Here is a 55793-nt window from a genome sequence, read left to right on the forward strand (position 1 = left end):
ATGACGACGCATTTCGCCAAACGCTTGACCCTGTGGCGGACATCACTCACCATGGTTAGCGATAGGTCGTAAATTTACCTCCTATCTAAACTTCGGGTGGCGATGCACACGGTCCACTACACGATGGCAATGCGGCCACTGAGGTCCGCAATACGAAAGGGCTACGGTGTCTGTGAAAATGACACGCAGGAAACGCTTCGCAGCAATGGGCTTGGGCTTGGCACTGTTTGCCGGCCTTCTCTCCGGCTGCACCGGGGAACCGGGCACATCAGGGGATCCGGGTAAAGAGACCATCCGTTTTACGTTCAGCAAGCGGGAGGCCATCGGCTTCATGACCAAACTGGTTGCTGATTACAACGCTTCTCAGGATGAAACAGAAGTGGTACTCGATACGTCCGGCGTCGACGTCGTATCTGCGAGCTTCGTTCGCGGCAACCCGCCGGACATCGCGCTTGCCAACTACAACATGGAGACGTCCCGCTTCGTCCAGCGCGGTGCTCTGAGCGACTTGTCCGGTACGGAGGCAGCGTCCCACATCCGCGAAGACCTTCAACCGTTGATGGAACAGTACGGTTCATACCCGGGGCGGACCAGTGCCCTCCCGTACTCGGTCATGGCGTCCTCCGTGATCTACAACAAGGAAATCTTCGCCGCCAACAACATTGCGGTCCCCACCACGTGGAGCGAATTGATCGCCGCGTGTGAAGCGCTGAAAGCCGCTGGGGTGACGCCGTTTTATGCCACGTGGAAGGATGACTGGACCATCGCCCAGGGGTGGTTCGACTACTCTGTGGGCGGCCAGGTGGACACCATCGACTTCTTCAAGAAGCTCGATGCTGAAGGCGTGAACGTTGGGCCGGAGTCTTCCGTGTCATTCCAAAAGGACTTTGAGCAGCCCGTCGAAAAGATGCTGACGCTGGCAAAGAACTACGTGAACAAGGATGCTGCAAGCCGGGCCTACGGCGACGGCAACCTTGCCTTCTCGCAGGGCAAGGCTGCCATGTATCTGCAGGGCCCGTGGGCGTTCAGCGAGATCGCCAAGACCGCCCCGGGCCTGTTGCTCGGCACCTTTCCGCTGCCGATGACCGAGAACCCCGAGGACTTGCGCGTGCGCGTCAACGTGGACCTCGCCGCCTGGATCCCGGAGGCCTCCAAGCACAAGGACGCTGCGCGTGGGTTCCTTGAGTATCTGTACCGTCCCGAGGTGATCGATGCCTACAACAAATCACAGCTGGGCTTCACTCCCACCAAGGACTCTGCGAACGTCCCCGACCCCCGGATTGAGGGGATGGTGCAGTACTACGACGACGCCAAGGTCTATCAGGGCCCCTCGGTGCTCGTTCCCCGCACCATCCCGATCATGAACTACACGCAGGCAATCGTGTTCGGCGCGTCCCCTGCATCCACCCTCCGCACCCTCGACGCAGACTGGGTGCGCCTGGCGTTCCGCCAGTAGTGCAGACCATAGGGAGTCAGATACATGTCCACCATCACCACCCCAAACACATCCAAGCAGGGCAGCCCAAAGCAGCGCGGGAAGAGACGCGTCGAGCCGATCTTCTACCTCTTCCTGGTGCCCAGCCTGATTCTGTTCACCTTGGCCATCACGATTCCGGGGATCATCGGCATTTTCTTCAGCTTTACCAACTCCATTGGAATCGGTGACTGGGACTTCGTTGGCCTGACCAACTACATTGCGATCTTCAGCGATCCCGCCATCCTGCAGAGCTACCTGTTCACTTTCGGCTTTTCCATCGTCACGGTGATCGTGGTCAACGTTGTGGCGTTCCTGCTGGCCGTCGGGCTTACCTCGCGCATCCGGATGAAGTCGGCACTGCGAACCATCTTCGTTATCCCGATGGTGGTTTCCGGCATCATCATCGCCTACGTTTTCAACTTCCTGTTCTCCAATTCCTTGCCGGCGGCGGGGGCTGCGGCCGGGATCCCATGGTTGGAGAGCAGCTTGCTGGCCAACCCCGACCTCGCGTGGATCGCGATCGTGCTGGTCACCGCCTGGCAGGCGGTTCCGGGGGCCCTGCTCATCTATATCGCGGGCCTTGTCGCTGTGCCCGGTGATGTGTACGAGGCTGCGGAAATCGATGGGGCCAGCAAATTCCAACAGCTGCTGAAGATCACGCTCCCGCTGGTGGCCGGGTACGTGGTGATCAACATCATTCTCGGGTTCAAAGGCTTCCTCAACGCCTACGACATCATCGTCGGGCTGACGAACGGCGGCCCGGGGACCTCTACCCGGAGTATCGCCATGACTGTCATCTCCGGCTTCAACGGCGGCGACTACGCCTACCAGATGGCCAACGCGACGATCTTCTTTGTGGTCGCCATCCTCATCTCTCTCGTACAGCTCTCGCTGACTCGCGGACGGAACGCACTCTAATGACCAACCAATCCACCCTCGCTATTGAGAACTCGCCCTTGGACACCGCCGCCGCCGGAACCACCCGACGCCGGGCTGCGTCGAAGGTGGAGCGGGTCAACTGGTCCGCAACCACCATCCTCGTGTTGTGCGCGGTCACTGTGCTGCTACCCCTGTATGTCACGGTCTCCATGGCGTTCAAGACCCAAGGGCAGGCCGTGGATGGCAACGCCTTCTCCTTCCCCGCCCCGTTCAGCATGGACGGCTTTGTCCAAGCCTGGACCCTGACCAACTTCCCGGTGGGGGCCGCGATGTCTTTGCTGGTAACAGCCGGGACAGTCCTTGCCACCATCGTCTTGGCCGCCTTCGCCTCCTATGCGATCGTGCGCAACTGGGAGCGGCGGCTGTTCAGGTATTCGTTCTTCTATCTTCTGGGAGCAATGTTCATTCCCTTCCCCGTAGTTGCGTTGCCGCAGATTCAGCTCACGGGCCGCCTTGGCTTGGACAATCCGTTTGGCGTCATCCTGTTGGCCACCATGTTCCAACTGAGCTTCAGCGTCCTGCTCTTCACCGCCTTCCTCCGCTCCATTCCGATGGAACTTGAAGAGAGCGCCAGGATTGACGGCGCAACCACGTGGCAGACCTTCTGGAAACTGATTTTCCCGCTCTTGGCACCGATGAGTGCCACCGTGGGGATCTTCGCGTTCCTCTATGCATGGAATGACTTCATGATGCCGTCGCTGATTATTTCCGATCCGGCACTGCAGACGCTTCCCGTGCGGCAGAACCTTTTCCAGACGCAGTTCAGCAACAACTACCACGTGTCCTTCGCGTCCTACCTCATGGCGATGGCACCGGCGATCATTGCGTATCTGTTCACGCAGCGGTGGGTCATGGCCGGAGTGACACAGGGTGCCGTCAAGGGCTAACCATTGTTGACCTTCCCGGGACCGCGTTTCATACTGGTCCAGGAGATAAATTTAGATACTAAATCAAAGGAGTTTCGTGAGCACTTCCGCCACTCAGGCACACCGAACCGACGCCGACCGCATGTCCGATCCGAACTGGTGGCGCCAGGCGGCCGTCTACCAGATCTACCCGCGCAGCTTCTACGACGCGAACGGTGACGGACTCGGTGACATCAAGGGCATCACGGCCAAAGTCCCCTACCTGAAAGAACTGGGGATCGACGCCGTCTGGCTGAGCCCGTTCTACCCGTCGGCGCTCGCAGACGGCGGCTACGACGTGGACGACTACCGCAATGTGGACCCGAAGTTGGGAACCCTTGAGGACTTCGACGAGATGGCCGCAGCCTTGCACGCCGCAGGAATCAAGATCGTGGTGGACATCGTTCCCAACCACTCTTCCGATCGTCACGAGTGGTTCAAGGAAGCGCTGGCGTCCCCCAAAGGCTCCGCAGCCCGCGAGCGCTACATCTTCCGCGACGGCCGCGGCGAGAACGGTGAGCTGCCGCCGTCGGACTGGGACTCTGTCTTCGGCGGACCCATCTGGGACCGCATCACCGAGCCCGACGGCACTCCCGGCCAGTGGTACCTGCACATCTTCGCCAAGGAGCAGCCGGACTTCAACTGGGAGAACCCGGAGATTCGCGAGGACTTCCTGAAGACGCTGCGCTTCTGGTCCGATCGCGGCGTGGACGGTTTCCGCATCGACGTTGCCCACGGCATGGCCAAGGACCTTTCCGAGCCGCTGCCCATGAAGGCTGATTTGGAAGCCAAGGCCCATGGCACGGATGGTTTCACCGATGGATCGCACCCGTTCTGGGACCGCGATGAAGTCCACGAGGTCTACGCGGAGTGGCGCAAGCTCTTCAACGAGTACAACCCGCCCCGCACCGCTGTTGCCGAGGCCTGGGTCCATGAGTCCCGCCGTGCCCGCTATGCGAGCCCTGAAGGACTCGGGCAGGCGTTCAACTTTGATTTGCTGCAGTCCGATTTCGATGCTGCATCGTTCAAGAAGATCATCACGGACAACCTGGTAGCTGCCAAGGAATCGGGCGCATCCTCCACCTGGGTCTTCTCCAACCACGACGTAGTCCGTCATGCCACCCGGTACGGCCTGCCCAAGGGCGGCTCGGTGGCCCAGGGAACCAATGCGGCACAGGACATCACGGGCGGAAAGCCCAAGGGACAGGACGGCAAGGGCTGGCTGCTGGCCGGCGCACCGGCGGAAGAGCTCGACGTCGAACTCGGCTTGCGTCGTGCGCGCGCCGCGACGCTCTTGCTGCTCGCGCTTCCTGGTTCTGCTTACCTGTACCAGGGTGAGGAGCTGGGCCTGCGCGAAGTCTCGGAGATTCCTGATTCCGAACGACAGGACCCGTCCTTCTTCCGTAACCCGGGCGTCGAGATTGGCCGCGACGGTTGCCGCGTGCCGCTGCCGTGGACCGCAGAAGGTCCGTCGTACGGCTTCGGTGCGGGCAAAGCACACCTGCCGCAGCCGGAATGGTTCAAGGACTATGCAGTGTCCGGGCAGGAGAACGTGGAAGGCTCCACCCTGGAGCTCTACCGAAAGGCACTGAGCCTGCGCAGCGAACTCCAGACCGACGAGGAACTCGAGTGGGTGGAAACAGGGAACCAGGACGTGCTGCACTTCAGCCGGCCCGGTGGCTGGCACACGGTGACCAACTTCGGCAGCAAGCCCGTGGAACTTCCGGAAGGAAACGTCGTAGTGGCCAGCGCCCCGCTGGAGGATGGCAAACTGCCTTCCGACACCACCGCGTGGATTGTCAGCAACGCGTAAGCGCTGCGGCAGAATATTGAAGTTATGACTCATGCGAACGGGCGGGGACGCCTCATTTACGGCTGTATGGGACTCGGTGGCCGTTGGGACGGTACGTCCTACGGAGCTTCGGAGATCGATCAGGCCGCTGCAGTGATCCAAGCTGCACAGGGGATTGGCGTTGAGCTTTTTGACCATGCAGATATCTATCGCAGCGGAAAGTCCGAGGCTGTATTTGGGGAAGTCCTGGCCCGTTCGCAGGGGCTGCGCGAAAAGATTCAGCTTCAGACCAAGTGCGGGATCAGGCTGGGGGAACGCGGGCTGGATACGCATTACGACCTCAGCCGTGAAGCCATCCTCGAACGTGTCAACCAGAGCCTGAAGCGGCTCCAGACAGACTACGTGGATACGCTGCTCCTGCACCGCCCCGATCCGTTGATGGACCCGCGTGAGGTGGCTGACGCCGTCGGGCAGTTGGTGGCGGAAGGCAAGGTGCGGCAGGTGGGGGTGTCCAACATGTCCGGCGCGCAGATCGCGTTCCTGCAGGACGAGTTGGAGATTCCCATTGTGGCGAACCAACTGGAAATGAGTCTGCTTCGCCGGGACTGGCTGGAGAGCACTGTGCTCGTCAACCATGCGGAGGGGCTGGAGTACAGCTTCCCGCACGGGACTCTTGAGCACTGCATGGCCAAGGGTATTGAACTGCAGGCGTACGGTTCCCTGGCCCAAGGGCGCTATACAGGTGCGCCGTCTGCGGAGTTCTCGCCGGCTGAGTCGGCTACCGCGGACATGCTTGAAAAACTGGCGGCGGATAAGGACACCACGCCGGAATCGGTATTGCTGGGTTGGCTGATGAAGCACCCGGCCGGGATCTCCCCGGTAGTGGGAACTACTAACCCCGTGCGCATCAAGGCATGCGCCGATGCCGCAGCGGTTGCGGCGGACATGACCCGTGCCGAGTGGTACGGATTGTGGGTGGCAGCGCGGGGAAGCAACATCCCCTAACGCTGTTTTAACCCAACTGAGTCGCAGTTCGGGCCCTTTTGAGCACTTAAAACGGCCTGAACTGCGACTCAGTTGGGTCTACAACAGCAACACATGGGCGCTCCTAGGAAGCTGCCAAAGGAGCCACTACCGAGTAGGTGCTCGAATCACCTTGAAGTGCCTGGCTCGGCTTGCCATCGATGCCCACCGGAATATCGCCCGCGATGGTGACGCGGTTGAGCTTGCGTGGCTGGCCGTCGTAGTTGTCCGGTGCGTAGTGCTGCGTGATGCGGTTATCGAACAGGACCACCTGGTTGGGCTCCCAGTTCACCCGGACTACGTTCTCCGGACGGGTCACGTATGCCTGCAGCAGGCGGATGATGTCCTTGGACTCAGTGTTGGACAGGCCCACAATCCGGAGCCGCTGCGCGAAGCCCCCAATGAACAATCCGCGCTCGCCGGTCAACGGGTGGACCCGCACCACCGGGTGGGCGGTTTCGAACTTCAGGCGGGTGAATTCCTTGCGGCGCTCTTCGGCGTTGGAGTGCTCAAGGTTCTTGGGCACCGAGTAGTCGTAGTCATTGGTGTGGATGGCCCAGAGGGTGTCCGCGAAGTTCCGCAGCTCCTCCGGCAGGTCCTGGTACGCGCCGGCAGAGGAAGCGATCAGGGTCTCGCCACCATAGGCCGGGAGGTCGATGCTGCGCAGCGTGGAAGCCTGCGGCGGGTTCACCACGAAGGTCACATCCGTGTGCCAGTTGTTGGCCGAGCCGTTCTCGCTGTCCACGGGCAGGACATTCTCTTCTCCCTCCACGGACGCAACCGTGGGGTGGGCCTTGGTGAGCGGGCCAAAGTGGCTGGCAAACTTCACCTGGGCTTCGTCGCTGAGGATGTTCGCCTCGCGGAACACCAGCGCCTTGTGTTCGTTCAACGCAGCCCGGATCTGGGCGACGGTTTCCTGGCTAAGGTCTCCGCTGATGTCCAAGCCACGGATTTCGGCGCCGATGCGGGAGCCGAGTTTGGCGAACTCCAGTTTGGTTTCGGTAATGACGGTCATGGTTCTTTCCTTACTTGTTGTGATGGTTGCGGCACGGGCCGCGGGGTGGGTCTAGGAAGCAGCGGCGCCAACGGCGGTCCGCCAGCGGGAAAAGTGCCGTTCAAGGGCTACCAGCAGGAAGTTCACGCCAAGGCCCAGCAAGGACACCGTGAGGATGCCCGCGTACATGTCCGGGATCAGGAAGCTGCTCTGCGCATTCACGATCAAGTAACCCAGGCCAGCCTTGGCGCCCACCATTTCGGCAGCAATCAGCACAAGGATGGATGCCGTGCCGGCCATGCGGATGCCCGTGAAAATGGTGGGAACTGCGGACGGAAGAATCACCTTCTGGAACAGTCGGAAGCTGTTGAGCCCCAAGGAGCGCGCGGCCCTGATCAACAGCGGGTCCACGGTCTTCACGCCGGCAATGGTGTTGAGGAGAACCGGGAAGAACGCTGCGTACGCCACGATGCTGATCTTGGACTCCTCGCCGATACCCAACAGCAGTGTGAACACGGGAAGCAGAGCCAGTGCCGCAGTATTGCGGAACAGTTCCAGCAGCGGGTTCAGGACCGAGTTCAGGCGACCGTACCAAGCGATCAGCAGGCCCAACGAGACACCTGCCACCAGTGCGGCTCCGAAACCGGCCACGGAACGGGTGAGGCTGGCCGCGATGTGGCCTTGGATGGTTCCGGCTTCGAACAGCTTGCCCCATGCCAGGAGCACTTCGTGGAGCGGCGGGAGGAACACCCGGGTGGACGGGCTGGCCAGATACGTCGGTCCGAGCTCCCACAGCGCCAGGAAAGCCAGGACCGCCGCGGACTTCCACAAACCTGACCCCACGGCCCCGGCGACGCGTCGCGCTATGCCGGGTGCCGGCGTCGTAGGCTCTGCAGCTGCCGCTTGAGTATCGGAAGGTTCGACGGCGGCACCCGGTTCAGTGGCGCTGCCCGCCTTGGACGCTACGGATTCCGCGTGCGTGAGTGTGGTGGTCATCAGGCGGCGCTCCTCTCAGTGGTGGTTGCCGGTTCGTCCGGTGCGCTGCCGTCCGGCAGGATCTTGCGGTGGCCGGCGTCCTGGGCGCGGCGGACTTCGTCGTGCAGGAGCGTCCACACCTGGTGGCGGTGCTCCACGAAGGCGGGGTTGGAGCGGATGTCCTCGTCACCGTCGCGGTCCGGGATGTTGATGTCCACGATTTCCTTGAGCCGGCCGGGGCGGGCGCTCAGCACAGCCACGCGCTCGCCGAGGTACACGGCCTCATCGATGCCGTGCGTGATGAAGACGATGGTCTTCCCGGTGGCCTTCCAGATCCTGAGGAGCTCATCCTGCAGCTGCTCGCGGGTCTGGGCGTCAAGGGCTGCGAATGGTTCATCCATCAGCAACACATCCGGCTCGTAGGCCAGGCTGCGGGCGATGGCAACGCGCTGCTTCATGCCGCCGGACAGCTCATGGGGGTAGCGGTCCTCAAAGCCCGCCAGCCCCACCAGTGCCAGGTACTCGCTGGCTTTCGCGGCCCGTTCCCGTCGGTTCAGCTTCTTGCCGTCCGGCCCTACGCCTTCAAGCCCGATCGAGACGTTCGCCGAGGCCGTCCGCCAGTGGAACAGTGCGTACTGCTGGAACACCACGGCCCGGTCCTTCCCTGGCCCGGTGACGGCCTTCCCATCCACCAGGACCTCACCGGAAGTCGGCGTGGAGAGCCCGGCCAGCAGGTCCAGGAGTGTGGTCTTTCCTGACCCGCTGGGCCCCACCAGGGTGAGGAATTCGCCGTCGCGGACGTCCAGGCTCAGGGAATCGATGGCAGTGAGGCGGGTGGCGCTGGTGGTTTTGGTGGCCCGGACCGTGAACTCTTTGGTGACGTTCCGGAGGCTGATTTTCGCGGTCATGGCTATCCCTTCTTCGCTGCAGCGAGTTCGTTGAACTCGTTGGTGTAGTACTTGGAAGGCGTGAGCTTGTCCTTGACGATGCCGGCGGAGCTGAGCCAGGCCTCCCAGCGGGTGAAGTCCTTGTCCTGGATCACGCCGGCGTCCGGGACGCCAGGGCTCTTCCAGAACTTCAGGTTGGCCGTGCTCTCATTGCGTCCGCGGCTTTCGATGATCTTGGTGAAACGGGCAATGACTTCATCGCGGGGCGTCTCGGCTGCCCACTTGATCGCTTTGGCAACGCCCGTGGTGAAGGTTCGGGTGGTGTTTGGGTTCTTTTCAATGAACTCGTTGCGGAGCACGATCTGGCCGCCCGCGAACGTTCCGAACAACTCCACATCGCTGAACAGCGAGCGCAGTCCGCCTGCTTCGATGGCCCTGTCCTGCAGTACGCCACCGAGCGTTCCCGCGTCCACCTGTCCGCGGCGGATGGCTTCCTCGGTATCGTTGGGTGCGAGCGGGACGAGCTGGACCTGCTTGATTTCGTCCTGGCTGAGTCCGTTCTTGGTCAGCCAGGTGTTGATGACGGCTTCGTGGTGCGCGCCCAAGGTGTTGACCGCGATCTTCTTGCCGATCAGGTCGCGCGGTTCCTTGATGGTGCTATCGGCCTTCACGTAGTAACCGCTGAAGGTTTTCTCGTCCGAGCCGTAGTAGTTGGTCACGGCCTTGACGGGAGCGCCGGCTTCGATGAGCTTGACCACCGCACCGGAGAACGCGCCTCCGAAGTCGGTCTGGTTGGTGGCTGCGGACTGGATGTCCTGCGGGCCACTGGTGGTGTTGCCCACCCAGTTCAGTTTCAGGTCGCCGAGGTAGCCCAGATCCGCCGCAAGCTCGGGAAAGGTCACGTTGTTGGCTGAGCCTTGGTACCGGAGTTCCTTGACCTCGTTGCCGGTCTGGCTGGCTTGTCCGGCTTCGGCTGCACCGCCGCAGCCGGACACCGTCAGCGCTAGTACGACGGCGGCCGCGACGCTCAGCAGGGGCAAGTGCAGTTTCATGGGAGCTACTTTCGATGGATTGCAGGGTGTTGGGTAAGGCCGGCTCACGTAAGGGCTTGGGATCCTGTGCAACGGCTTGGGAACGATGAAAGCCCATTCCGACGGCGGCTGGGAAGTGCCGCGGTAACTCCCGGAAACGCTGCGAAACAGCCCGAAACGGGACGAAATCCGGGGCCTTTTCCGGCAACCCGGGGACACAAAGACGCAGTGTTGAGCCTTGTGAACAACAGCGACAACTGGGCCGGATATGACTGGCGGGTACCGTCGTCGGGCGTTCATACTGCGGGACCCCACAGTCATATGGGGTTTAGTTCGTATTGATCCTCACAAGCGGGCGGAATTCTTCGCTGTGCAGGGCGCTGGCCGGATACGGTAGATACATGACGTCTAGCATCGCCGCCGAATCAGTTCGGCCTACCCGCAATATTCCCGCCGATATCGCCCGTTCCTGGCTTCTTGTGAATGCCATGAAGACGGAGCTTTTTGACGAATCCGCGGGTTCACGGGCAGACGCCATCATCCTTGACATCGAAGACGCCGTTGACCCTTCCCAGAAGGACATTGCCCGCGAAAACGTCATCAACTGGTTGACCGCCGGTGGCAAGGCCTGGGTCCGTATCAATGACGCCACCAGCCCGTTCTGGGCCGACGACCTCGCCGGATTGCGCGGTACCCCGGGCCTGCTCGGCGTCATGCTGGCCAAGACCGAATCCGCTGACCAAGTCACGGAGTCCTACCACCGCATGGACGGCAAGACCCCGGTGATCGCGCTGGTGGAGTCAGCCCTCGGCATCGAGGAAGCCAACCACATCGCACGCGCGCAGGGTGCTTTCCGGCTTGCTTTCGGCTCCGGCGACTTCCGCCGCGACACGGGCATGGCGGCCACCCCTGAAGCCATGGCGTACCCGCGTGCAAAGCTCGTTGTCGCAAGCCGCGTAGGTAACCTGCCGGGCCCCATCGACGGTCCCACCGTGGGTACCAACCACCCCATCCTGCGTGAGCAGACCGGTATCACCGTGACCATGGGAATGACCGGCAAGCTTTGCCTGGCCATCGACCAGACCACCGTGATCAATGAGGTCATCAGCCCCACGCCTTCGGACGTCGCCTGGGCCACGGACTTCATGAACGACTTCGAGGCCAACGGCCGTGTCATCCGCGATGGTTCCGACCTCCCGCGTTTGGGCCGCGCCGAGAAGATCATGAAGCTCGCAGTCGCCTTCGGAGTCCAGCCTTCCCTGTAAGCATGCTGTTCCACGGAGTCGCTTGGGACTCTACGTCCCCCTCGTTGCGAATTTTCACACCGGACGCGGAGTTCACTGATGTTGCGTTGGCCCGGGGCTCAGCCCTGGGCCTGCGCGTTATCCCTGGCTTGTGGTGTCTTGGCCACACCAAGGTTCACGGTCCGGGGGAGCGCACCCATGTTCCCTGCCGTAGTGGTTCTCCGGCCGAGCGTGGAAAGCAGTGCGGGGCCTGCTTTGCGCGGGACGACTCCCGGCTGATGCACGATTTCCACCGGGGCACGTCCGTTCCCACCGGTCTCCGGGCCTACCTGATGCAACCGCACTGGCTCTATGTGGCCACGTTCGCGAACGGTGCCACCAAAGTGGGGACCGCCTCTGCCCCCCGCAAGTGGAACAGGCTCGCTGAGCAGGGCGCTGTGCACGCCTCCTATGTAGCGCATGCCGAAGACGGCCGTGTTGTTCGCATTCTCGAGGACATGGTGACGCGCGAGCTCGGCCTGGTCCAGCAGGTCCGTTCCGCTTCCAAAGCCGCGGGACTCGTGGAGCCGCGTGCCGGCGTCGAGCTTCTGTCGTTGAACCGTCAGCACGCCGGTAGGGTGCGCGAGTTGCTCGGTGGCTTGGCCATGACTGGTTACGCCGTTGTGGAGGAAGAGTGGGACCGGCCGGCTTTGGCTGAGCGGCTCTGTGTTGCGGGTGCCGAAGGCGGACGCCGCCATCCGTACCCGGCAACGTTCGACGGCGGCGGGCACGGTTTGCGGATCCACTCACTGTCCGGGGCGGTGGCCTTGGCGGGCCTGCCGGACGCTTCGGGTAGCGAGGTGGAGGGCAGCTTCGTGGCTGACCTGGGCGCGTTGAAGGGCCGCAAGATCGAGTTCGGCCCCCACATCACGGAAATTCCGGCGCTGCAGGACTCGCTCTTCTAGCCTTTTCCCCGCGAGGGGCGACATCTCGGGGGTAAGTTCGCCCCTTTCCCGCGAGAGCTAACCCCTCGCGAACCCACCAACCACGCCCCGGTAGACTTGGACGGTGCTAGAAGAATTTTGGGCCACCGCCTCCACGTCATACAAAGCGTTGGTTTTCAGCGCCATGGGGCTGATCGCCGTCGGACTCATCCTGTCCATTGTGGGGAACACGTCCGGTAACCAAGGCTTGGCCATTGCTTCGTTGCCCATCATTGGTGTCGGGCTGCTGCTCCACGTTGCAGGGCTCGTAGTGCGGGGCCAGAAGATCCGCAAGAGCTACAAGAAGTAACGCCTTCACCTCAGCAGCGCGCTGCACCCGCGCTCCCTCGGCCCGATAGGGTTGGAGCATGAGTATTAATCCGGACCTGCAGGGCCGAAGCTACCCTGCCGCAGAGGTATACGACGTCGGCCGAGAAAAGATCCGCGAGTTCGCCAAGGCCGTGAAAGCCAGCAACCCCGCGCACTTCGATGTTGAGGCTGCCAAGGCCTTGGGCCACAGCGACCTCGTCGCCCCGCCTACGTTTGCCATCATCGTCGCCCAGCGTGCTGACGCCCAATTGGTCCAGGACCCGGAGTCGGGCATCGACTTCTCCCGGGTGGTCCACGCCGACCAGAGGTTCACGCACCACCGGCCGATCGTCGCCGGCGACCGCCTTGTGGCAGAACTGCACGTTGACGGCGTCCGGGCCATGGGCGGGGGAGCCATGATCACTACACGTTCCGAGATTTCCACCGAGGCGGGCGAAAAGGTCGCCACTACAACGTCGTCCATCCTGGTCCGCGGAGAGGGACAGTAACCATGAGCCCTACATTCGAAGAACTGACGGTCGGCCAGGAAATCGGCACCCGGAGCATCGACGTCACCCGCCAGGACCTGGTCAAGTACGCAGGAGCTTCGGGCGACTTCAACCCGATCCACTGGAACGAATCGTTCGCAACCTCCGTGGAGCTTCCGGGCGTCATCGCCCACGGCATGTTCACCATGGGTGCCGCAGTGCAGTTGGTGAGCGACTGGGCAGGCGACCCCGCCGCCGTCGTCGACTACCAGACCCGCTTCACCAAACCCGTCCTCGTCACGGATACCACCGGCACCGATCAGGCAGGCGCGGTCATCGACGTCACCGGTGTGGTGGGAGCGCTCGACGACGATGCTCGCACAGCTCGCATCGACCTCACCGTCGTTGCGGCCGGACAGAAGGTCCTCATGAAGTCGCAGGCGGTTGTGAAGGTCTCTTGAACCGCCCGAACACCACTCATAGCAGCAAACCGTGCGCCACACCGACTGAAATGTCGCGGTGGCGCGCCGCTGTTCTTGCCTCCTACGCAGCCAGTGGCATCGCGTTCGCAACCTGGGTATCGCGCCTGCCCGCCATCCGCGACGGACTGGATCTCACTCCGGGCGGCATCGGCCTCTTGCTCATGTGCATGACGGTGGCGTCGTTCATCTCGATCTCAGCCTCGGGGCTGATTGTGCTACGGCTCGGTCCCAAACTGACCACGAGGATCGGCAGTTGCATGGTGGGTGCGGGTCTTGTCACCGTGGGTGTTGGCACCTCGATTGCAGCCAATTCACTGGTGGTGGCAGCAGGCTTGGTAGTCCTTGGCTTGGGCACCGCCAGCTGGAACACTGCGTCCAATGTGGAAGGGGCGTCGCTGGAACGCGAGTTGGAGCGGCACATCATGCCGCACCTGCACGGCGCGTTCAGCCTCGGAACGGTGGCCGCTGCAGGCTTCGGCGCCTGGGCAGCCGCCATCCACATGCCGGTGGTCTGGCATTTCCTGATCTCGGGCGTTGTAGTGACTACTTCGGTTGTCACCGCTGGTTTCTGGTTCCGCGCGGAAAAGACCGCTGCAGCCACGCAAACTTACCGGCCTGTACAAACGGATACCTTCCAGGATCCCTCCACCGGGCCGCTGCCGATCATCACCTCCGAATCAGCCCAGCGAGACGCCAGCGAGGCCACAGCTCCGCTGGACAACAAGCGGCTGGTTGCCCTTGCCTGGCGTGACCGCCGGACTTTGCTCATCGGAGTTCTTGTCCTCGGCTTGGCCTTGGCCGAAGGAGCCGCCGGGGACTGGGTTGCTCTGGCTCTGGCCGACGGCTATGGGCAGTCTGACGCGGCGGGCGCTGTCGGCTACGGACTCTTCGTCACGTTCATGACCATCGGCCGCTTCACCGGGACTGTCATCTTGGATCGTTTTGGGCGTGTGGTGGTGATGCGCTGGTGCTCGGCTACCGCCGTCGTGGGTCTTTCGCTTTTCGTATTTTCTCCGGTCCCGTGGCTCGCGTTCGTGGCGTTGGCCGTATGGGGCCTGGGTGCCTCACTCGGGTTCCCCGTGGGGATGTCCGCGGCTGCCGATGATCCCGTTCACGCTGCGGCCCGGGTGTCCGTGGTATCCACCATCGGCTACGGTGCTTTCTTGTGTGGTCCTCCGCTCCTGGGGCTGCTGGCTGAACATTTTGGCATCCTGCATTCGCTGCTGGCGCCCTTGGTGCTGCTGGTGGTCAGCTTCTTCCTGGCACCCCTGGCCGGCCAAAAGACGGGGAAGTCCGCGCAGCCCAACGAAGCCCGTTAGGCTTGATTGGTGACCCAAACGCTGCTTTCCGAACTGACCACCGCTGCCGTTGGCGGCCCCGCGGGCAACTATGTTGAGGCCCGCACCGAAGCGGAGATTATCGACGCCGTCCGGTCGGCTGACGCTGCAGGCGAAAAACTCCTGATCATCGGCGGTGGGTCCAACCTGCTGATCTCCGACGACGGCTACCCCGGTACCGTCCTGAAGATCGCCTCCGAGGGGTTCACCGTGAACTCCGAAGACAGCTGCGGAGGCGTGTCAGTGGTAGTGCAGGCAGGCCACAACTGGGACGCCCTGGTAGAACACTCCGTGCTGCATGCCTGGTCCGGACTGGAAGCACTGTCCGGAATTCCGGGAGCCACCGGAGCCACCCCCGTGCAGAACGTCGGAGCGTACGGAGCAGATGTTTCACAAACCATTGCCGCTGTCCGCACATGGGACCGCGAACGCAACGCAGTGCAGACATTCACCAACTCCGAGCTCAAGTTCGGATACCGCGACTCCATCTTGAAGCAGACCACCGTCGAGGGATCGCCCCGCTACGTTGTGCTGACCGTGGAGTTCCAGTTGCCGCTGGGACGAATGAGTGCCCCCATCAGGTACGGTGAGCTGGCCCGCGTGCTGGGCGTAGAGGCCGGCAAGCGGGCGTACTCCAACGATGTGCGGCGGGAAGTCCTCCGGCTCCGCGCGTCCAAGGGCATGGTCCTGGACTCAGAAGACCGCGACACCTATTCCACGGGTTCGTTCTTCACCAACCCGATCGTGCCTGCGGAGCGTGCGTCGGTTTTGCCGGAGAACGCGCCCAAGTATCCCGCTGGTGACGACGGCCTGGTGAAATTGTCCGCTGCCTGGCTGATCGATCAGGCTGGATTCGGTAAGGGCTTCGGGCTCGAGGAATCCAGTGTCTCCGGCGGACGGGCTTCCCTGTCCACCAAGCACACCCTGGCAATCACCAACAGGGGTTCAGCTTCCGCCGCCGACATGGTGGCCATCGCGCGTGAGGTGCGTTCCGGCGTCGTCGAACGTTTTGGCATTGAACTGCACCCGGAACCATTGCTGATTGGCGTCAGCCTCTAGCGGGCTTGGCTTTCACCGCTTCGCGAGGGGTTAGCTCTCGCGACTTTGGGCGTGCGATACGGCCGAGACGTCGCCCCTCGGCGAAGGGACCCAACTCAGCGTGTGCGGCGCTCGGCGATCGGCAACACCTTGTTGAGCAGCAGGAACGTAAGCCCGCAGCTGACCGATCCCAACAAGAAGATCTGGCTGAACGCGATACTCTGCGGCGACGGCCCGCTGGGCATGAACAGGCCGGCAGTGGCGAAGCCGACCAAACCCAGGAGCAGGACGATCGCTCCGAGCAGGAAGCTGCGGACCTGTGCTGCAGCTGCCGGATAAAACCAAGGTTCGGGCGCGTCGTCGTCGCGATCGGCTACTGGCTGGGTGGCGGCAGCGGTTCCGATGAGCAGCGCGGCCGCCGCAGTTGCCACCAAGCTGACTGTCTGGATGGCTTGCATTGAAGGGGACAAGCTGACGCCCGTCCCCACAGCCACGATCAGCCCTGCGCCCAGCCCGACGAGCGTGCAGAACCAACCGGTGGTAGCCAACCACCGGCTCATCGGCCGCACAAACGGAGCAAGATCACCAAAAAGCATGAATCCATCCTAGGATCTGCTGCTGGGTGACGGCTGGGAGGCTCGGCAAGGTTCCCTGTGCTCGCTGGTCCTTTTACGATAAAGCATGCCTGCCGAGAGAACGAACCCCGCTCCGCGCGTCTTGGGCCGCTTGCGGCTCGCCAGCCAAGGCCTGTTGGGCGACGGCTTTCCTGGAGTTCCGGAGGCGGTCCGGTGGATGACAGCCATGCAGGCGCAGGATCTTGGCTCAGCCTTGTGGGCGGTTGGGCAGCGCGTTCCAGGCACGGCTGCATCGGACGTCAGGGCCGCCCTTGACGCCGGGACGGTGGTCCGCTCATGGCCCATGCGCGGGACGCTGCATTTGCTCGCGCCCGAAGATCTTCGCTGGATCCTGGGCATCACGAGTGACCGATTGATGAATTCGACGGCGGGCCGACACCGCGAACTCAACATCACGCCCGACGACATCAGGCATTGCCGGGACATAGCTTTCAAAACCGCCGAGGTCCTCAAAGCGGAGGGGGCGCCAGGAGCAAGCAGGGAGCAGCTGTTCCAGGCGTTCGAGGAAGCCGGCCAAATCACCAAGGCACAGCGGGGGATCCACCTCTTGGGCAGCCTTTGCCAGCGCGCCTGGTTGGTCCAAGGACCGATGGCGGGGTCCAACGGCAAAGTGGGTGTGCAGCAACTGTTCGTGCCGTTCGGCGAGTGGATTCCGAACTCGAGGGAACTGGGACGTGAGGAAGGCATCGCCGAGCTTCTCTTTCGCTACGTCCTGAGCCACGGCCCTGCCACCATCAAGGATTTTTCGTGGTGGAGCCAGGTGCCCCTTACAGAGGCGCGTGCCGCCCTCAAGGAGGTACAGGACCGCCTGGTTGAAATGCAGTTCGGAGGCACCGCCTATTGGCTCTCGCCGGACACGGCAGCAATGCTCGACGACGGCGTCCCCGGCTCGCGCTCGTTGCTGGCGCTCCCGGGTTTCGACGAATTCCTTCTCGGATACCAGGACAGGAGCCTCGTGCTGGCTCCGGAGCATGCGGAGTTGGTGGTGCCGGGCAAGAACGGAGTGTTCAAACGGATCATGGTGTCCGGCGGAGAAGTGGTGGGAACGTGGGCCAGGACCGTGAGCGGCAAGACCATAGGCGTCGCTCCGGAGCCGTTCGCGGGGTGGTTGGGTCCGGCCGCTGAGCGCTCGTTCCAAGCTCAGGGACGGGCCTACCTGAAGTTCATGGCAGGCTGAGTTGGAGCCTCACGAACGCGTTGGCGGCCCGCAATTACGTTGCTGGCCAGCAACGTAATTGCGGCAGCACAACGAGTTTGTCCACATATGATGCCCGGCAGCTCGTTTCACAGCCCGCCCCGGACACACGATGGGCCGATGCAACGCAAAAAACTAGATGTATTGATCGCCAGCCATTGGCCGGACGCCGTCATTGCCACCACCACGGATCTCGCATTGAGAGGGCTGAGTGACCGGGTTTTGACCCTGGGCGTACGCTCCGGAATGCTGATCAGGCTCCGGCGTGGTGCCTACATTCGGACACTGGATTGGCGAACACAGAAACCGTGGGAGCAAGACCTGCTGCGGATACAGGCACATCATTCCAATGTGGGCCGCAGAAGCGTCTACAGTCATGCAAGTGCCGCCCGGCTGCATGGGTGCTCTCCGTGGGGTGCGGGTTCCACGGTTCACGTCACCATGCCGTTTTCACCTGCCCAGGCAAGCTCTGGTGAGGACGTCACAGCCCACGGCGGCCATTTGGAGCCGTCGGAAATGGTTGAGTTACAGGCGTCGTGGCCCCGGCCCGTACATGTCACCAGTTTGGAGCGTACTGTCGTTGATTGTGCCCGGACCATGGACTTGGAAAGGGCTGTGGTTATCGCAGATCAAGCGCTCCGCCGCGGTGCGAATCAGCTGCTGCTTCAAACCTATGTGGACAGCGGCCGCATCACGCGGGGTGTTCGACGAGTGCGCCGTGTCCTTGAAGCGATGGATGCCAGATCCGAATCGGTGGGGGAGACCCGGACACGGATTCTGCTGAGCAGGCTTGGCATCCGGGACGCCGTCCTTCAACTCGAGGTGGAAACCCCGCTCGGGCGATACCGGGGAGACTTCGGCTGGGAGGACCGTCGAGTGATTCTTGAGTTTGACGGCCGCGCCAAGTATTTCGACTACGCACCTACTGACGAGGTCCTTTTCAACGAACGTCGTCGGGAAAAGGCCCTTGCGGACTCTGGCTGGGAAGTTGTCCGGATTGATTGGGAACAACTCAGCCGGCCGTGGGAAGTGGAACGGAAGCTAAAAGCGGCGTTGGAGCGGAGGCCCTATTATCGTGGAAAACCCGCTGTCCCGAGGCCAAGTAGCAACGGAACAGCGGGTTAGAGACGTGGCAGGACTAGAGCTTGCCCGTCACGATGTTGAGCATGCGGCGGAGCGGCTCGGCTGCACCCCACAGGAGCTGGTCTCCCACAGTGAAGGCGCTGATGTACTCCGGGCCCATTTCGAGCTTGCGGATACGGCCCACCGGGATGTCCAGGGTTCCGGACGCTGCCACAGGGGTCAGGTCCGCCATGGAGGCTTCCTTGGTGTTGGGAACAACCTTGGCCCATTCGTTGTCCTTGGCCAGGAGGTTCTCGATTTCCGTCACGGACAGGTCTTCGCGCAGCTTGAGCGTGAGGGCCTGGGAGTGTGAACGCATGGCGCCGATGCGGATGCACAGGCCGTCCATGGCGATGTGGTCCTTACCTGCGGTGCCGTTGCCGGTGCCGAGAATTTTGTTGGTCTCTACTCCGGCTTTCCACTCTTCCTTGGACTGGCCGTTGCCCAGGTCGGCATCGATCCACGGAATGAGGGAGCCGGCCAGGGGCACGCCAAACTGGGTGGCGTCAACGCCGGTGCGCTGGGCCGCGAGGACCTTGTGGTCGATCTCGAGAATGGCGGACGCGGGATCGTCCAGTTCGCTGCTGACCTCGTTGTTGAGGGTGCCGAACTGGTTGAGGAGTTCACGCATGTGCCGGGCCCCGCCACCTGAAGCCGCCTGGTACGTCATGGAGGTGCCCCACTCGACCAGGTTGTTCTTGAACAGGCCGCCGAGGCCCATCAGCATGCAGGAAACCGTACAGTTGCCGCCGATGAAGTCCTTCACACCACCGGACAGTCCGGCGTCGATGACATCGCGGTTGATGGGGTCCAGCACGATGATCGAGTCGTCGTTCATGCGCAGCGTGGAAGCAGCATCGATCCACAGGCCATCCCAGCCGCGGTTGCGGAGTTCGCCGTGGACCTGCTTGGTGTAGTCGCCACCTTGGGCGGTGACAATAATCGGCAGCTTGGCCAGTGTCTCAATATCGAACGCATCCTCGAGCTTGCCGGCCCCATCAGCGAAGGACGGGGCGGCACCTCCTGCGTTCGAGGTGGAGAAAAATACCGGGTTGATGTTGGCGAAGTCGTTCTCGTCCTGCATGCGCTGCATCAGGACGGAGCCGACCATGCCACGCCAACCGACCAGTCCAACGGACGGATTAGCTGCTGTAGTCATTCACCAAGTCTAAACTTTCGGAGCACACCGCCGCTGTTGGTTACGTCACGCAGGTCAAGCACGACGACGGAACTCGCCACAGCGGCCCGCAAGCCGCCCGCCCGGGCTAGTGGCCGGCGTCGGGCTCTTGGAGAAGTACGGCCTTGCGCTTGCGCAGGGCGAAGAACGCCCCAAAGGTAAATACCTGTGTGACAACGATCAGCACTATGATCCCGGCAATTTTGTTGCCACCCAGGATCATGGTGAGCCCCACGATGGCAGAGATCAGGGCGAAAAGCGGCAGCAGCATGTAGCCCAGCACGAACAGGGTTTCGGGTTTCTTCAACATGCAGGCTTTCCTAGCTTTCTGTCCGGCGCCATGTGGTGAACCGGTAGTTGGTGCCGTTCTTGGCGGTGAGCCAGCCGTCGGCGGGGGCTACGGCGTCGAAGGTCCAATCATCACCGAGCTCGGGGGCATAGGTGTCACCCTCCAGGTCTGCGTCGATGATGGTGATGACCGCCAGGTTGGCGATGCCCATGGATTGTTCAAAGATTTCGCCGCCGCCGATGATCCAGACCTTCTGGCCACCCGGTGCGAACTGCGATTCCAGCAGCGCGGCGTCAAGGGAGGAAACCACGACGGCGCCCTCCGCCTCGGGCGTGGACCCCCACTCCGCGTTGCGGGTCACCACAATGTTGGTGCGGCCCGGGAGCGGACGGTACTTTTCCGGGAACGACAACCACGTTTTGCGGCCCATGATGACCGGGTGCCCTGTGGTGAGCTGGCTGAAGTGCTTGAGATCCTCGGGCAGGTGCCACGGCATGGCGCCGTCCTTGCCGATGACACCGGACTTTGTCTGCGCCCAGACCAGCCCGATCCCGGTCATGCTGGCCGCGGTTTCCTGGGTGAAGATAACTCCGGCAAGCTGAGCCGGAACGTCTGAAGATGAAGTGCTCATACCGCGATCGGAGCCTTGATGGTGGGGTGGTGGCGGTAGTCCACAACCTCGAAGTCATCCAGCGTGTAGTCGAAGATGGAGTCCGGCTTGCGGAGGATTTTCAGCTGCGGGTATTCATACGGTTCCCGGCTGAGTTGCTCGGCAACCTGGTCCACGTGGTTGTCATAGACGTGGACGTCTCCGCCGGTCCAGACGAATTCGCCCGGCTCGAGCCCCAGCTGCTGCGCCACCATGCGGGTGAGCAGGGCGTAGGAGGCAATGTTGAAGGGGACGCCCAGAAAGGTGTCCGCGGAGCGCTGGTACAGCTGGCAGGACAATTTGCCGTCCGCAACATAGAACTGGAAGAACGCATGGCACGGCGGCAATGCCATGTCCTTGAGTTCGGAGACGTTCCATGCGGACACGATGTGCCTGCGGGAATCCGGGTTGGCTGCCAGATTGGTCATGAGCTCGGAGATCTGGTCGATGTGTCCACCGTCGGGGGTGGGCCAGCTTCGCCACTGCACGCCATAGACGGGACCGAGCTCGCCGTCGGCATCCGCCCATTCGTCCCAGATGGAGACGCCCTGGTCCTGCATCCACTTCACGTTCGAATCGCCGCGCAGGAACCACAGGAGCTCCACCGCCACGGACTTGAAGTGGACCCGCTTGGTGGTGATCAGGGGGAAGCTTTCGGCAAGATCGAACCGCAACTGGCGGCCGAAAACGCTGCGCGTTCCGGTTCCGGTGCGGTCCGACTTGTGCGTGCCGTTAGCCATGACGTCGCGCAGAAGGTCTTCATAAGGGGTGGGGATGCTCACGAGTCCAGCTTACTTGCCAGCCTGCCGCGAAGCAGATCTATGAGCGTTTCGTCACCCAAACCCGCTTCCCGCGCCATTCCTATCAATTCGTCGACGGCGGCAATCACCAGAGAGTCTCCACTTCGCTTGCATGCCGTCGGAACACCTAGACGCGCTTCGCCACCACTCAATTTTGGTGATTTTGTCCCCTAGTCGTAGCAAAAACAGCACCTAGTTTGCTCTTTTTGACACCTAGACGGCTTCTGATGGGGGAATCTGGGCTGGCGTGGCGACCACGCCGCAGGGGCTTCGGCCCGCCACACGACCGACCACTTCACTTAGGAGATTCAATGGCCATTTTTGATATGGGTGCCGAGACGCTCGGGAATCTGAGTAAGCAAACGGACGCGTCGCATCAGGACCTCGGCGCGTTGGTGCGGCGTTTCGTGGATGCCGTGACCCCGTTGGAGGGCAAGTTCAGCGGCGCTGGCAAGGCCGCGTTCGACTCCTTCAAGAACCGCTCGGATCTGGTCGCGTCTGAACTGAACACCGCCCTGGCCGCGATTGTCCAGGGCCAGTCCGGGATGAACACCGCTTTCACCCAGGGCGACCTGACAGCTTCGGATAACGCGCGCCGCGGGCCAAAGCTTCGAGGACGATTTTTCAGCGCAATGCCTCGATCACTGGCTGGATGAATGTAGGGATCGGTCATATACACGCGGCGTTGGATCTTGGACAACAGCAGAAATCCACGTTTTTCCTAACAAGGCTGGCCGCTTGGATGTCTTCGATGAGGAACATCTCGAACGAATGAGCAACGGCCGTTGGCACCCCGGCGGCAAGCCCGTCGGTGCACAGACTTGGGCACAACAGCTCCTTAAATACCCCCGGACCGTGGAAAACATTCCAGCGTGGATGTGGGATATTTTCCGGGCCGAAGGCGTCACACCGCCGGTCTACAACCCTGCCTTCAACTCCGTGGATTGGAAGAACCGGCGCCGCCCGGTGACGGAGCGCGGAACGGACCTCTCCGTCGAACCAACAATTATCGATCCGTCCAAAGAGCCAGGCTTCTGGACGAATCTCAGCAAGAAACTCTTCGGCAGCTAGGACGGCCGAGGCCATCGTCCGGGTGTTCGAACCTTGCCGACCCTGTTGCAGGACTGCCTCGGCGGCAGGGAAACCACGTGACAGCCTGCAACAGATCGGCATATCGACATCGGAGAACGAAACTCCCCGCCGCCCAGCTAGTCGTCGAAAGGCTTGACCTGCTCCACGGACACAATCTTCCGTTCGGACCCCCGCGCTACCTGGCACACGATGACCTCACCCGGCGACAGGTAGGGGTCTGCGGAAGGAAGTAGGGCACGCAGGGTTTGCGACATGTGCTGACCCAGCTGCTTCAGCGCCGTGGGCAGGGCGGGGCGATGCGTGCACACGGCGATCGGCAGCTGCTTGTCGAACAAGGCCTCAACTGCGGCAGCCGTCTTCTTGGGGGAGCGCTGATGGGTGTGCTCGGTGAGTGCTTCCACCAGTTTCACCTTGACGCCGCTGGCCTTGGCGTAGGGGGCGATAGTGGCCACACAACGGGCCCAGGGACTGGTCACTACCCGCTGCGGCTTCCACACTTCCAAAAGGCGCTGGACAGCAACTGCCTGCCGCTGGCCCGTGGCTGCCAAGGGGCGATCGCCCTCGGCTTTGGTCCATGAGGACCGCGGCTTCGCCTTCGCATGGCGGATCAGCACCAACGGCCACGTGTCCAATTCCCCGCGGACATGGGCCTTCTCGAGGTATTCCAGCGGCTCCACGTCCGACGGGTTGCTCAGGAAGCTGGCTGCCCGGTCCGGGCTGCACCACATGACGCTGTCCACTTCTTTGCCGTCGGGCCGAAGCTGCGCTCCATTGACCTTGACGGCCCAGTAGCGGACCACCTTCAGTCCGGCAGCCACATGGTAGTGAATCGCCGGAAGCGGGATGCCCAATGGGGCCTGGAGCCCGATCTCTTCCCACACCTCACGTGCGGCGCACTCCGGAACTGTCTCGCCGGCGTCGAGTTTTCCTTTGGGCCATGACCAATCGTCGTAACGGGGACGATGGATCAGGAGGACCTCAAGAGCGCCTTTGGTGACGCGCCAGGGAATGGCGCCGGCGGCTACAACGGCCACCGGCTCGCCGGGGTGGTCTGTTTGATCCGCCACGGGGGTATCGCTGTTCAATTCGGTCCTTACCGCCGGGCCGCAGCGCGCTGGCGGGAGCGGGAAGCCAGGAGCCAGGACTGCATGTCCAGCAACGGCTTGCCCTCGTCGTCCAAGTGGTGCCTGGTCCAGTGTCCGTGATTGTCCAGATGCCAGCTGGCCGTCCCGTCGTCAACATAGCGACGCATCAGGTCCATGACGGTGGCCGTGTCTTCCTTGCTGGCCAGCTGCACCAGTGCCTCCACCCGGCGGTCCAGGTTGCGATGCATCATGTCGGCGGAGCCGATGTACACCACAGGCTCGCCACCGTTGCCAAAGGCAAAGACGCGTGAGTGTTCCAGGAAGCGGCCCAGCACGGAGCGGACCGTGATGTTCTCGCTGAGGCCCGGCACTCCCGGGCGCAGCGAGCAGATGCCGCGCACTACGACGTCAACCTTCACGCCGGCCTGCGAGGCGCGGTAGAGGGCGTCGATGATGGCTTCGTCCACCATCGAGTTGACCTTGATCTGCACCAAACCGGGGACGCCGGCACGGGCGTTGCGGATTTCGGCTTCGATCCTGTCCACCAGGCCCGCACGTACCGAGCGCGGTGCTACGAGCAACCTCTTGAACGTTGACTTCGGGGCGTAGCCGGAGAGCTGGTTGAACAGCTTGGACAGGTCTTCGCCCACTTGCTCGTTGGCGGTCAGCAGGCCAAGGTCTTCGTAATACCGCGCTGTGCGCGGGTGGTAGTTGCCGGTGCCGATGTGGCAGTAGCGGCGCAGCCCGTCCACTTCCTGGCGCACCACCAACGACAACTTGCAGTGGGTTTTCAAACCAACAATGCCGTACACCACATGGACGCCTGCTTGCTCTAGCTTTCGCGCCCAGGAAATGTTGGCCTGCTCGTCAAAGCGGGCCTTGATTTCCACGAGGGCCAGAACCTGCTTGCCCGCTTCCGCAGCATCAATCAGGGCATCAACGATGGGGGAGTCACCGGATGTGCGGTACAACGTTTGCTTGATGGCCTGCACCTTGGGATCCGCTGCGGCCTGCTCCAGGAAGGCCTGAACGGAGGTGGAGAAGGAGTCGTAGGGGTGGTGGAGCAGGATGTCCCGGCGCCGCATGGCGGCAAAGACGTTGGCGGCCTTGGACGTTTCGGACTCGTTGAGGTACCGGGACGTGTGTGGCACGTGCTTGGGGTAGTGAAGGTCGGCGCGGTCAATGCCGCTGATTGCGGACAGGCCGCGGAGGTCCAACGGCGCGGGGACGGAGTACACCTCGGATTCTTCGACGCCAAGTTCCCGGATCAGCAGGGCCTTGATATTCGGGTTGATGTCCGTGGTGACTTCAAGGCGGACGGGCGGGCCAAAACGGCGCCGCAGGAGTTCCTTCTCCAGAGCCTGCAGCAGGTTCTCGGCGTCGTCCTCTTCTACTTCCAGGTCCTCGTTACGGGTGACGCGGAAGGTGTGGTGCTCCAGGACTTCCATGCCGGGGAAGAGCTTGTCCAGGTGGACAGCGATGACTTCTTCCAGGGCAATGAACCGGGCCACGCGGCCCGGGATGGCACCTGCGCGCGGTCCGTCCACGGAAATGAGCCGGGGTAGCTGATCCGGAACCTTCACACGGGCAAAGAGTTCCTTGTCGCTGATCGGGTTGCTCACGATCACGGCAAGGTTGAGGGAAAGACCCGAAATGTAGGGGAAGGGGTGCGCCGGGTCCACTGCCAGAGGCGTCAGGATGGGGAAGACCTTCTCCTGGAACATGATGCTGATCCGGTGGCGGGCATCCTCATCCAGTTCATTCCAGTGCATGATGTGGATGTGCTCGTAGGCCAGGGCGGGACGGATCTGCTCGGCGAAGACCCGTGCGTGGCGTTCCTGCAGCTTGTGGGCTTCTTCGCTGATCTGTTCCAGCACCTCGATGGGGCTCAGGCCCGCAGGGGAGGGCACGGCGAGCCCGGTGGCGATGCGGCGCTTGAGGCCAGCCACGCGAACCATGAAGAACTCGTCAAGGTTGGAGGCGAAGATGGAAAGAAAATTGACACGTTCCAGCAGGAAAAGGTCAGGATCTTCGGCGAGTTCCAGCACACGGGAGTTGAAGGCCAGCCAGCTCAGTTCGCGGTCCAGGAAACGGTCCGGGGTGATGTCGCCCTCGGGCTCCAGGCTCGGTGCGAATTCCGGAATGTCGATGCGGTCCTGGGTGGCTCGCGATGCCGGCACTTCCGATGATCCGAAGCGCGGGGGCAGTGTTGCGCCCTTCGAGGTGGATCCGGCGGTGCCGACGGGGTCCGGCTGCATGGGGTTCTCCTAAGCTCAGGACGGGGTTTCCTCCCACATTACAAGCAATTCCGGCGCTCGAATCCAAGATGTCACCTGCTTTCCGGCAACTGATCCCGTCAGGTTAATTTTTGGTTAAAGGCCCATACATCACATCGGTGTCCCAGCGAACAAAGCCAAGTTTCTGATATAGGGCTACTGCTGCCTCGTTGTCAGCGTCTACGTAGAGCATCACGGCATGCAGGCCCTGGTCCTGAAGGTGCTTGATGCCGGCAACCGTCAGGGCCTTGCCCAGGCCCAATCCTTGCGCCTCCGGGGTCACGCCAACCACATACACCTCGCCGATTGCCGGGTGCGGCCCTTGCCGGGGGTGGACCTTGGTCCAGTGGAAACCCAAAAGCTCACCCTCGGCATTCACAGCCAGCAGGAAGCCCTCGGGATCGAACCAATCTTCAGCCTTGCGCGCCTCTAGGTCCGCCCGCGTCATGGAACCCTGCTCGGGGTGATGGGAGAACGCAGCACTGTTGGCTGTCAGCCACGCCTGCTCATCCTGGCCCGGGACGAAGGCGCGGAGTGAAACGCCGTCCGGGAGTCCGGCGTCGGGCAGTGCAGAGGTTGAAGACATCAACCGCATTTTCCACAGTTCGCGCACCGGGCCGTAGCCGAAGCGCGTGGCCAGCTCGGCGGCGGCCTCGTGGTTGCCGTGCGACCATGCACTCAATCCGCCGAGGCCCCGTTTGCCTTGCAGTGCGTCCAGCAGTCGACCTGCAACGCCCTGGTTGCGGTAGCTCGGGTGGACGGCCAGTTCCAGCACTCCGCTTCCGTCGCCATTTTCGACGACGACGGCGACGCCAGCCAGGTCTTCGGCAGTGGCGGGATCGGATTCTTCGTCCGGGGCGTACAGGACGAAGGACAGAACAGAATGATCCCCCGCGTCCGCACCGCGCAGCGTGACCAACGTCTGCTCGGAGAAGGGAGGATTCCCGTCGGACTCTCCGGCAGCAGCGGCAAGGGTCTTGACGTCCCTGAGAAGTTCGGTGTCCAAGGCTCCGGCAATGATCAGTACGGGCCAGTTTTCCGGGTGCGCGTGACTCATGATGCAAGGCTATACGCCCGGCGCAAGCCCCGGGATTTGATGTCACTGGAAATGGGAGGTAGTGTCGTTATCTCGTTCGGCTTTCCGGTTTGTCCGTAAGTCAGCACAGGGGGGATCCACCAGTGGGGTGGCCTCGATACGTTCGACCCGTATGTCCTCCACCAAGAAACGAAGAAAGAGGCCAGGATCCGTGTGGATCCTGGCCTCTTCTGTGTTTGCCCTGTTGGCCGCTTAGGCCTCGGACAGCTCATCGTCCGGGAGGCGGACAAGGGTGAGCCGGTAGCCGACGTTGCGGACCGTGCTGATCAGGTTTTCGTGGTCCACGCCCAGCTTGGCGCGAAGCCGCCGGATGTGGACGTCCACTGTCCGGGTGCCTCCGTAGTAGTCGTAGCCCCAGACTTCAGTCAGCAGTTGTTGGCGGGTAAATACGCGCCCCGGGTGCTGGGCCAGATACTTCAGGAGTTCGAATTCCTTGAACGTCAGGTTCAGGGGCTGGCCGCTGACCCGGGCGGTATAGCTTGCTTCGTCAATCACGACGCCGGCTGCCCGGATTTCGGTCTGCGTCTCCTCTTCGCCCGGCACAGCACGCGCCATGGCCAGCCTGATGCGGGCCTCGACTTCCGCGGGGCCGGCGGAGTCCAACACGATGTCATCTACTGCCCACGCGGACGAGACAGCAGCCATGCCGCCTTCCGTGAGGATCAGCATGAGGGGTGCGCTCAGGCCGGTGGCCTTCAACAACTGGGTCAATGAGCGGGCGCCCACCAGATCCTTGCGGGCATCCAGGAAGACGATATCCGTGGGATCAGTTTCCAGCAGAGCAGTGGGTTCTGCCGGGAGGATATGCACGCGGTGGTTGAGCAGTTCCAAGGCAGGCAAAATGTCCACCGAAGAGCCGGGGCTGTTCGTTAGGAGCAGGATGTGCGACATAGTTCCTCCAATGGGCTTTACGCGCATCATCGGGCGTCGAAACCGGAGTCTCACCGGTCGGTCACAGCGCGCGGGCCGCCTCTGCCCGTTGTAACGGGATCAAGGCCAACACAGTGCGCCGTTGAAGTCTGAGTATACCCACCAGTGCCCTGCGACACAGGGATTCGTGACGGGCCAACGCTGGAATTACGACATATTGGGCCGGCTTAAGGCAGGATTGTCGAGAGGTCGTTAGGCGCATCGGATTGAGGTCGGGCACACAGTGAAGTCTTGGAGCATCGGGGTATTCGGACTCGTGGCGCTCGCAGCCATCGTGGCCAGCACCTTCGTTTCCCGGGAAGCCATGGTGGGCGTAGGCATCGTAGCCTCCGCGGCTGTCGGAATCGGCTGGCCGCATTTCCTTGCCGTCCCGGCTAAGAAAACGCTGGCCGCTGTCATTGGTCTTGCAGGCGCGGGATCGGCTGTCACTGCTGCCTACAGCCCGGCGCCCGGATTCCTGGACGGTACACCGGCGTTCGCTGCCCTGGGCGTGATGGCTGTGTTCGTCGTCCAGCTCATTAGGGGCACGGGACAGGCCCAACGACTGGAATCCACTCTTGGCTGCTCTGCCGGTGTGCTGCTGAACTGCCTTGGCGCGGGTTGGATCGCCAGTGCGCGGTTCAATGGCGTCAAAGAGATGGTTCTTGTGGCGGGCCTCAGTGCCGCGGCGGCCTTGTTGGTGGGAATCATTCGTTGGCCGGACCGCATCGTGGCTCCGCTCGGCGTTGTGATGGCTGGACTGATGGGTCCGCTCGCTGGTCTCGTTTTCTCGGATATCGCTGTGCTTCCCGCCGCTTTGGTGGGCGTAGTGGTGGGATCCGTCTTGGTGTGCTTCCGGCGAATGACCACGCTGCGGAGGGGCCGCCTCAACATCCCTGCCGCCATAGGAATGGGCGTAGCGCCTGTTTGGGCTGTGGGGGCCTTGGCTTACTTCATAGACAAACTACTCATCTACTAAAGGTTAGGATGGCATCATGTCTGTACTCGCATTTGAAATTTTCTTCCTCGTTCTCCTTGGCCTGGCCAGCGTCGCCATGGCTTGGTTTGCGGGTTTTGTCGTATACCGCCTTTTCAAGGGCCAGAAGTAACCTTCTGATCCTGCAGCCCACCAGAGGTAATCGTTGTGCCTATTGAGATCCCAACAGATCTGACGCCCGAACTTGTCCCTCTTTCCTGGCTCATTGGTGAGTGGGAAGGCCGCGGCCGGCTCGGCAGCGGAGACGAGGATTCCGAGCATTTCGTCCAGCGCGTGTCCTTCACCCACAACGGGCTCCCGTACCTGCAGTACCGGGCCGAGACCTGGCTCAGTGACGATGCCGGCGAAAAGTTGCGGCCGTTGACCGTTGAGACCGGGTTCTGGGCCTTGGAACGGAAGCTGGAAGAGGGCGACGGCGGACCCGGGCTGATCCCGGCGGACATCGTCCCCGTCCTCAAGACAGCCGACGAGGTCGAGGAACGCCGCAACAAGGAGGGCGGCTTCGACATTTCGGTGTCGATCGCCCACCCCGGCGGAATTACCGAGCTCTACTACGGCCAGATCAAAGGACCCCAAATCCAGCTGAGCACCGACATGGTGATGCGCGGAAGCCACTCCAAGGAGTACACCGCGGCCACCCGGATCTTTGGCTTGGTTGATGGCAACCTCCTGTGGCGCTGGGACGTCGCTGCCAGCGGCAAGGCTCTCGAAGCGCACGCCTCGGCATTCCTCCACAAGGTTTCCTGACCCGAGGCCTCACTGTTCGTTCCACAGCAACCAGCAAAAGGAGCAGAAAGTGACCAACCTCAAACCGGAGGGCTACAGCGGGCTTAAGGCTGTCTTTTTCAATGGCACTCTGAAGCCATCGCCGCAGCTCAGCAACACCGATGGCCTGATCAAAATCAGCCGGGACATCATGGAGAAGCAGGGCGTCACCACGCGCCTCATCCGGACGGTGGACCACGACATCGCCAGTGGTGTCTATCCCGACATGCGCCAGCACGGCTGGAAGACGGATGAATGGCCGGAGATCTATCCCGATGTCCGCGACGCCGACATCGTGGTGATCGCAGGCCCCATCTGGTTGGGCGACAACTCGTCCATGACCAAGAAACTCATCGAACGGCTGTACGCCCATTCGGGCGAACTGAACAGCAAAGGCCAGTGGGCGTTCTACCCCAAGGTGGGTGGCTGCCTCATCACGGGCAATGAGGACGGCATCAAGCACTGCTCCATGAACGTGCTCTACAGCCTTCAACACATCGGCTTCACCATTCCACCCCAGGCGGACGCCGGGTGGATCGGTCCGGTCGGCCCCGGACCCAGCTATCTTGATGAAGGTTCGGGTGGGCCGGAGAGTGATTTTACTAACAGGAACACCACGTTCATGACGTGGAACCTGCTCCACATGGCCAGGCTCCTGCGGGATGCCGGGGGAATTCCTGCCTACGGCAACCTCCCGGAGGAATGGAAAGCGGGCACCCGATTCGATTTCGAAAACCCGGAATACCGCTAACCACGGAATACCGCTGAGCCGCAAGGACTTCTACTACATATGACTTACAAGAGCCCCCTGTTGTCGCGCCCCGGTGCCGTTGAAGATACCGGCCTGGATGCCGGCGTCGCGGCCCACTACGGCGAACCGCTGCGCGAGCAGCGTGCCCTGGCAACCGGTACCGCCGCCGTCGATCTTTCGCACCGTGGCGTGGTGACCGTGACTGGCCCGGACCGGCTCAGTTGGCTCAACACGCTCTCGTCCCAACAGCTCACCAACCTTCAGCCCGGTGTTGCCAGCGAACTGCTGCTGCTCAGCGTTCAGGGCCGCATCGAGTTCGACGCCCGCGTTATTGACGACGGCGGCACCACCTGGCTGATCGTGGAGACCGCCGAGGCGGAGCCGCTGGCCGAGTGGCTGAACAGGATGAAGTTCATGCTCCGCGTCGAGATCCAAGACGTCTCTGAGCAGTGGGCCGTGGTGGGTGCCACCAAGCCGTTGGCGCAACTGGCCGGCCGCTTGGTGTGGGAGGATCCATGGCCACACGTCAGCCCCGGAGGGTATGCGTACAGCATCGTCCCCGAGGAATCGCATCCCGGCCTCGAACGCCCCTGGTACGAGTACCTTGTTCCTTCCACCGAGTTGGAACAATCCGTGGAAGGCCTCGCCTTGGCAGGTGCCATGGCAGCAGATGCTTTGCGGATTGCTGCCTGGCGGCCCCGCCTCGGTGCAGAGACTGACGAGAAGACGATTCCGCACGAACTGGACCTTTTGAGGACCTCGGTACACCTGAACAAGGGCTGCTATAAGGGCCAGGAAACCATTGCCCGTGTCCACAACCTCGGCCACCCGCCGCGGCGCCTCGTTTTCCTGCAGCTTGATGGATCACAGCACACACTGCCGGCCGTTGGCAGCGTTGTATTTGTCGGGGAGCGCAAGGTGGGTACTCTGACATCGGTGGCGCAGCACTTTGAAATGGGACCCGTTGCTTTGGCCGTGATCAAGCGGTCCGTTTCGGCGGAGGAAACCCTGACGGTGATGGACGGCGAGGAGCCTTACATCGCGGCCCAGGAAGTGATCGTCGCCCCCGACGCCGGCCAGGTTGTCGGGCGCCAGACCGGATTCCTGAAGGGACCCCACCGATGAGCCAAGCTACAGGCCCCGACGACGAAACGTTGGCCCTGGCCCACGCCTTGTTTGATGCTGCCCGCGAAGGTGACACAGAGTTGCTGCGAGGCTACTTGAACGCCGGCGCCCCTGCCACAATGACCAATGCCGCTGGCGACTCGCTGCTGATGCTGGCGGCCTATCACGGGCACGAGGAAGCCGCGCAGCTGATCCTCCATCACGGTGCTGACGTGAACGCCGCGAATGATCGCGGACAGACCCCACTCGCCGGGGCGGTCTTCAAGGGATACACCAGCGTGGCCCGGGTCCTGCTGGATGCTGGAGCGGATCCCGACGCCGGAACCCCCACCGCGCGCGAGGCTGCCGCTATGTTTGCCAGGTCAGAGATCCAAGAACTCCTGGGCTAAGCAACCAACGCGAGGAGTGCCCGGTCGCACAGCGGCCGGGCTTTCTTGCGTCTAGATATTCCACGTGGAATAGTTGTTGTGGAATATTTGATCGGAAGGGGCTGGGTGTTGTGCCTAAGGTCGCTGAATTGACTCCGCTTGGAGTCGCCTCACTGGCTCTCCTCGCAGAAGAACCCATGCATCCGTATGAGATGTACCAATTGTTGATGGCCCGTCATGAAGACCGCCTCGTCAAGGTCCGCCCCGGCACGCTCTACCATTCCGTGGGCCGACTCGAGGAAAACGGGCTTGTCGAGGCCACAGGAACGGAACGTGAAGGCAACCGTCCCGAGCGAACCACGTACCGGATCACCCCCGCCGGACACGAGGCCCTCGGCGCACGTCTCCAGGCCATGCTCTCCACTCCCGTCAACGAATACCCCGTCTTTCCGCACGCAATAGCTGAGGCTCACCACCTTCCAGCTGCAGTGGTCATGGAACTGCTGGAGGAGCGGCTGGTGGCCCTCGGCGCCGATCTCGACTTCCTGGTCCATGCGGAGGCAACCGTGACGGCCAAGGGGCTGGACCGCAAGTACTGGATCGACATCACGTACCAACAGGCAATGCGCCGAACGGAGATCGCGTGGATCCGCGATCTCCTCGAGGAGTTGGGCAATGGGCGCCTGCCCTGGGATGAACCCCTGCCAACTCCAACCGAACTTTCACACAAGCCGAAGGAATCCCTTGGAAAACGTAGCTAAGCCATGGCCCGCGCTGTGGTCACTCGTGGTGGGCTTCTTCATGATCCTCATCGACACCACCATCGTGTCGGTCGCGAACCCGCGGATCATGGAAGGGCTCAACACGGACATCAACGCCGTCATTTGGGTCACCAGCGCTTACTTGCTGGCCTACGCCGTGCCCCTGCTGATCACGGGCAGGCTGGGTGACCGCTTTGGCCCCAAGAACCTGTACCTGATCGGTCTGGTCGTCTTTACGCTCGCTTCGCTGTGGTGCGGACTCTCCGGCGACGTCACCATGTTGATCGCTGCCCGCGCCGTTCAAGGCCTGGGTGCCGCCATGATGACTCCCCAAACAATGGCCGTCATCACGCGCATTTTCCCGCCGGACCGCCGTGGTGCAGCCATGGGGCTGTGGGGCGCCACAGCTGGCATGGCCGTGCTGATTGGACCGATCCTCGGCGGCTTGCTGGTGGACAGCCTTGGCTGGGAGTGGATCTTCTTCGTCAACGTCCCCATCGGGATCGTGGCCTTCATCCTGGTGACGCGTTTCGTACCGAAACTGACCACGCACAGCCACACGTTCGACGTCGTGGGCGTGGTGCTTTCCGCCGTCGGCATGTTCCTGCTGGTCTTTGGCATCCAAGAGGGCCAGACGTACAAGTGGGGGACCGTCACGGGGGTCGTTTCCGTGTGGGGTTTGATCATCACGGGGCTCGTGGTCCTGGTGCTGTTCGTCGTCTGGCAGTGGCTTCTTGAACGCCGTGGCGGGGAGCCCTTGCTTCCGCTTGGCCTGTTCAAGGACCGTAATTTCTCCCTGGGCAACACCACCATCATGGCCGTTGGGTTCACGGTGACCGCCTTCCCGCTGCCCACTATTTTCTACTACCAGACGGTGCGGGGCCTGACGCCTACACAGTCCGCTTTGCTGATGATCCCCATGGCCGTTATTTCGGGTGCGCTTGCCCCGTTCGTGGGTAAGCTCATTGACCGCGCCAACCCGCGTTGGTTCGCATCCTTCGGCCTCGTCTGCCTGGCCGGGGCATTGTTCTGGACGGCATCGCTCCTGGGGCCGGACACTCCCATCTGGATGTTCCTGCTGCCCAGCGCCCTGCAGGGTGTTGCCAACGCTTTCATCTGGGGGCCGGTGTCCAATGCGACCACCCGCAACCTGGAACCACGCCAGGCAGGGGCCGGTTCCGGCGTTTTCAACACCACACGCCAGATCGGTGCTGTGTTGGGCTCGGCGGCCATCGCTGCCCTCATTCAGTCGCGACTCGCGGCAGAGCTGCCTGCGGCTCCCGCCGGTGCTCCCCTAGGCGAAGCCTCCATGAACGGCGTACTTCCGGAGGCGCTCCATGCAGGGTTCTCGACGGCGATGAGCCAGTCCATCTTGTTGCCCGCCTGTGCGATTCTGCTGGGTGCCGTGGTGGCGTTGTTCTTTGGCAAGCCCAAGTCGGTGCAGGGTTGGGGCGGGAAAGTCACTGGAGAACCGGCCGTGCCGGAAACTGTCCGGAAGTAGCGTTTGTTCGGTGTCGGGACCAGCCCATTTTTGGGCTGGTCCTGCCAGAATTTAGAGAAGGACGAGCCCTCTACCGGACCAAAGCTGGGCCGGTTCGGTTCTTAGTCAGCCCAGGAGTACGCTCGCGTGGAGCCCGCCCGTGGCAAAGCCCAGGCTGCGGGCCATCGCGAGCGCCCCGGTGTTGCTGACGTCGGCCTTCCACTGGAGGGTCAGCCCGGATGCCAGGGCCTCGTGCGCGGCGATGGACGCGGCCAGCGTGCCCAGGCCCCGCCGTCGCCACGGAGGGGCAACCAGGACGCCCATGTTGGCCAGGATGCCTTCCCATTCGGAATAGGCGCCGCAGGCCACGGGCGTGGGCTGTTCCTCTTCGGGGTGCATGATGGTGAATCGATGTTCGAGCCCTTGGAGGCCAACTTCATTGACGTCATCCGGAGGGCACAAGCCTTCCAGCGTGATCGCTTCGGGGTTGCCTGGCGAAACCGTGAGTTCTTCGGAGGGCTGCTGGAGCGGCAGATCGTCTGCGAAGAATAAGGCGGAGGATCCAAGCCCGTGTCCGCCGTGGGACCGCGTGATGGTCAACAGCGTCACATGCTGGGCGAGCTCCGTATCGGGGATGGACGCCGCAGCTTCCAAGGCCCACTGTGGCCCCACGAGCGCAGAGACGCCGAAGAGACGCAGGAAAACCAAGGCCCGCGCAGAATCATCCACACGGGTAATGCGGTTGCCCAGCTCGCCCGGGTCCGCCGCGGAAGTGGTGAGCCTGGCGGCAGCGGTGGCGAAAGCGTCGTCGTCGAGCCCCAAACGTCGAGCCCACGCCAGCTGGATAATGGCAGCAGACGTGGGCTCTAGAGTCATGGATTCAGCCTAGCCGACTAGCCGAAGAGCACAGACGCTTCGTCGTAGCGGTGTTGCGGCACTGTCTTGAGCTTGCCGAGCGCTTCCTCGAAGCCCACGTGGGAGATGTCCGTACCCTTCAGTGCCACCATGGTGCCCCAGCGGCCTTCCACTACGGAATCGATGGCAGCCATGCCCAGGCGCGTCGCCAAAACGCGATCGTAGGCGGTGGGGACGCCACCACGTTGGATATGGCCGAGGATCGTGGCCCGTGTTTCGATGCCCGTGCGCGCCTCAATCTCGGGTGCCAGCTGATCGGCGATGCCGCCAAGGCGGGGACGGCCGAAGGTATCCAGGCCGCGCTCGGAGTGCGGGGACTCCATGTGGTCCGGAACAAAGCCTTCAGCAACCACCACAAGCGGCGCACGGCCACGGTCGTGGGCTTCCTGGACCCATTCGGTGATCTGCTCGATGCTTGCCTTCTGTTCCGGGATGAGGATGGCGTGGGCGCCCGCTGCCATGCCGGCGTGCAAGGCGATCCAGCCGACGTGGCGGCCCATGACTTCGGCGATCATGCAGCGGTGATGGGATTCGCCGGTGGTGCGGAGCCGGTCGATGGCCTCAGTTGCGATCTGCACGGCGGTATCGAAACCGAAGGTGTAGTCGGTGGCGTCGAGGTCGTTGTCCACGGTCTTGGGGACACCAACAATCTTCAGGCCCGCGTCGGTGAGGCGCTTGGCTGCTGCCAGCGTTCCCTCGCCTCCAATTGCAATGATGGCGTCAATGCCCAGGCGTTCCATGTGTGCCTTGATGACGTCCGGGCCACCGCCGTTTTCGAAGGGGTTGGTGCGGGAGGTGCCCAGAATGGTGCCACCCTGCTTGGCAATACCGCGGACCATGGTGCGGGGGATGTCGATGACATCACCTTCAACCACACCACGCCAGCCGTCGCGGAAGCCCACAAACTCCTGGCCGTGGATGGCAATACCCTTGAGGACTGATCCCCGGATCACTGCGTTGAGGCCGGGGCAGTCGCCACCGCTGGTAAGAATGCCAATTTTCATGTTTGCTCACTCATGGCTTGGAGGAATACGTGCAGAGCGCCACGCTGAGCTCCCAATGATTGTAGACGCGCATGTGGGGTGGGACACAAACGGTTACTTTTGCCCACGACCGTGCGGTATTGGAAACCTGGCTGAAAACAACCAAACGCCCCGCCGGCCGGCGGGGCGTTTCGGCTCGCTGTCTCCAGTAATTACCGGGAACGTTGGCTGATGAAGGACTCGAGAGCGATCTTGTTGTTCTGGTCCGGCAGGATGAGCCAGCCGAGGATGTAGGCCACGAATGCGGGGCCAGGCAGCAGGCAGAAGAGCAGGAAAGCGACTCGGACGTACGCCACGTCTACCTTGAGCTTTGCTGCGATTCCTCCGCAGACGCCGCCGATCCAGCGTTGCGGACCACGCTTCAGGCCGAAGCCCCTGACGATGCTGAAGAACTTGTCCATGGCTACACCCTTCCCTGTTGCGGTTGCTTTGTCACGTTGTTGCTTCCACTCACTTCGCCGGGCTCTTTGGTGTGCCGGAACCCTTGCGGGCCGAGAGGAGTCCACCGACCACCAGGGCTGCGCCCGCGCCGATCATCAGGCCGATCAGTACATAGGTACTGTTCAGCGTGACCCAGCCGAGTGTCGAGATAACAATCAGGGCTGCGAGGGCGATCACAATCAACCCCCACACCACTGTGCTGATTCGCGCCTGCCGGGGTTCGTCGTCGTCCGTGTGTTCCACCTTGAAGCTGGGTTCCAGCGGTGGCGTGAGCGGGATCTGCTGGAGTCCCGGCTTCGGCAGGGCCTCAGTGGGACGGGTTTCCCGGGGCAGGGCCTCAGTGGGGCGCGTTTGCTTGGAGACCGGCTCGGTTGGCTGCGCTTCGCGGGCCTTGCCTGGCTCATTGGTGTTCATGTCAGTTTCCTTCCTGGATGGTCACGTTGCTGAACGTGCCGTCAATTTCCACCACGAGGTTGGCTCCGGGCTTTTCGGTGTTGTACAGCGTCCTGTCATCCTGGAGCCGGCCGCCACGATCCGTGCCGCGCTCGTTCAGGTTGCCGAACGTCATGTCCGCCCTGACTTCCACGGGGACGTCGTCGGGAATGACCACCGTGACGTTGCTGGCGGTGGCGTCAACCGGAATCAGGACTTCGGACACCAGGGGCGGGGTCATGGTGATGTCGCTCAAGTCCACCAAGCCCTTTGCGCCGGTGATATCGATGCCTTCCTGTGCCTGCGCCACGCTGGTGGGGGCCCAGTTCACATCACGGAAGGTGAAGCGGTCGCCGTTCCTGGGGACCACGTTGAAGATTCCACCAATGATCAGGGCAACCACAGCCAGGAAGCCAAGGAACCCAGACGTCCGCCCACGAAGCCCCGCGACGAGGATGCCCAAACCCAGGACGGCGGCACCTGTGGCCCACACGACAGCGTTGCCAGAGTTGCCCAGCTCAATGACATTACCGGCATCGAGGGCTTTCAAGGTGCCCCCGGCAAGGAGCGCTGCACCGGCTGAGACTGACACGATCGCAGCTCCCGGGCCTTTGCGCGTCGGGGCAGCGGGCTTGGGCTGCCAGCCGCCTGGGGGAGTGGGACCGTACGGCGGACGCGGGCCGGAGGGTGGGGTGGGGCCGGTGCCGGAACCGTACCCGCCGGTGGGGGCGTACGAGCCGCCGGCTGACGGTGCTGCCCCGTAATGTGGCTTGGTGCCTTGCTGGCCTGCGCCGTAGACAGGTACACCGGTGTTGGACGTTGCCGTGCTCCCGTAGGTGGCAGGGGCCCCATAGGACGTGGGCGTCCCGTAAGCTGCTGTGCCGCCGGGCGCGGAGTAGTTTTGCGGGCCCACAGGCGCAGTTCCCTTCGAAGCTTTGTTGCGTTGGACCAGGAAGTAGATGAGGTAGAAGACGCCGCCCATCCAGAACAGTGTCCAGAACAGGCCGGGGAGTCCGTCCCAGCCCCAGCCCCAGAAACCGCGGCCCAGGCTCGGCAATCCGATGATGGTGGTGATCAACGCACCCGTCATGCCCCCGGACCAGCGGCCCGCGGCGGCTTCCTGCACATGGATACGGCCGTCAGGCTCGGGCAGGAGCGCCCAGGCCACGCCGTACAGCAGCACGCCAACACCTGCAAAGAGTGCCAGGACAATGAAGATGCCCCGCACAATCAGGGGGTCGATGCCGAACCGGTGGGCCACACCGCTTGCGACGCCGCCGATCCAACGGTCCGGCCCCCGGCGCACGCCCTGGTTGCGGATCCAGTCGAAGAAGTTCTGCTGGGACGCTTGGGGAGCACTGCCGGCTGGCGGGTAGCTGCCGCTGGTACCTGTTCCCGACGGGGCGCCGGATTCTCCAGGTGTCCCCGAAGGCGCCCCGGACGTGGCACCCGAGGCGCCGGTGGAAGCGCCGGTGTTGGCGCTGGAGCCGGATGCGCCGGCGGTGCCAGGCGTTCCGGGTTCCTCTGGGTTCATGCTGTTCGCGTTCATACTTCGATCCTGCCGCCCGGACCACCCTGCCCTCTACTGGGGGATACCCTGAGTGATCCCTGAGCGACCCCCGAACAACGCCGGTTTTCGGTCCGGGGCACCCTGATCCGTGTTTGGATTGGTACATGACAACCGCTGTACAACGCCCCACGCTGGTCCGCAGCAGCGACCGCATGATCGCGGGCGTTTGCAGCGGTTTGGCTGATCATTTGGGCTGGCCGGTCAAGTTGGTCCGCCTTGGCATGATCCTTGCCTGTTTCGCCGGTGGAGCAGGCGTGGCCTTCTACGCGTGGCTGTGGACAATGGTTCCCACCGCGGATGAGAACGCCAAGCGCAATGCCCGTCGGCCGGCGTCGCCCATTGCTCCTGCGGTGAGCCTGCCGCCTGCGTCCGTCCCTACCGCTGGCTCTCCTGCGGCGCCAACAGCTTACGACGCCGGAGCCTGGCCTGCGGTGGCCGGCGCACCTCCGGTGTTGGGCTCAGTGGTGGGCGTGGATTCTGCTCCGGCGAGTGATTCCATCCGGGGAAACGGTTCAGTCGCCGGTAGCGGTCCTATCCTCACTGCAGGCGCCGTGCCTGCCGCCGAACCTTCCGTCTTTGGCAGCGCCTCATCCTCGTGGGACTGGGCTGGATCCCGAGATCGGGATGGCAACGGCAGTGGAAGTACATTGTCGTCCTGGTTCTCGTTCCGCAAGATCCAGTACGGTAAGGAAATCTTGCTCGGAGCGGCACTGCTCCTGGTGGGGGCAATCCTGATCGCCCGCCAGTTCGGCGTCGACGTCCCTCTGGGCACGCTCATTCCGGCCGCCGCCATCCTGGGTGGCGCAGCGATTGCCTGGATGCAGCTCGATGAGACCCGGCGAGCAGGCTTGGTGGACAAGACGAAGGCCGACCAAGCAGGTGGATGGACGCGCCTGGCAGCCGGCTTGGCCCTGGTGGTGGCCGGCGTCTTGGTGATGGTGTCCGGTTCGGGATCATGGGAGCAGACCTGGCTGGCATTGCTGGCCTCCGTTGCTGTCCTGGGCGGAGTTGCCTTGGTGCTGCTCCCGTGGGGGCTGAAGTTCTGGAAGGACCTCGAAGCCGAACGGGCCGGCAGGGTCCGTGAAACGGAGCGTGCGGAGATCGCTGCCCACTTGCACGACTCCGTACTTCAAACCTTGGCGCTCATTCAACGCAGGGCGGGTTCCGAGCAGGACGTGATCCGGCTTGCGAGGGCCCAAGAACGTGAACTCCGGACCTGGCTGTTCAGTGATCCCGCCAAGGAGTCCGGGCTCCTGGCAGACCGGATCAAGGCTGTCGCCGCCGAAGTGGAAGACTCCCATGGGCACGCCGTGGAGGTTGTCACGGTCGGAGACACTGAGATGACGGACCGGCACGAGGCCCTGGTCCAAGCAGCCAGGGAAGCCATGCTCAATGCCGCCCGACATGGCGGCGGAACGGTATCCGTCTATCTGGAGAGCACCGCCGGTAGTACAGAGATCTTCATCAAGGACCGCGGCCCGGGGTTCGACCCTGATGCTGTCCCGGATGACAGGCTGGGCGTGAAGGAGTCAATCATCGGCCGCATGAAGCGGCACGGGGGCACGGCGGTCATCAACAGCAGCAGCGACGGAACGGAAGTCCGCTTGGCCCTTCCGTCAGTCAGTGTGGACGCCCACGAACAGCGGAATGGAGAAGCGAAGTAATGAACAATAGCCCTGAGAGTGGTTCCGGACGCAGGGTACGTGTGGTCATCGTGGACGACCACACCATCTTCCGCTCAGGATTGAAGGCGGACCTCGACGAACGCATCAACGTTGTGGGCGAAGCCGGAACCGTGGAACAGGCCATCGCCGTCATAGCCGAGAGCCGCCCCGAAGTGGTTCTCCTGGACGTTCACCTTCCGGGCGGACTGGGCGGTGGCGGCCGTGAAGTCATCGCCGGCTCCGCCGCACTGCTTGCCACCACCAGCTTCCTGGCCCTGAGTGTGTCCGACGCCGCTGAGGACGTGGTCTCGGTTATCCGTGCCGGCGCACGTGGATACGTCACCAAGACGATTTCCGGCAAGGAGATTTCCGACGCCGTCATCCGGGTGGCCGATGGCGACGCCGTCTTCTCGCCGCGACTGGCAGGTTTCGTGCTGGACGCTTTCGGGACCGCTCCCGCTGACATCGCTGACGATGAACTGGACAAGCTCTCCGCCCGCGAACTGGAAGTCATGCGTCTCATCGCCCGGGGTTACAGCTACAAGGAGGTGGCCAAAGAGCTGTTCATCTCCATCAAGACGGTGGAAACGCACGTGTCGGCAGTTCTGAGGAAGCTCCAGCTTTCCAGCCGACACGAACTCACCAAGTGGGCTGCAGAGCGCCGCCTCCTCTAACGCTCTCTCACATCCCGCGGGCTTGGGCTGGGCGCTCTCTCACATCCCACGATGGCATGCGGTCCGCCATCACCTACTTTGGATCCCTGCTACCCCAACACGCCGTGGGGTGGGCGAGCTGTGGGTCTTGGTGTGGCCAAAGTGGGTGGTAGCGGCACACGTCGGAGCCGCAACCAGAGGTGGAGCTTCCTGACCTTCTGTGGAAACAGATCAGCCCTTGGGCAACCTGTTGCGGTTGCCCAAGGGCTGAATCAGCATCAAAGAGGGTCAGGAAGCCACGCTCCGGACCGAAGGAAAGCTACTTGGCCTTGCCCAGGAATTCCTGCATCCGGCGGACACCCTCGGCGAGGTCTTCGTCGCCGAGCGCGTAGGACAGGCGCACGTAGCCTGACGGGCCGAACGCCTCGCCCGGGACCACGGCAACTTCAACTTCGTCGAGGATGAGCGTGGCAAGTTCAGCGGAAGTTTCCGGGCGGACGGGACCGTTGGAGGTCTCGAATTCCTTACCCAGCAGGCCGCGGACGTCCGCGTAGACGTAGAAGGCGCCGGTCGGCGTCGGGCAGTCAACGCCTTCGATCGCGTTCAGGCCGGCAACAATGGCCTTGCGGCGGCGGTCGAAGGCAACCTTCATCTCGTCGACGGCGGTCAGCGGACCTGTGAGGGCTGCTGCGGCTGCGATCTGCATAATGTTGGAGACGTTGGACGTCGCGTGCGACTGCAGGTTGGTGGCGGCCTTGATGACGTCGGCAGGGCCGATCATCCATCCCACTCGCCAGCCGGTCATGGCGTAGGTCTTGGCAACGCCGTTGAGGATGACAACTTTGTCGCCCAATTCCGGTGCAGCAGTGGCGATGGACGTGAACTCAACACCGTCGTACGTGAGGTGCTCGTAGATCTCGTCGGTGACAACCCAGAGTCCCTTGGACGCTGCCCACTTGCCGATCTCCGCAACCTGTTCCGGGCTGTAGACGGCGCCGGTGGGGTTGGACGGGGAGACGAACAGCAGGATCTTGGTCTTGTCCGTCAGTGCGGCCTCAAGCTGCTCGATGGTTACCAGGTAGCCCTGTTCCGGTCCGGCGAAGACCTCAACGGGCACCCCGCCGGCGAGCCGGATGGCTTCCGGGTAGGTGGTCCAGAAGGGGGTGGGAATGATGACTTCGTCGCCCGGATCCACCAGCGTTGCGAAGGTGTTGTAGACGGCCTGCTTGCCGCCGTTGGTCACCAGGACCTGGGAAGGGTCAACCTGGTAGCCGGAGTCCCGCAGGGTCTTCTCGGCGATCGCCTTCTTCAACTCGGGGAGCCCACCTGCGGGGGAGTAGCGGTGGTACTTCGGCTGGCTGGCTGCCTCAATGGCGGCCTGGACGATGTAGTCCGGGGTGGGGAAGTCGGGCTCGCCGGCACCAAAACCGATCACGGGACGTCCCGCGGCCTTCAGTGCCTTGGCCTTGGCGTCAACGGCAAGGGTGGCGGACTCTGCAATGGCGGAGATTCGCTGTGAAATGCGGGCGGTAGTTGTTCCGGCAGACATCTATGTACCGTTCTTCGCAGGCAGCTCGTGGGCTGGATGATGGGATTCGACGTAAACTACCTTATGCTGTTCTGCGGAGCTCCCGGGTGCCTGCAGAACTTTGTGACTGATAATGCTGGTCACAGGCTTTTAGGGCTGGGAGGTCCGGAATCAGGCCGGTTCGACTATCGCGAATTTCTTGCGTAGACTGGTTCACCGGTGTTGAAAAGCACCACAGGCTGAAGTGCGGCCTGAAACATGGATTCGATCCATAGGGTAGTGGCGCAATTGGTAGCGCAGCGGTCTCCAAAACCGCAGGTTGCAGGTTCGAGTCCTGTCTGCCCTGCGCAAGCTGTTCCGGCGGAAACGCCGGGGCACGCGCAGCAACCATGGCTCTGATCAGAGTCGGGTCAACGACTTTGCAAGGTGAGTGAGGACCAGGTGACCGAAACAGCTGCCAGCAGCTCGAAGGGCCGTCCCGCCAAGAAAGCCGATCGCGGCTTCTTCGCCCGTATTGCACTTTTCGTCCGCCAGGTCATTGGTGAACTGAAGAAGGTCGTTGCGCCCACCCGCAAGGAACTGATCAATTACACGCTCGTGGTGCTGGTGTTCGTGGCCATCATGATGCTCATCGTCAGCCTGCTGGACATCGCCTTCGGGACGGGAGCCAGTTGGGTCTTCGGTGGCACAGGGGCTGTGGACCAATAAGCGGATCTGTCCGCAAACTGTGTGAAATTCTTTGATACTTCAGGGATTTTGCGGGGTTTGCGGAATTGAGCCATTTAAATAGGCATGTTAGGCAATGAGGAAGCAGGAGACCAAGTGTCTGAGCAGGAGCTCGAGGTAAACGAGACTGAGCTGGGCGGAACCGCCGAGGACTCAGCCGACGCCACGGCAATTGTCGTGGAAGAGTCCGAGGTTGATTCTGCTGCGCCCGAATCTGCCGACACCGACGATTCCGAAGAGGACTTCGAAGCTGACGTAGACGCCGAGTCCGATGACGCGTCCGACGCCGACGCCGACGACGCTTCCGACGAAGCAGACGCTTCGGAGGAGTCCGACGGCGACGACCTGGCAGTTGCTGCTGCTGCAGCGCCGGCCGATCCGGTTGAAGAATTCAAGGGCAAGCTGCGCCGCCAGGAAGGTGACTGGTACGTCATCCACTCCTACGCCGGTTACGAAAACCGCGTGAAGGCTAACCTTGAGACCCGCATCCAGACCCTGGACATGGAAGATTACATCTTCGAGATCCAGGTGCCCATGGAAGAGGTCGTCGAGATCAAGAACGCGCAGCGCAAGGTCATCAACCGCGTCCGCATTCCCGGCTACGTCCTTGTCCGCATGGACCTGACGGACGCCTCCTGGGGCGCGGTCCGCCACACGCCGGGTGTCACCGGCTTTGTGGGCAACGCTCACAACCCCGTCCCGCTGCGGCTTGATGAGGTCTTCTCCATGCTCGCCCCGGTCTTCGAAGAAGAGCAGGCAGAGCAGGGCAAGCCCGTCAACAAGCAGAACCAGGCTCCCGTGGCCGTCGACTTCGAGGTCGGCGAGTCGGTCATCGTCAAGGAAGGTCCGTTCGAGACCCTCCCGGCTACGATCTCCGAGATCAAGCCCGAGTCCCAGACCCTTGTGGTTCTGGTCTCGATCTTCGAGCGCGAAACCCCGGTGACGCTCGCATTCAACCAGGTCACCAAGATCTAGCTGATTCCAAAATTTCGCTCCAGTCCTGCCTGCTTAGCAGTTCGGGAGCGGCCGGCCGCCTCGCCATGGCGGCCACCAACCTGGGACGCGCTCCTGTGTCCCAGGAAGCTATTGAGAGAAGGACCCTACATTGGCTCCCAAGAAGAAGGTCACCGGCCTCATCAAGCTGCAGATCCAGGCAGGTGCCGCTAACCCGGCTCCGCCGATCGGTCCTGCGCTTGGCCAGCACGGTGTCAACATCATGGAATTCTGCAAGGCGTACAACGCTGCAACGGAATCCCAGCGCGGAAACGTTATCCCGGTTGAAATCACGGTTTACGAAGACCGTTCCTTCACCTTCATCACCAAGACCCCGCCGGCCGCAGAGCTCATCAAGAAGGCTGCAGGCGTCGCCAAGGGTTCGGCTACCCCGCACACCGTCAAGGTTGCCAAGCTGACCCAGGCACAGGTCGAGGAAATTGCTTCCACCAAGATGGAAGACCTCAACGCCAACGACATCAAGGCAGCTGCTTTGATCATCGCAGGCACCGCCCGCTCCATGGGCATCACCGTAGAAGGCTAGTAACCTTCGAGGGCCCTTGTGGCCTTCACCCGCCGGGCAACCGGCATCTGAAACATTGAAATGTCGCAGGATCCTTGCCGGATCCGCGGCTTGTGGCAGGGCCCAGCGCGGTCCGCAGACCACAACTGCACAAGGAGAAATAGCAGCATGGCAAAGCGCAGCAAAGCATATGAGGCAGCCGTAGCCAAGATCGAGGCAGACAAGGTCTACGCCCCGATCGAGGCCATCACCCTCGCGAAGGACACCAATCCTTCCAAGTTCGACGCAACCGTTGAGGTCGCTTTCCGCCTGGGCGTTGACCCGCGTAAGGCTGACCAGATGGTTCGTGGCACCGTCAACCTGCCTCACGGCACCGGTAAGACCGCCCGCGTCCTCGTTTTCGCAACGGGCGACAAGGCTGAAGCAGCAATCGCTGCCGGCGCCGACTTCGTTGGTTCCGATGACCTGATCGAAAAGATCGCAGCCGGCTGGACCGACTTCGACGCCGCAGTGGCAACCCCTGACCTCATGGGCAAGGTTGGCCGTCTGGGTAAGGTCCTCGGCCCGCGTAACCTGATGCCGAACCCGAAGACCGGCACGGTTACCCCGGACGTCACCAAGGCTGTCAACGACATCAAAGGCGGCAAGATCGACTTCCGCGTCGACAAGCACTCGAACCTGCACTTCATCATCGGCAAGGTGTCCTTCGACGTCAACAAGCTGGCTGAGAACTACGCAGCTGCACTGGAAGAGGTGCTTCGTTTGAAGCCGTCCGCTTCCAAGGGCCGCTACATTCAGAAGGCTACCGTTGCCACCACGTTCGGTCCGGGCATCACCGTTGACCCGAACGTCACCAAGGTTCTCGTCGACGCGTAAGCTTCGCGAGCTCTTGCTCTGATAAAGGACCGTCCGGCTTTTGCCGGGCGGTCCTTTTTCTTTGCCTTTTCCCTGTTCAGCGCCGAAGGAGCGCCGTAGGCTGTGGTGCGTGTCGTCGTCGAACTCTTCCGCAAACGGCAGGTTGTCCGTGGACAGAATCCCGGTCCCCTCAAATCCTGACGCCGAGGGGGCACCCGAGTTCCTCTCCGTCCACGAGCTCGATGTCGCCCACCACCTGGAACTGTGGGGGGACCTGGACCGTTGCTCCACGCTGGCCGAAGCTGTCCTCTTCTGGCAGGGCAATGAGTACGAAGAACGGCACGTGTTCCTGGCGCGCCTCGACGAAGTGGTGGTGGGCCGCGGCACGCTGACGTTACCGCTGAGTGAAAACACGACGACGGCGGGTGTGGACGTCCTGGTGGACTCCGCCTATCGTCGGCGGGGCTTTGGGTCGAAGATCCTGGCTGTGCTGGAAGAACAGGCCCGGGAGCGGGATCGCGTGTCCTTTGATGCGTTTTGCTCTGAGCCAATCAGGCTCCTCGTCCCGGGTGCCGGGTTGTTGGAGGCAAAGTCCGGTACTGGCGGCATCCCGCTGGATACGGCCTCCACGGCTTTCGCCTTGCACCACGGCTATTCCCTGGAGCAGGTGGAAACCAACAGCACGCGGCCCCTTCCGGTCGAGGAAGAGCTCCTGCGGGAGCTGGAAGAGCAGGCAACAACGCGGGCAGCCGGCTACAGCGTGATCGGCTGGAAGAATCGTTGCCCTGATGACCTAGTGGACATGTTCGCCAGGCTAAAAAGCGTCATGAGCACTGAGGTGCCTATCGCAGGCCTGGGCTGGGAGGGCGAGGAATGGGATGCCAACCGCGTCCGTCTTGAGGAATCCACCTGGCTGGCAGGCGGGGTTGCTTTCACTGCGGCTGTTGCCCGACATGACGCCACGGGGGAGCTGGCGGCCTACACCGTCCTCACCCACCGCGAAGCCACCCCGGGCATGGTCTACCAGGAGGACACGTTGGTTGCTCCCGGGCACCGCGGTCATCGCCTTGGCATGCTGGTCAAGATTGCCAATCTTCGCCGTGTTCAGAAGTTGTGGCCGGCCGCCACGTCGGTGATGACGTGGAACGCCAATGAAAACCGGCATATGCTGGCCATAAATATCGCCCTAGGATTCAAGCCTTCCGGCTTTGACGGCGAATGGCAGAAACGGCTGGAATGACTGTAGACGAGGCGAAGACCGTTCACATCGAGCAGCTGTGGGTGCCTGACACCCTGGACAGCCCCGACGCCGCTGATTTCCTGGACGCCGTTGAAGTGGGGCGCCGGGTACGCATGGAGACCTGGGGGAGCGACGACCTCGCCTACACGCCCTTGGAAAAGCTGTTGGAGTTATCCGACCCCTATGAGCGCCAAGTTCTTCTGGTGGCAAAAGTAGAGGGCGTCATTGTGGGCACGGTGGACATTGCCTTGCCATTGGCGGACAACCTTGACCTGGCTGAGTTCACCTTGGACATCCTTCCCGAGTTCCAGGGGCAAGGAGTCGGCCGTCAGTTGCTGGAGGCCGCGGAGCAGCTCGCGCGGGCAGAGGGACGAACCATGGCCTTGGTGGATACCAACCATCCGGCAACGTCGCTCACTGAGATACCCGAGGATCAGTTGATTCCGGGGAGCGGCGCTGGTTTTGTTCCTGTGAGCAGCAGGGAGGTGGACTTCGCCAAGCGGGCCGGATACACCCTTCAGCACATCGAACAGTTCAGCTCATGCGTCTTGCCCCTGGATTCCAAGCTTGTGGGAGACCTGCAGCTCGAAGCCGAAGAAGCCAATGGGGGCAGGTACACGCTGCACCACTGGACGGACCGTTGCCCCGAGCCCTGGCTGGAAGCCGTGGCCGCGCTGGAAAACGCCGCTGGTGAGGTAGTCCGTGACGAAGGGGACGAAGACGCGCCGGAAGTTGAAGCGAGCGGAATGGTTTTCGACGCAACCGTACTCCGCGAAACTGAGGACGCAGCCTTGGCGCAGGGTCGGCGCACGGTGGTGACCGCCGTCGAGCATGTTGAGAGCGGGCGGCTGGTGGGCCTGACAACCATCAGTGTCCTTGCACACCGCCAGGACGTGGTTTTTCAGGACGATACGCTGGTCCTGCAGGAGCACCGGGGTAACAAGCTCGGCTTGTTGATCAAGGTTGCCAACATGGAACGGCTGAGTGAGCAGTTCCCGGACGCCCGGGTCATCTATACCTGGAACGCCCCCGAGAACAGGTACCTCCTGACCGTGAACAAGCAGCTGGGATTCACCACTGCGGGTGTCACCGGACTGTGGCAGAAGGAACTTCCGGGCAGGTTGTCGGGCGCCACGTCATCCGACTAGGCAGGGGCCGATTTGGTTTGCCGAACACTCTCCCGTAACCTTGAAGTACCAAAGACCGTCGGTTGATGGGAATCCACTCTTTCGAGCACAGCTCAATTCTGTAGCTGCGCCCCTGAGGCAAAAGTGAATTCCTTGACGAAGGACCCTGAACATAGGGCGGCCGGCGCAGGTGAACGAAGCAAGTCTCCGCGGATCAAACTGTGTTGAGCCAAGCCCCGTGCATCTGCGCGGGGCGTTTTTTAGTTTTAGCTCTCGAGCGGGGACCCGGAAGACCGGCTTTATTCCCCGGAAGGAGGGTTATGACAACGCCTAGCAAGATCTCCGCAGTTGCAGAGATCACCAACGATTTCAAGGAATCGAACGCGGCTGTCCTGACCGAATACCGCGGGCTCACTGTTGCACAGCTCAAGGAACTGCGTGTTGCGCTCGGCCAGGACACCAAGTTCTCGGTCGTCAAGAACACCCTGAGTGCCATTGCAGCCAAGGAAGCTGGAGTTGAAGCATTCAACGATCAGCTCGCCGGCCCTACTGCAATCGCCTTCATCAAGGGTGACGCTGTTGCTGCTGCCAAGAGCCTGACGGACTTTGCCAAGGCCAACAAGCAGCTGGTTATCAAGACCGGCGTCTTCGAAGGCAAGGCATTGGACGCAGCAGGAGTTGCCGCACTGGCAGCCCTCGAGTCCCGCGAGCTGCAGCTTGCACGTGTTGCTGGTGTCCTCAAGGCTCCCGCATCCGCTGCTGCACGCATCATCGACGCTCTGCGCCTCAAGCTTGAAGAAGAGGGCGGCGCATCTGCACCGGCCGCTGAAGAAGCCCCGGCCGCTGAAGAGGCTGCTGCTGAAGAGGTTGCGGCTCCGGCCGAAGCCGCTGAAGCTGCAACCGAAGAGAACTAAGTTCTCCCCTCAATCAAACTCTGGTGCATGGACAGGCTTAGCCCGGATCTGCACCAACTAATGGAAGGACGCCACCATGGCGAAGCTCAGCAACGAAGAGCTCATTGAAGCTTTCAAGGAACTGACCATCATCGAGCTCTCCGAGTTCGTCAAGCTCTTCGAAGAGACCTTCGAAGTTACGGCTGCTGCTGTTGCAGTTGCTGGCCCCGCTGCCGGCGGTGCTGCTGAAGCTGCTGAAGAGAAGACCGAATTCGACGTCGTTCTCGAAGCTGCTGGCGACAAGAAGATCGCAGTGATCAAGGAAGTTCGCGCCATCACCTCCCTCGGCCTCAAGGAAGCCAAGGACCTGGTTGACAGCGCACCGAAGGCTGTTCTCGAAGGCGCCACCAAGGAAGCTGCCGAGAAGGCAAAGGCTCAGCTCGAAGAAGCTGGCGCAACGGTTACCCTCAAGTAACTCGTCTTGCTTGTGGAAGCCCCGTCCGGTTCGCCGGGCGGGGCTTCCTGCGTTTAAGCACTCAATTGCTACTTAGTTGGGTTCGCTGATGTCTGCGACTACCGCGCCCAGGGCAGCCGTGAGTGCGTCCGCGTCCACGAAAGCACTCCGGCCGTGCGCTCCGGCGCCCATGGAGATGCGACGCCCGGTAATGGTGGCGTCGGCGTACACAGGCCAGGGCGTGGTGCTGCCCAGCGGAGTGATGGTCCCGCGCTCGTAGCCGGTGGCGGCCAAGGCCACGTCGGCATGGGGGAGTGAGAGCTTATTGACGCCCACCAGGGCTCGCAGCTTGGGCCAGGAGATCTGCCGGTCCCCCGGAATGAGCGCAAATAGGAAGCTGCCATCGCGGTGCTTGACCACCAATGACTTCACGATGTCCGCGGGGCTGATGCCCAGGATGCCGGCAGCCTCTTTCAGGCTGCGGGCAGCCGGGCGCTCGACGACGTCAACATCCAGCCCGCGCGCGGCGGCGTCGGACAAGAAGCGTTCGGCACCGTCCATCCCGGGTCCGACCGATTCGTCAGCCATCAGTCGCGGTACAGGAGGAGGGCTTCACCCTGGCCTCCGCCTCCGCACAGCGAGACAGCCGCTTTTCCGGTTCCCCGGCGTTTGAGCTCGTGGGCCGCGTGGAGTGCAAGCCGTGCTCCGGATGCTCCGATGGGGTGGCCCAAGGCAATGGCGCCGCCATGGATGTTGCACTTCTCCAAGGGGTAACGGAGGTCCTTGAGCGACTGGACGGCCACAGAACCGAAAGCCTCATTGATTTCGATGAAATCCAGGTCCTCTGCCGTCCAGCCGGCACGCTTCAACGCCTGGGCGATGGCGTTCGACGGCTGGGAGTGCAGCGAATTGTCAGGTCCTGCAACCTGCCCGGGCTTGCCTACAACGGCAAGGTAGTCCAGCCCGTTGTCCTTGGCGAAGCGGCGACTGGTCAGCACCAGTGCGGAGGCGCCGTCGGACAGGGGAGAAGAGTTCCCGGCAGTAATGGTGCCGTCGGTGGCGAAGGCAGCCTTCAGTGGAGCCAGCGTCTCAACGGTGGTGTTGGGCCTAACGCCTTCATCCGTGGTGAGCACCAGGGGATCGCCCTTGCGCTGCTTGACGCGTACCGGCGCGATTTCGACGTCGAAAGTTCCGTCCGCGATGGCGGCAGCGGCGCGCTGGTGCGAGGCCGCCGCGACTTCGTCCTGGGCCTTGCGGTCGATGCCGAGCGTGACGTTCTTCGTTTCCGTGGACAAGCCCATGGACTGTCCATCAAAAGCATCGGTGAGGCCGTCATGCGCAGCGACGTCCAAAGCCTGGATGGCTCCGTACGTCCATCCCTGCCGGGATCCGGGGAGCAGGTGCGGTGCGCGGGTCATGGATTCCTGGCCCCCGGCAACAACCACGGTGGCGTCGCCGCTGCGGATCATGCGCGCGGCATCAATGACAGCCGTGAGGCCGGACAGGCACACTTTGTTGATGGTGACGGCAGGGATGTTCCAGCCAACACCCGCGGCGATGGCGCTCTGCCGAGCCGGATTCTGACCCGCACCTGCCTGAAGGACCTGGCCCATGATCACAGCGTCCACCTGTTCGGCTTTGACCCCACTGGCTGCCAGGGCGGCGGTTATGGCGTGTGCGCCAAGGTCGACGGCGGTGAATCCCGCTAATTGCCCGTTGAGCCGCCCCTGCGGGGTACGGGAAGCAGCAAGGATGACAACGTCATTGTCGTCAGCGGAGTTGGTCATGGTCTCTCTTCCGATCCGGGAGTGGTGTAGCAAGGTTATCGCGGAGCGCGCGCCAGCCTACCTCTTCAACAATTGTGCCCTTCTCCACATTCCTTGGCGGATCTGCCCGGCATTGGTGCCTGCAGCAACGGTGCTTGCAATCACGGACGATCTGGGGTAGACAGAAAGGCTGCTTTGCCGTATCGTAGATATTTGCGTCTTCCCTGTTAACCTTCAGCCTTCATATAGCGGTGGGCTTTACCTCTCAGCTGCGTCATTGACGTGCCGTTCCGAAACGTGCACTGTCATAAGCGGACTGGGTCCGGGTCATATAGCGGAACCGGAACAAGTATTCTGCGGAGCACTCTGCGGGATGCAAACGGGGGAGATCTGAAAACGCCTGAAGGTCTGTGGAAGGATCCCTCTTGGTCGCCTCGAGCACCTCTAATAACGAAACCGCTAACACGGCAAGCACCGATGGTGCCACCCGCCGCCTCTCATTCGCAAAGATTCACGAACCGCTTGACGTTCCGAATCTTCTCGCCCTGCAGACAGACAGCTTTGACTGGCTGGTCGGAAACGAACGCTGGCAGGCGCGGGTAGCGAAGGCTGTCGAGGAGGGCGACCTCAGCGTCGCCACTACCTCCGGACTTGCCGACATCTTCGAAGAGATCTCCCCAATCGAGGATTTCCAGGGCACCATGTCCCTGAGCTTCTCCGAGCCGGAGTTCGCTGACCCGAAGTACACCATGGCCGAATGCAAAGACCGTGACGCCACTTACTCGGCCCCGCTTTATGTCAAGGCCGAGTTCATGAACAACAACACGGGCGAAATCAAGCAGCAGACCGTGTTCATGGGCGACTTCCCCCTCATGACTGAAAAGGGAACGTTCGTCGTCAACGGCACCGAGCGCGTCGTTGTCTCCCAGCTGGTCCGTTCACCGGGCGCCTACTTTGAGCGCACCGCTGACAAGACCAGTGACAAGGACATCTTCACCGCGAAGATCATCCCGTCCCGTGGTGCATGGTTTGAACTCGAAATCGACAAGCGCGACCAGGTCGGCGTACGCCTCGACCGCAAGCGCAAGCAGTCGGTCACCGTTCTCCTGAAGGCCCTCGGCTGGACCGAAGGCCAGATCCTGGAAGAGTTCGGCCAGTACGACTCCATGCGTGCAACGCTGGAGAAGGACGCCACCGAAACCCGCGAAGACGCGCTTTTGGATATCTACCGCAAGCTGCGTCCGGGCGAGCCGCCCACAGTTGAGGCTGCCCAGTCCCTGCTGGACAACCTGTACTTCAACGCCAAGCGCTACGATCTTGCCAAGGTTGGCCGTTACAAGATCAACCGCAAGCTCGGCATCGACCGCTCCCTTGGTGACAAGGAAGCTTCGGTCCTGCACGTTGAAGACATCGTTGCCATGATCAAGTTCCTCGTTGCGCTTCACGCCGGCGAGAAGACCCTCATGGGCAAGCGCGACGGCGAAGACCACGAGCTCCGCGTCGACGTCGACGACATCGACCACTTCGGCAACCGTCGCATCCGCGCCGTGGGCGAGCTGATCGAAAACCAGGTCCGCACAGGTCTTTCCCGCATGGAACGCGTCGTCCGCGAACGCATGACCACGCAGGATGTCGAGGCCATCACGCCGCAGACACTGATCAACATCCGTCCCGTTGTGGCAGCCATCAAGGAGTTCTTCGGAACGTCCCAGCTGTCGCAGTTCATGGACCAGAACAACCCGCTGTCGGGTCTGACCCACAAGCGCCGCCTGTCGGCACTTGGCCCGGGTGGTCTGTCCCGTGACCGTGCAGGCATGGAAGTTCGAGACGTTCACCCGTCCCACTACGGACGTATGTGCCCCATCGAAACCCCTGAAGGCCCGAACATTGGTCTGATCGGTTCGCTGGCATCTTACGGCCGCATCAACCCGTTCGGCTTCATCGAGACGCCGTACCGCCTGGTTTCCGAGGGCGTCGTTTCCGATGAGGTCCAGTACCTTACTGCTGACGACGAAGCAGAGGTCCTGATCGCACAGGCCAACGCTCCCCTGGATGCTGACAAGAAGTTCTCCGAAGAGACCGTCCTTGTCCGTGCCCGTGGTGGTGGAGGCGAGCCCGTTCTGGTTCCCGCCGCAGACGTTCAGTTCATGGACGTTTCCCCGCGCCAGATGGTGTCCGTGGCAACGGCCCTGATCCCGTTCCTTGAGCATGACGATGCCAACCGTGCACTCATGGGTGCCAACATGCAGCGCCAGGCCGTGCCGCTGGTCCGTTCCGAGGCTCCTTTCGTGGGCACCGGCATGGAGCGCGCAGCAGCCGTCGACGCCGGTGACGTTGTCATCGCGAAGAAGGCAGGTGTGGTCACCGAGGTTTCCGCCGAGCTCGTTGTCATGATCAACGACGACGGTACTGAGACCAACTACCGCATCAACAAGTTCGCCCGCTCCAACCAGGGCAACTGCTACAACCACCGTGTCCTGGTCAACGAAGGCCAGCGCCTGGAAGTTGGCGGCATCATCGCTGACGGTCCCGCAACGGACCAGGGTGAGCTCGCCCTCGGTAAGAACCTGCTCGTGGCATTCATGTCATGGGAAGGCCACAACTTCGAGGACGCCATCATCCTCTCCCAGCGCATTGTTGCTGAGGATGTCCTTTCCTCCATTCACATCGAGGAGCACGAAATTGATGCCCGCGACACCAAGCTTGGTGCCGAGGAAATCACTCGTGACATCCCCAACGTGTCCGAGGAAGTCCTTGCAGGCCTGGACGAGCGCGGCATCATCCACATCGGTGCCGAGGTTGAAGCCGGCGACATCCTGGTCGGAAAGGTCACCCCTAAGGGTGAAACCGAACTGACCCCGGAAGAGCGCCTTCTCCGCGCCATCTTCGGTGAGAAGTCCCGCGAAGTCCGCGACACCTCCTTGAAGGTGCCCCACGGCGAGTCCGGTACGGTCATCGGCGTGCGCGTCTTCGACCGCGACAACGACGACGAACTGCCCCCGGGCGTGAACCAGCTGGTCCGCGTCTACGTTGCAGCCAAGCGTAAGATCACCGACGGCGACAAGCTCGCCGGCCGTCACGGCAACAAGGGTGTTATCTCCAAGATCCTTCCGATCGAGGACATGCCCTTCCTTGCAGACGGTACCCCGGTGGACATCGTCCTGAACCCGCTTGGTGTTCCGGGTCGAATGAACGTTGGACAGGTTCTGGAAACCCACCTCGGTTGGGTCGCCAAGACCGGTTGGAAGATCGAAGGCGAGCCGGAGTGGGTCAAGAACCTCCCGAACCTGCCCCGTGAAACCGGCCAGACCACCGTTGCCACACCGGTGTTCGATGGCGCCCGCGAAGAAGAAATCACGGGCCTGCTTGACTCCACCAACGTGACCCGCGACGGCGACCGCCTGATTGACTCCTCCGGCAAGACCCGTCTGTTCGACGGCCGCTCCGGCGAGCCGTTCCCGGACCCGATCTCCGTCGGTTACATGTACATCCTGAAGCTCCACCACTTGGTGGACGACAAGATCCACGCGCGCTCCACCGGCCCGTACTCCATGATCACGCAGCAGCCGCTGGGTGGTAAGGCTCAGTTCGGTGGCCAGCGCTTCGGTGAAATGGAAGTGTGGGCGCTCGAAGCTTACGGTGCCGCTTACACCCTTCAGGAACTCCTCACGATCAAGTCGGATGACATCCATGGTCGTGTGAAGGTCTACGAAGCCATCGTCAAGGGCGAGAACATCCCTGAGCCTGGCGTTCCCGAGTCCTTCAAGGTCTTGATCAAGGAAATGCAGTCGTTGTGCCTGAACGTGGAAGTTCTTTCCACTGACGGAACCACGATCGAAATGCGTGACTCTGATGACGCAGTCTTCACGGCTGCGGAAGAACTGGGCATCGATCTGTCTCGTGCAGAGCCCAGTTCCGTAGAAGAGGTCTAGCAGCTGTTCCGGCGGACAGCCTCAACAACTGTCCGTCGGAACAACTCCCTCTTCCCGTAACCAAGACTTCAGAATTTAGAGAACAAGAGAGAACAGGGACCATATGTCCAGCGAATCCTCCTTCGGCCTCATGCAGATCGGCCTCGCCACCGCGGAAGACATCCGCGGATGGTCTTACGGTGAGGTCAAGAAGCCGGAAACCATCAACTACCGCACGCTCAAGCCTGAGAAGGACGGCCTCTTCTGCGAGAAGATCTTCGGCCCGTCCCGCGACTGGGAATGCTACTGCGGCAAGTACAAGCGCGTCCGCTTCAAGGGCATCATTTGCGAGCGGTGTGGCGTTGAAGTCACCCGCGCCAAGGTGCGTCGTGAGCGCATGGGCCACATCGAGCTGGCCGCGCCTGTAACCCACATCTGGTACTTCAAGGGCGTTCCTTCGCGCTTGGGCTACCTTTTGGACCTGGCACCGAAGGACCTTGAGAAGGTCATCTACTTCGCCGCCTACATGATCACCAGCGTTGACACGGAAAGCCGTCACGCCGAATTGCCGAACCTCCAGGTCGAGCACGACCTCGAGAAGAAG

56 protein-coding genes and 1 tRNA gene (1 of these 57 only partly in view) are annotated in these 55793 nt (G+C 62.3%); 36 read left to right on the forward strand and 21 right to left on the reverse strand.

Features of this window, described 5'->3' with window-relative positions; all coding sequences use genetic code 11:
* Positions 1–178 precede the first annotated feature (178 nt).
* From AC1RJY_RS15025 to AC1RJY_RS15045, 5 genes are all read left to right on the forward strand, one after another.
* Entirely contained in the window at positions 179–1456 is a 1278-nt protein-coding gene (locus AC1RJY_RS15025) for an ABC transporter substrate-binding protein (protein ID WP_498602639.1), read from the forward strand.
* A 24-nt stretch (positions 1457–1480) separates the two neighbouring features.
* A complete protein-coding gene (locus tag AC1RJY_RS15030; protein ID WP_498602640.1) occupies positions 1481–2395 on the forward strand; it encodes a carbohydrate ABC transporter permease in 915 nt (304 codons plus the stop codon).
* Positions 2395–3303: a carbohydrate ABC transporter permease gene (locus AC1RJY_RS15035; RefSeq protein ID WP_011775653.1), complete on the forward strand. Its 909-nt coding sequence runs from the start codon at positions 2395–2397 to the stop codon at positions 3301–3303. Before AC1RJY_RS15030 ends, AC1RJY_RS15035 begins: the two co-directional genes overlap by 1 nt.
* Positions 3304–3379: 76 nt before the next feature.
* Positions 3380–5134 (forward strand): glycoside hydrolase family 13 protein, encoded by a 1755-nt coding sequence (locus tag AC1RJY_RS15040; protein ID WP_498602641.1) that lies wholly within the window; start codon positions 3380–3382, stop codon positions 5132–5134.
* Positions 5135–5158: 24 nt separating this feature from the next.
* Positions 5159–6118 (forward strand): aldo/keto reductase, encoded by a 960-nt coding sequence (locus tag AC1RJY_RS15045; protein WP_498602642.1) that lies wholly within the window; start codon positions 5159–5161, stop codon positions 6116–6118.
* 103 nt (positions 6119–6221) lie between these two features.
* On the opposite strand, the gene AC1RJY_RS15050 is transcribed toward AC1RJY_RS15045, so the two are convergent.
* Genes AC1RJY_RS15050 through AC1RJY_RS15065 form a run of 4 tightly spaced genes read right to left on the reverse strand, consistent with a single transcriptional unit; the run spans position 6222 to position 10044 of the window.
* The gene (locus AC1RJY_RS15050; RefSeq protein ID WP_011775651.1) at positions 6222–7151 is read right to left on the reverse strand and encodes a TauD/TfdA dioxygenase family protein; all 930 of its coding nucleotides are present in this window, start codon (positions 7149–7151) and stop codon (positions 6222–6224) included.
* Positions 7152–7202: 51 nt separating this feature from the next.
* Positions 7203–8126: an ABC transporter permease gene (locus tag AC1RJY_RS15055; RefSeq protein ID WP_011775650.1), complete on the reverse strand. Its 924-nt coding sequence runs from the start codon at positions 8124–8126 to the stop codon at positions 7203–7205.
* A complete protein-coding gene (locus AC1RJY_RS15060; RefSeq protein ID WP_498602643.1) occupies positions 8126–9013 on the reverse strand; it encodes an ABC transporter ATP-binding protein in 888 nt (295 codons plus the stop codon). Before AC1RJY_RS15060 ends, AC1RJY_RS15055 begins: the two co-directional genes overlap by 1 nt.
* Positions 9014–9015: 2 nt before the next feature.
* Positions 9016–10044 carry an ABC transporter substrate-binding protein gene (locus AC1RJY_RS15065; RefSeq protein WP_167532110.1) on the reverse strand — a complete coding sequence of 343 codons (1029 nt, stop codon included), beginning with the start codon at positions 10042–10044 and terminating at the stop codon, positions 9016–9018.
* A gap of 380 nt (positions 10045–10424) precedes the next feature.
* Here AC1RJY_RS15065 and AC1RJY_RS15070 point away from each other — a divergent pair, with 380 nt between their 5' ends.
* From AC1RJY_RS15070 to AC1RJY_RS15100, 7 genes are all read left to right on the forward strand, one after another.
* Positions 10425–11288, forward strand: a complete 864-nt coding sequence (locus AC1RJY_RS15070) for an HpcH/HpaI aldolase/citrate lyase family protein (RefSeq protein WP_011775647.1) — start codon at positions 10425–10427, stop codon at positions 11286–11288.
* Between the two features lie 2 nt (positions 11289–11290).
* On the forward strand, positions 11291–12211 hold the full coding sequence (locus AC1RJY_RS15075) for a DUF2797 domain-containing protein (RefSeq protein WP_498602644.1): 921 nt from the start codon (positions 11291–11293) through the stop codon (positions 12209–12211).
* Between the two features lie 103 nt (positions 12212–12314).
* Positions 12315–12539: a DUF3188 domain-containing protein gene (locus AC1RJY_RS15080; protein WP_011775645.1), complete on the forward strand. Its 225-nt coding sequence runs from the start codon at positions 12315–12317 to the stop codon at positions 12537–12539.
* A 58-nt stretch (positions 12540–12597) separates the two neighbouring features.
* On the forward strand, positions 12598–13047 hold the full coding sequence (locus tag AC1RJY_RS15085; RefSeq protein WP_011775644.1) for a MaoC family dehydratase N-terminal domain-containing protein: 450 nt from the start codon (positions 12598–12600) through the stop codon (positions 13045–13047).
* A 2-nt stretch (positions 13048–13049) separates the two neighbouring features.
* Positions 13050–13487: a MaoC family dehydratase gene (locus tag AC1RJY_RS15090; protein ID WP_011775643.1), complete on the forward strand. Its 438-nt coding sequence runs from the start codon at positions 13050–13052 to the stop codon at positions 13485–13487.
* A gap of 50 nt (positions 13488–13537) precedes the next feature.
* Positions 13538–14827 carry an MFS transporter gene (locus tag AC1RJY_RS15095; protein WP_498602645.1) on the forward strand — a complete coding sequence of 430 codons (1290 nt, stop codon included), beginning with the start codon at positions 13538–13540 and terminating at the stop codon, positions 14825–14827.
* 9 nt (positions 14828–14836) lie between these two features.
* A complete protein-coding gene (locus AC1RJY_RS15100) occupies positions 14837–15904 on the forward strand; it encodes a UDP-N-acetylmuramate dehydrogenase (protein WP_011775641.1) in 1068 nt (355 codons plus the stop codon).
* 95 nt (positions 15905–15999) lie between these two features.
* Here the strand turns inward: AC1RJY_RS15100 and AC1RJY_RS15105 are convergent, their stop codons facing one another.
* A complete protein-coding gene (locus tag AC1RJY_RS15105) occupies positions 16000–16479 on the reverse strand; it encodes a hypothetical protein (protein WP_014922413.1) in 480 nt (159 codons plus the stop codon).
* Between the two features lie 85 nt (positions 16480–16564).
* Between AC1RJY_RS15105 and AC1RJY_RS15110 the strand changes: the two genes are divergently transcribed.
* Positions 16565–17695, forward strand: coding sequence for a winged helix DNA-binding domain-containing protein (locus AC1RJY_RS15110; protein ID WP_498602646.1), 1131 nt, complete (start codon positions 16565–16567; stop codon positions 17693–17695).
* 633 nt (positions 17696–18328) lie between these two features.
* Complete coding sequence (locus tag AC1RJY_RS15115) at positions 18329–18838, forward strand: DUF559 domain-containing protein (protein WP_498602647.1); 510 nt, start codon at positions 18329–18331, stop codon at positions 18836–18838.
* Between the two features lie 13 nt (positions 18839–18851).
* Here AC1RJY_RS15115 and asd read toward each other — a convergent pair whose 3' ends face one another.
* The 4 genes from asd to AC1RJY_RS15135 all read right to left on the reverse strand — a co-directional run bounded on the left by asd (position 18852) and on the right by AC1RJY_RS15135 (position 21732).
* Positions 18852–19994 (reverse strand): aspartate-semialdehyde dehydrogenase, encoded by a 1143-nt coding sequence (gene asd, locus AC1RJY_RS15120; RefSeq protein WP_011775637.1) that lies wholly within the window; start codon positions 19992–19994, stop codon positions 18852–18854.
* A gap of 106 nt (positions 19995–20100) precedes the next feature.
* Entirely contained in the window at positions 20101–20322 is a 222-nt protein-coding gene (locus tag AC1RJY_RS15125) for an NF038396 family protein (RefSeq protein ID WP_011775636.1), read from the reverse strand.
* A 10-nt stretch (positions 20323–20332) separates the two neighbouring features.
* Complete coding sequence (locus tag AC1RJY_RS15130; RefSeq protein WP_498602648.1) at positions 20333–20932, reverse strand: dihydrofolate reductase; 600 nt, start codon at positions 20930–20932, stop codon at positions 20333–20335.
* Positions 20929–21732 carry a thymidylate synthase gene (locus AC1RJY_RS15135; protein WP_011775634.1) on the reverse strand — a complete coding sequence of 268 codons (804 nt, stop codon included), beginning with the start codon at positions 21730–21732 and terminating at the stop codon, positions 20929–20931. Before AC1RJY_RS15135 ends, AC1RJY_RS15130 begins: the two co-directional genes overlap by 4 nt.
* A 329-nt stretch (positions 21733–22061) precedes the next feature.
* On the opposite strand from AC1RJY_RS15135, the gene AC1RJY_RS15140 reads away from it, so the two are divergent.
* A complete protein-coding gene (locus AC1RJY_RS15140; RefSeq protein WP_498602649.1) occupies positions 22062–22406 on the forward strand; it encodes a WXG100 family type VII secretion target in 345 nt (114 codons plus the stop codon).
* Between the two features lie 82 nt (positions 22407–22488).
* The gene (locus AC1RJY_RS15145) at positions 22489–22821 is read left to right on the forward strand and encodes a hypothetical protein (protein WP_498602650.1); all 333 of its coding nucleotides are present in this window, start codon (positions 22489–22491) and stop codon (positions 22819–22821) included.
* A gap of 137 nt (positions 22822–22958) precedes the next feature.
* On the opposite strand, the gene AC1RJY_RS15150 is transcribed toward AC1RJY_RS15145, so the two are convergent.
* The 4 genes from AC1RJY_RS15150 to AC1RJY_RS15165 form a co-directional block, all read right to left on the reverse strand.
* Entirely contained in the window at positions 22959–23927 is a 969-nt protein-coding gene (locus AC1RJY_RS15150) for an NUDIX hydrolase (protein ID WP_011775631.1), read from the reverse strand.
* Between the two features lie 8 nt (positions 23928–23935).
* Entirely contained in the window at positions 23936–26185 is a 2250-nt protein-coding gene (locus AC1RJY_RS15155) for an RNA degradosome polyphosphate kinase (RefSeq protein WP_011775630.1), read from the reverse strand.
* Between the two features lie 103 nt (positions 26186–26288).
* Complete coding sequence (mshD, locus tag AC1RJY_RS15160) at positions 26289–27260, reverse strand: mycothiol synthase (protein ID WP_498602651.1); 972 nt, start codon at positions 27258–27260, stop codon at positions 26289–26291.
* A gap of 231 nt (positions 27261–27491) precedes the next feature.
* Complete coding sequence (locus AC1RJY_RS15165) at positions 27492–28190, reverse strand: winged helix-turn-helix transcriptional regulator (protein WP_011775628.1); 699 nt, start codon at positions 28188–28190, stop codon at positions 27492–27494.
* Positions 28191–28452: 262 nt separating this feature from the next.
* On the opposite strand from AC1RJY_RS15165, the gene AC1RJY_RS15170 reads away from it, so the two are divergent.
* From AC1RJY_RS15170 to AC1RJY_RS15200, 7 genes are all read left to right on the forward strand, one after another.
* Positions 28453–29187, forward strand: a complete 735-nt coding sequence (locus tag AC1RJY_RS15170) for a hypothetical protein (protein ID WP_011775627.1) — start codon at positions 28453–28455, stop codon at positions 29185–29187.
* A gap of 165 nt (positions 29188–29352) precedes the next feature.
* A complete protein-coding gene (locus AC1RJY_RS15175; RefSeq protein WP_011775625.1) occupies positions 29353–29952 on the forward strand; it encodes a nitrobindin family protein in 600 nt (199 codons plus the stop codon).
* Positions 29953–30001: 49 nt separating this feature from the next.
* On the forward strand, positions 30002–30721 hold the full coding sequence (locus AC1RJY_RS15180; RefSeq protein WP_210063531.1) for a flavodoxin family protein: 720 nt from the start codon (positions 30002–30004) through the stop codon (positions 30719–30721).
* A gap of 39 nt (positions 30722–30760) precedes the next feature.
* Positions 30761–31846, forward strand: coding sequence for a CAF17-like 4Fe-4S cluster assembly/insertion protein YgfZ (gene ygfZ / locus AC1RJY_RS15185; RefSeq protein ID WP_014922402.1), 1086 nt, complete (start codon positions 30761–30763; stop codon positions 31844–31846).
* Complete coding sequence (locus AC1RJY_RS15190; RefSeq protein WP_011775622.1) at positions 31843–32235, forward strand: ankyrin repeat domain-containing protein; 393 nt, start codon at positions 31843–31845, stop codon at positions 32233–32235. Before ygfZ ends, AC1RJY_RS15190 begins: the two co-directional genes overlap by 4 nt.
* A 110-nt stretch (positions 32236–32345) precedes the next feature.
* Positions 32346–32975 (forward strand): PadR family transcriptional regulator, encoded by a 630-nt coding sequence (locus AC1RJY_RS15195; RefSeq protein ID WP_014922400.1) that lies wholly within the window; start codon positions 32346–32348, stop codon positions 32973–32975.
* Complete coding sequence (locus AC1RJY_RS15200) at positions 32959–34476, forward strand: DHA2 family efflux MFS transporter permease subunit (protein ID WP_498602652.1); 1518 nt, start codon at positions 32959–32961, stop codon at positions 34474–34476. The genes AC1RJY_RS15195 and AC1RJY_RS15200 overlap by 17 nt, the downstream gene beginning before the upstream one ends.
* Before the next feature lie 105 nt (positions 34477–34581).
* Here AC1RJY_RS15200 and AC1RJY_RS15205 read toward each other — a convergent pair whose 3' ends face one another.
* From AC1RJY_RS15205 to AC1RJY_RS15225, 5 genes are all read right to left on the reverse strand, one after another.
* Positions 34582–35331, reverse strand: a complete 750-nt coding sequence (locus tag AC1RJY_RS15205) for a GNAT family N-acetyltransferase (protein ID WP_011775620.1) — start codon at positions 35329–35331, stop codon at positions 34582–34584.
* A 17-nt stretch (positions 35332–35348) separates the two neighbouring features.
* Positions 35349–36374 (reverse strand): ATP-dependent 6-phosphofructokinase, encoded by a 1026-nt coding sequence (locus AC1RJY_RS15210; protein ID WP_014922397.1) that lies wholly within the window; start codon positions 36372–36374, stop codon positions 35349–35351.
* A 191-nt stretch (positions 36375–36565) separates the two neighbouring features.
* A complete protein-coding gene (locus tag AC1RJY_RS15215) occupies positions 36566–36814 on the reverse strand; it encodes a PspC domain-containing protein (protein WP_011775618.1) in 249 nt (82 codons plus the stop codon).
* Between the two features lie 49 nt (positions 36815–36863).
* Complete coding sequence (locus AC1RJY_RS15220; protein WP_498602653.1) at positions 36864–37268, reverse strand: hypothetical protein; 405 nt, start codon at positions 37266–37268, stop codon at positions 36864–36866.
* 1 nt (position 37269) lies between these two features.
* Complete coding sequence (locus tag AC1RJY_RS15225) at positions 37270–38835, reverse strand: PspC domain-containing protein (protein ID WP_187329894.1); 1566 nt, start codon at positions 38833–38835, stop codon at positions 37270–37272.
* 125 nt (positions 38836–38960) lie between these two features.
* On the opposite strand from AC1RJY_RS15225, the gene AC1RJY_RS15230 reads away from it, so the two are divergent.
* Both AC1RJY_RS15230 and AC1RJY_RS15235 read left to right on the forward strand, forming a co-directional pair.
* Positions 38961–40520, forward strand: a complete 1560-nt coding sequence (locus AC1RJY_RS15230; protein WP_043470510.1) for an ATP-binding protein — start codon at positions 38961–38963, stop codon at positions 40518–40520.
* Complete coding sequence (locus AC1RJY_RS15235) at positions 40520–41194, forward strand: LuxR C-terminal-related transcriptional regulator (RefSeq protein WP_011775613.1); 675 nt, start codon at positions 40520–40522, stop codon at positions 41192–41194. Before AC1RJY_RS15230 ends, AC1RJY_RS15235 begins: the two co-directional genes overlap by 1 nt.
* Positions 41195–41492: 298 nt before the next feature.
* Here AC1RJY_RS15235 and AC1RJY_RS15240 read toward each other — a convergent pair whose 3' ends face one another.
* Positions 41493–42722: a pyridoxal phosphate-dependent aminotransferase gene (locus tag AC1RJY_RS15240; protein ID WP_014922393.1), complete on the reverse strand. Its 1230-nt coding sequence runs from the start codon at positions 42720–42722 to the stop codon at positions 41493–41495.
* A 252-nt stretch (positions 42723–42974) separates the two neighbouring features.
* Here AC1RJY_RS15240 and AC1RJY_RS15245 point away from each other — a divergent pair.
* From AC1RJY_RS15245 to rplL, 9 genes are all read left to right on the forward strand, one after another.
* A tRNA-Trp gene (locus AC1RJY_RS15245) sits at positions 42975–43047 on the forward strand.
* An 80-nt stretch (positions 43048–43127) separates the two neighbouring features.
* Positions 43128–43409 (forward strand): preprotein translocase subunit SecE, encoded by a 282-nt coding sequence (gene secE, locus AC1RJY_RS15250; protein ID WP_011775611.1) that lies wholly within the window; start codon positions 43128–43130, stop codon positions 43407–43409.
* 114 nt (positions 43410–43523) lie between these two features.
* Positions 43524–44402 carry a transcription termination/antitermination protein NusG gene (nusG, locus tag AC1RJY_RS15255; RefSeq protein ID WP_498602654.1) on the forward strand — a complete coding sequence of 293 codons (879 nt, stop codon included), beginning with the start codon at positions 43524–43526 and terminating at the stop codon, positions 44400–44402.
* Positions 44403–44532: 130 nt separating this feature from the next.
* Complete coding sequence (gene rplK, locus AC1RJY_RS15260; RefSeq protein WP_011775609.1) at positions 44533–44964, forward strand: 50S ribosomal protein L11; 432 nt, start codon at positions 44533–44535, stop codon at positions 44962–44964.
* Positions 44965–45111: 147 nt separating this feature from the next.
* The gene (rplA, locus tag AC1RJY_RS15265; protein WP_011775608.1) at positions 45112–45819 is read left to right on the forward strand and encodes a 50S ribosomal protein L1; all 708 of its coding nucleotides are present in this window, start codon (positions 45112–45114) and stop codon (positions 45817–45819) included.
* A 109-nt stretch (positions 45820–45928) separates the two neighbouring features.
* Positions 45929–47038 (forward strand): GNAT family N-acetyltransferase, encoded by a 1110-nt coding sequence (locus AC1RJY_RS15270; RefSeq protein WP_498602655.1) that lies wholly within the window; start codon positions 45929–45931, stop codon positions 47036–47038.
* Positions 47017–48186 carry a GNAT family N-acetyltransferase gene (locus tag AC1RJY_RS15275; protein ID WP_014922391.1) on the forward strand — a complete coding sequence of 390 codons (1170 nt, stop codon included), beginning with the start codon at positions 47017–47019 and terminating at the stop codon, positions 48184–48186. Before AC1RJY_RS15270 ends, AC1RJY_RS15275 begins: the two co-directional genes overlap by 22 nt.
* 299 nt (positions 48187–48485) lie before the next feature.
* Positions 48486–49079 carry a 50S ribosomal protein L10 gene (gene rplJ / locus AC1RJY_RS15280; RefSeq protein WP_011775605.1) on the forward strand — a complete coding sequence of 198 codons (594 nt, stop codon included), beginning with the start codon at positions 48486–48488 and terminating at the stop codon, positions 49077–49079.
* Positions 49080–49155: 76 nt separating this feature from the next.
* Positions 49156–49533, forward strand: coding sequence for a 50S ribosomal protein L7/L12 (rplL, locus tag AC1RJY_RS15285; RefSeq protein WP_011775604.1), 378 nt, complete (start codon positions 49156–49158; stop codon positions 49531–49533).
* Positions 49534–49605: 72 nt separating this feature from the next.
* On the opposite strand, the gene AC1RJY_RS15290 is transcribed toward rplL, so the two are convergent.
* Positions 49606–50100 carry an aminoacyl-tRNA deacylase gene (locus AC1RJY_RS15290; RefSeq protein ID WP_498602656.1) on the reverse strand — a complete coding sequence of 165 codons (495 nt, stop codon included), beginning with the start codon at positions 50098–50100 and terminating at the stop codon, positions 49606–49608.
* Positions 50100–51299 (reverse strand): acetyl-CoA C-acetyltransferase, encoded by a 1200-nt coding sequence (locus AC1RJY_RS15295; RefSeq protein ID WP_011775602.1) that lies wholly within the window; start codon positions 51297–51299, stop codon positions 50100–50102. Before AC1RJY_RS15295 ends, AC1RJY_RS15290 begins: the two co-directional genes overlap by 1 nt.
* Positions 51300–51703: 404 nt before the next feature.
* Here AC1RJY_RS15295 and rpoB point away from each other — a divergent pair, with 404 nt between their 5' ends.
* Both rpoB and AC1RJY_RS15305 read left to right on the forward strand, forming a co-directional pair.
* On the forward strand, positions 51704–55210 hold the full coding sequence (gene rpoB / locus AC1RJY_RS15300) for a DNA-directed RNA polymerase subunit beta (RefSeq protein ID WP_043471397.1): 3507 nt from the start codon (positions 51704–51706) through the stop codon (positions 55208–55210).
* 103 nt (positions 55211–55313) lie between these two features.
* Positions 55314–55793, forward strand: partial view of a DNA-directed RNA polymerase subunit beta' gene (locus AC1RJY_RS15305; protein ID WP_498602657.1) — the 5' portion only. Its footprint extends 3420 nt past the window's final position; the window shows 480 of its 3900 coding nt (coding positions 1–480); it begins with the start codon at positions 55314–55316; its stop codon lies beyond the right edge, outside the window.

Source organism: Arthrobacter sp. GW822-FHT05G07 (genome assembly GCF_058799755.1).

Excerpts from the sequence above, each read along its gene's own strand:
- AC1RJY_RS15025 (WP_498602639.1), top strand. The coding sequence starts at position 179 with ATGACACGCAGGAAACGCTTCGCAGCAATGGGCTTGGGCTTGGCACTG.
- AC1RJY_RS15030 (WP_498602640.1), top strand. The coding sequence starts at position 1,481 with ATGTCCACCATCACCACCCCAAACACATCCAAGCAGGGCAGCCCAAAG.
- AC1RJY_RS15035 (WP_011775653.1), top strand. The coding sequence starts at position 2,395 with ATGACCAACCAATCCACCCTCGCTATTGAGAACTCGCCCTTGGACACC.
- AC1RJY_RS15045 (WP_498602642.1), top strand. The coding sequence starts at position 5,159 with ATGACTCATGCGAACGGGCGGGGACGCCTCATTTACGGCTGTATGGGA.
- AC1RJY_RS15050 (WP_011775651.1), bottom strand. The coding sequence starts at position 7,151 with ATGACCGTCATTACCGAAACCAAACTGGAGTTCGCCAAACTCGGCTCC.
- AC1RJY_RS15055 (WP_011775650.1), bottom strand. The coding sequence starts at position 8,126 with ATGACCACCACACTCACGCACGCGGAATCCGTAGCGTCCAAGGCGGGC.
- AC1RJY_RS15060 (WP_498602643.1), bottom strand. The coding sequence starts at position 9,013 with ATGACCGCGAAAATCAGCCTCCGGAACGTCACCAAAGAGTTCACGGTC.
- AC1RJY_RS15065 (WP_167532110.1), bottom strand. The coding sequence starts at position 10,044 with ATGAAACTGCACTTGCCCCTGCTGAGCGTCGCGGCCGCCGTCGTACTA.
- AC1RJY_RS15070 (WP_011775647.1), top strand. The coding sequence starts at position 10,425 with ATGACGTCTAGCATCGCCGCCGAATCAGTTCGGCCTACCCGCAATATT.
- AC1RJY_RS15075 (WP_498602644.1), top strand. The coding sequence starts at position 11,291 with ATGCTGTTCCACGGAGTCGCTTGGGACTCTACGTCCCCCTCGTTGCGA.
- AC1RJY_RS15085 (WP_011775644.1), top strand. The coding sequence starts at position 12,598 with ATGAGTATTAATCCGGACCTGCAGGGCCGAAGCTACCCTGCCGCAGAG.
- AC1RJY_RS15090 (WP_011775643.1), top strand. The coding sequence starts at position 13,050 with ATGAGCCCTACATTCGAAGAACTGACGGTCGGCCAGGAAATCGGCACC.
- AC1RJY_RS15095 (WP_498602645.1), top strand. The coding sequence starts at position 13,538 with ATGTCGCGGTGGCGCGCCGCTGTTCTTGCCTCCTACGCAGCCAGTGGC.
- AC1RJY_RS15105 (WP_014922413.1), bottom strand. The coding sequence starts at position 16,479 with ATGCTTTTTGGTGATCTTGCTCCGTTTGTGCGGCCGATGAGCCGGTGG.
- AC1RJY_RS15110 (WP_498602646.1), top strand. The coding sequence starts at position 16,565 with ATGCCTGCCGAGAGAACGAACCCCGCTCCGCGCGTCTTGGGCCGCTTG.
- asd (WP_011775637.1), bottom strand. The coding sequence starts at position 19,994 with ATGACTACAGCAGCTAATCCGTCCGTTGGACTGGTCGGTTGGCGTGGC.
- AC1RJY_RS15125 (WP_011775636.1), bottom strand. The coding sequence starts at position 20,322 with ATGTTGAAGAAACCCGAAACCCTGTTCGTGCTGGGCTACATGCTGCTG.
- AC1RJY_RS15130 (WP_498602648.1), bottom strand. The coding sequence starts at position 20,932 with ATGAGCACTTCATCTTCAGACGTTCCGGCTCAGCTTGCCGGAGTTATC.
- AC1RJY_RS15140 (WP_498602649.1), top strand. The coding sequence starts at position 22,062 with ATGGCCATTTTTGATATGGGTGCCGAGACGCTCGGGAATCTGAGTAAG.
- AC1RJY_RS15155 (WP_011775630.1), bottom strand. The coding sequence starts at position 26,185 with ATGCAGCCGGACCCCGTCGGCACCGCCGGATCCACCTCGAAGGGCGCA.
- mshD (WP_498602651.1), bottom strand. The coding sequence starts at position 27,260 with ATGAGTCACGCGCACCCGGAAAACTGGCCCGTACTGATCATTGCCGGA.
- AC1RJY_RS15165 (WP_011775628.1), bottom strand. The coding sequence starts at position 28,190 with ATGTCGCACATCCTGCTCCTAACGAACAGCCCCGGCTCTTCGGTGGAC.
- ygfZ (WP_014922402.1), top strand. The coding sequence starts at position 30,761 with ATGACTTACAAGAGCCCCCTGTTGTCGCGCCCCGGTGCCGTTGAAGAT.
- AC1RJY_RS15190 (WP_011775622.1), top strand. The coding sequence starts at position 31,843 with ATGAGCCAAGCTACAGGCCCCGACGACGAAACGTTGGCCCTGGCCCAC.
- AC1RJY_RS15205 (WP_011775620.1), bottom strand. The coding sequence starts at position 35,331 with ATGACTCTAGAGCCCACGTCTGCTGCCATTATCCAGCTGGCGTGGGCT.
- AC1RJY_RS15210 (WP_014922397.1), bottom strand. The coding sequence starts at position 36,374 with ATGAAAATTGGCATTCTTACCAGCGGTGGCGACTGCCCCGGCCTCAAC.
- AC1RJY_RS15215 (WP_011775618.1), bottom strand. The coding sequence starts at position 36,814 with ATGGACAAGTTCTTCAGCATCGTCAGGGGCTTCGGCCTGAAGCGTGGT.
- AC1RJY_RS15220 (WP_498602653.1), bottom strand. The coding sequence starts at position 37,268 with ATGAACACCAATGAGCCAGGCAAGGCCCGCGAAGCGCAGCCAACCGAG.
- AC1RJY_RS15225 (WP_187329894.1), bottom strand. The coding sequence starts at position 38,835 with ATGAACGCGAACAGCATGAACCCAGAGGAACCCGGAACGCCTGGCACC.
- AC1RJY_RS15230 (WP_043470510.1), top strand. The coding sequence starts at position 38,961 with ATGACAACCGCTGTACAACGCCCCACGCTGGTCCGCAGCAGCGACCGC.
- AC1RJY_RS15235 (WP_011775613.1), top strand. The coding sequence starts at position 40,520 with ATGAACAATAGCCCTGAGAGTGGTTCCGGACGCAGGGTACGTGTGGTC.
- AC1RJY_RS15240 (WP_014922393.1), bottom strand. The coding sequence starts at position 42,722 with ATGTCTGCCGGAACAACTACCGCCCGCATTTCACAGCGAATCTCCGCC.
- rplA (WP_011775608.1), top strand. The coding sequence starts at position 45,112 with ATGGCAAAGCGCAGCAAAGCATATGAGGCAGCCGTAGCCAAGATCGAG.
- AC1RJY_RS15275 (WP_014922391.1), top strand. The coding sequence starts at position 47,017 with ATGGCAGAAACGGCTGGAATGACTGTAGACGAGGCGAAGACCGTTCAC.
- rplJ (WP_011775605.1), top strand. The coding sequence starts at position 48,486 with ATGACAACGCCTAGCAAGATCTCCGCAGTTGCAGAGATCACCAACGAT.
- rplL (WP_011775604.1), top strand. The coding sequence starts at position 49,156 with ATGGCGAAGCTCAGCAACGAAGAGCTCATTGAAGCTTTCAAGGAACTG.
- AC1RJY_RS15290 (WP_498602656.1), bottom strand. The coding sequence starts at position 50,100 with ATGGCTGACGAATCGGTCGGACCCGGGATGGACGGTGCCGAACGCTTC.
- AC1RJY_RS15295 (WP_011775602.1), bottom strand. The coding sequence starts at position 51,299 with ATGACCAACTCCGCTGACGACAATGACGTTGTCATCCTTGCTGCTTCC.